This is a genomic window from Streptomyces sp. NPDC001927, assembly GCF_053594455.1.
In genome coordinates this window covers 1-44,297 of the sequence record NZ_JBSFEN010000020.1, presented here as the reverse complement: position 1 = coordinate 44,297, position 44,297 = coordinate 1, and the positions used below count along the sequence as shown (strand labels likewise).

Sequence of the window (44,297 nt, the reverse complement as noted above, 5' to 3'; positions counted from 1 at the left end):
CTTTCGCTTTTGGGTGTTTGGTGTTTTTTTTTTTTTTTTGGGGGTGGTGGGGGGGGGGGGGGGGGCGGGGGGGCGGGGGGGGGGGGGGGCGCCTGCGGCGGGCCCTTTCCCCACCCCGCCCCTTCCCGAACCGGGGCTCCGCCCCGGACCCCGCGCCTCAAACGCCGGCGAGGCTGGAAATGGGAGCCTGGGGCGGAGCCCCAGTTGCCGTCAGCCCCGGTCGCTTGGGCGGGCCAGGCGGAAGGCGCGTTGGGCTGCGCCGGAGCCGCTTGGGACCGGGATCTCCGTGACCGGCTGTTCCGGGGCGCCCATCTGGGGGACCAGGCCCGGCGTCGAGCCCGTCGTTCCCGCCAGGACCGCCGCCGCCGCGCCGCCTCGGCGGCGGATGGAGCCGGGGACCAGGGGGCGGCCCGAGGTGTGCAGGGCGACCGCCGTCATCGGGGCCGCCGCCAGCAGGAGCAGGGCGCACAGGAGAAGGCCCATGCCCGGGTAGCCGAACTGTTCGGACAGGACGCTGCCGGTGACCGGGCCGCAGGCCACGCCCAGCGAGGACGCCGAGCCCACGAGCACCGCCCACCGCCCGCGCGGGTCCAGGGACGCGGCGAGGCCGAGCAGGTACGACAGGACGACCGGGTAGAAGACGTTCCAGAGGACCTCGCCCGTCGCGAACGCCGGCAGGCTCTCCGCGCCCGAGCTCACAAGGACGCAGACCGCGATGATCGCCGTGCCCGCCCCGATCGGCGCCGCCCGGCCCAGGCGTGAGCCGAGCGCACCGGCCGCCGTGACGCCGGCGAGCCCGGCCCCCAGGGCCACCGCGAAGACCGCGCCGACGGTGACCTCGCTCAGCCCGGCCTGGGTGAGCCCGATCCGGCCGCTCACGCCCCACAGGGCGTTCTGGGCCATGGACCAGCACAGGATCGCCGCGGCGAGGACCAGGCCCGAGCGGCGGTGGGGGAGCGGGGTCGCCTCAGCCGTGGTCGGCGTCGGCGTCGGCGAGGGGCGAGAGACGCCGCCCGCCCCCAGCCCCGCCGTCAGCGGCCAGACCAGCGCCGCCGCCAGCGCGATCGACGCGAACGGCAGACCGTGGCCGCTCCCCAGGTGGGGGAGCGTGAGGTAGAGCGCGCCGGCCGTCGCCGAGACCGTGAGCAGGCCCAGCGTGGAGGCCCGGTGCGGGTCCCGTTGGGCGGCGATGCCGGCCGCGGCCACCGCCAGGGCCGTACCGGAGCCGAAGCCGCCCACGACCGCCCCGCCGACCACCAGCGGCACGCTCGTGGTCAGCGCGGCCGAGCCGTAGCCGAGGACCATCGCGCCGAGGCCGATCCGGGCCGCGCGGCGCGGGCCGAGCCGTTCCACGCGGGAGGCCAGGGTGAAGCCGGCCGAGGCGGAGGCGAGGAGCAGGACCGAGCCGACCAGGCCCGCCTGGGCCGGGCTGAGGCCGAGCCCGGCGGAGAGTCTGCCGACGACGGTCGGGAGGAGGTACGGGGCGAGATAACCGGCGGTGAACAGGGCCACGAGGGGCCCCAGGGCACGCGGGCGCGACGACATGGGCGTTCCAGGAACGGCGGGGCAAGGGAGGAGCGCCCGGTGTGCGAACGGGAATCCTTGACCGCGGGATCCGTCGACTGCGGGGTCGCGGGGCTATTCGTATCAAGTGACCGAGGGCCGCGAGAAGCCCGAAGAGGAAGGAAAGGCCCCAATCTATTTGTGATCTGGGTCACTATGGGGTTTGGGGGGTGGAGTGCCGGGTAGACGACGCCGGTTTTCCGTCCCGCGTCACCCCGGTCACCCCGCCCCCATCAGGCACACTGGCCTGATCGGCACCACGGACGGGAGCAGGCCGTGACCACAGCACGAGGAGACCAGCAACACGACGCGGGCGTCGACCCGTTGGGGCGCCTGCGCGAGCCCACCGACCCCGCCTGCGACGTCTTCCTCACCGGCACGGTCTTCCTCGACATCATCTTCACCGGCCTCGACAGCGCCCCCGTGCGCGGCACCGAGTCCTGGGCCAGGGGCATGGGGTCCAGCCCCGGCGGCGTCGCCAACATGGCCACCGCCCTCGCCCGCCTCGGCCTGCGCACCTCGCTCGCCGCCGCCTTCGGGGACGACCACTACGGCGAGTACTGCTGGGACGCCCTGGAGCAGGGCGAGGGCATCGACCTCTCGCTCTCCCGGACCGTCCCCGGCTGGCACTCCCCGGTCACCGTCTCCATGGCGTACGAGGGCGAGCGCACGATGGTCTCCCACGGCCACGAGGCCCCGCCCCTGGACGGCGCCCTGCCCGCCTACCCGCCGCACGCCCGGGCCGCCGTCGCCTCGCTCGTGCCCGGCCGGTCCGAGGAGTGGGTCGCCCGGGCCGCGCGGGGCGGCGCGAAGGTCTTCGCCGACGTCGGCTGGGACGACACCGGCCGCTGGGACCTGCGCGGACTGACCGACCTGGAGCACTGCGAGGCCTTCCTGCCCAACGCCCAGGAGGCCATGCGCTACACCCGTACCGACTGCCCCAGGGCCGCCGCCAGGGCGCTCGCCGACAAGGTCCGCTACGCCGTGGTCACCCTGGGTGCCGAGGGCGCCTACGCGGTCGACGGGGCCACCGGCGAGACCGCCGAGGTGCCCGCGATCGCGGTCTCCGCCCTCGACCCGACCGGCGCCGGGGACGTCTTCGTGGCCGGGTTCGTCACCGGCACGCTCGCGGACTGGCCGCTCGCCGACCGGCTCGCCTTCGCCGGGCTCATCGCCGCGCTCTCCGTCCAGGAGTTCGGCGGCTCGCTCTCCGCCCCCGGCTGGGGCGAGGTCGCCGCCTGGTGGGAGCACGTCCAGGAACACGTCTGCCAGGACCCGGAGGCGCTGCGCGCCCGCTACGCCTTCCTCGAACGCATGCTCCCGGCCGCCACCCGCCCCTGGCCCCTGCGCCGGGCGGTCCCGACCATCGGGTTCCGCGCCGCCCCGTCGTGAGCCGCCCGTCGTGACCCCCCTCGCGACCCTCCCCGTGAGCGGCGCTCACGCCTCGTAAAAGCCCTCGGCCTTGTCGGTGCCAAGTCGTAGGCTTGGTATCCCAGAGGTTGTCGAGCAGCGAGAACCCTGCAACGGGAGGTATGTGCAGGCCACAGTGCCGGCCCATGACTCAGACACCCACAGCCCCCAACGGCGCGCCGGGCGAGACCCGCGCCTACTTCACCGTCCCCGCCAAGCATCCGATGGTGACCGTTCTCGGTTCCGGTGACGCACTCCTGCGTGTGATCGAGGAAGCGTTCCCGAAGGCCGACATCCATGTCCGGGGCAACCAGGTCAGCGCTGTGGGAGAGGCGGCGGAAGTCGCCCTCATCCAGCGCCTGTTCGACGAGATGATGCTGGTGCTCCGCACCGGACAGCCGATGACGGAGGACGCAGTGGAACGCTCGATCGCCATGCTCAGGGCGAGCGAGAACGGCAAGGCGGAGGCAGGCCAGGAGACCCCGGCCGAGGTGCTCACGCAGAACATCCTCTCCAGCCGCGGTCGCACCATCCGCCCCAAGACCCTCAACCAGAAGCGGTACGTCGACGCGATCGACAAGCACACGATCGTCTTCGGCATCGGCCCCGCGGGCACCGGCAAGACGTATCTGGCCATGGCCAAGGCGGTCCAGGCCCTGCAGTCCAAGCAGGTCACCCGGATCATCCTGACCCGGCCGGCCGTCGAGGCGGGTGAGCGGCTCGGCTTCCTGCCCGGCACGCTCTACGAGAAGATCGACCCGTACCTGCGGCCGCTCTACGACGCGCTGCACGACATGCTCGACCCCGACTCGATCCCGAAGCTGATGGCCTCGGGCACGATCGAGGTCGCGCCGCTGGCGTACATGCGAGGCCGGACGCTCAACGACGCGTTCATCATCCTCGACGAGGCGCAGAACACGAACCCCGAGCAGATGAAGATGTTCCTCACCCGGCTCGGCTTCGAATCCAAGATCGTCATCACCGGTGACATCACCCAGGTCGACCTGCCCGGCGGCACCAAGAGCGGTCTCCGTCAGGTCAGGGACATCCTGGACGGCGTCCCGGACGTCCACTTCTCCATGCTCACCTCCCAGGATGTCGTCCGGCACAAGCTCGTCGGCCGTATCGTCGACGCGTACGAGCAGTACGACAGCCGCAACGGGAAGCAGTAGAAGAGCACCATGTCGATCGACGTCAACAACGAGTCCGGAACCGAGGTCGACGAGCAGGCGATCCTCGACATCGCCCGCTACGCGCTCGCGCGGATGCGCATCCACCCGCTCTCCGAGCTCTCGATCATCGTCATCGACGCGGAGGCGATGGAGCAGCTCCACATCCAGTGGATGGACCTCCCGGGCCCGACGGACGTCATGTCCTTCCCGATGGACGAGCTCCGTCCGCCGGCGAAGGACGACGACAACGCGGAACCCCCGCAGGGGCTCCTCGGCGACATCGTGCTCTGCCCCGAGGTCGCCACCCAGCAGGGCAAGGACGCGCCGACGCAGCACTCCATGGACGAGGAGCTCCAGCTCCTGACCGTCCACGGAGTGCTGCACCTGCTCGGCTACGACCACGAGGAGCCGGACGAGAAGGCCGAGATGTTCGGCCTCCAGGCGGCCATCGTCGACGGCTGGCGCGCGGAGAAGGGCCTCACCGGCCCCTCGCCGGCGCCCACCGTCTCCTGACCCGGGGATCGGGCCCCCGATGAACGCATCGCTCATCCTCGGAGCGGTCGCGCTGGTGATCGTCGCCTGGCTCGCCGCCTGCGCCGAGGCCGGTATCGCCCGCGTCTCCAGCTTCCGCGCCGCCGAGGCCGTACGGTCCGGGCGGCGCGGCGCCGAGAAGCTGGCGCAGGTCGCCGCCGACCCGACCCGCTACCTCAACGTGGCGCTGCTCGTCCGGGTCGCCTGCGAGATGGCGGCCGGGGTCCTCGTCACGTACGCGTGCCTGGAGGAGTTCCCCGAGACCTGGGAGGCCCTGCTCGTCGCCATGGCGGTGATGGTCCTGGTCTCGTACGTCGCGGTCGGCGTCTCGCCGCGCACCATCGGCCGCCAGCACCCGCTGAACACGGCGACCGCCTCCGCGTACGTGCTGCTGCCGCTGGCCCGGATCATGGGCCCGATCCCGCAGCTGCTCATCCTGATCGGCAACGCGCTCACCCCCGGCAAGGGCTTCCGCAAGGGCCCCTTCGCCTCCGAGGCCGAGCTGCGCGCCATGGTCGACCTGGCCGAGTCGGAGTCGCTGATCGAGGACGACGAGCGCCGGATGGTGCACTCCGTCTTCGAGCTCGGCGACACGCTCGTACGGGAGGTCATGGTGCCGCGCACCGATCTCGTCTGCATCGAGCGGTACAAGACCGTCCGTCAGGCCCTCACCCTCGCGCTGCGCTCCGGCTTCTCCCGGATCCCGGTGACCGGCGAGAACGAGGACGACATCGTCGGCATGGTGTATCTGAAGGACCTGGTCCGCAAGACGCACATCAACCGTGACTCCGAGTCCGACCTGGTGTCGACGGCGATGCGGCCCGCCACCTTCGTGCCGGACACCAAGAACGCGGGCGACCTGCTGCGCGAGATGCAGCAGGAGCGCAACCACGTCGCCGTCGTCATCGACGAGTACGGCGGCACGGCCGGGATCGTCACCATCGAGGACATCCTCGAGGAGATCGTCGGCGAGATCACCGACGAGTACGACCGTGAGCTGCCGCCCGTCCAGGAGCTGGGCGGGGACAGCTACCGCGTCACCGCCCGCCTCGACATCGGCGACCTCGGCGAGCTGTACGGCTTCGGCCCGGACGAGTTCGACGACGAGGACGTGGAGACCGTCGGCGGCCTGCTCGCCAAGGCCCTCGGCCGGGTGCCGATCGCCGGTGCCAAGGCGGTCGTGGAGCTGCCCGACGGGCGCTCGCTGCGGCTGACCGCCGAGTCCCCGGCGGGTCGCCGGAACAAGATCGTGACGGTGCTCGTGGAGCCCGTACCGGTCGACCCGAAGGGGGACGAGGGATGACGCCCGACCAGCTGCGCGCCTTCTGCCTGGAGTTCAACGACGCGACGGAGGAGTTCCCCTTCGGGCCCGACACCTCCGTCTTCAAGGTCGCCGGGAAGATGTTCGCGCTGTCCTGGCTCGACGGCCGGCCGCTGCGGATCAACCTCAAGTGCGAGCCGGAGGAGGCGGTCAGGCTCCGCGAGGAGTACCCGGCGGTCGCCCCCGGCTATCACATGAACAAGCGCCACTGGAACACGGTGACCGTCGGCGAACTCCCGGACCGCATGGTCCGGGAGCTGGTCGAGGACTCGTACGACCTGGTGGTCGCGGGCCTGCCGAAGGCGGTACGGCTCCGGCTCGACCGGCCGTAGCCAGCGGCTCAGGCCTTCCGCCGCAGGCCCACGGCGACCAGCAGGGCCGCCGCGACGACGATCGCCGCGTCGATCGCGAGAACCGTGCGCACCCCGTCGTACAGGCTCGGGCCGGTCGTGGCGAAGATGCCCAGCAGCGGGATGCCGACGGTGAGGGCGACCTGCTGGGTCGTGGTCACCAGACCGGTCGCCAGGCCCTGCTCCTCGTCCGGGACGCCTGAGGTGACGGTCACGCCGTACGAGATGATCGCGGCCAGGTGGAACATGCTGGCCAGCGAGACGCCGACCGTCGCGAGGACCGCGCCCGACTCCGTGCCGAGGCCGAGGAGCGTCGCCACGAACACGCCCTGGCCGAGCAGGGAGACCGCGAGCGTGCGGCGGGCGCCGAACCGGCCGATGATCTTCGAGGCCAGCGATCCGGCGAGCACCGACAGGACGCCCTGCACGCCGAAGACCAGGCCGGTGCCGAAGGCCGAGAGGCCCAGGGTCTCCTGGAGGTACAGGGTCAGCACGAAGACGACCGTGGACATCATCGAGAAGGTCACCAGCCCGCCCAGGTTGCCGAAGGCGACCGTCCGGCGGCGCAGCATCGGCAGTGAGACCAGCGGGGACTCGTGCCGGGACTCGACGGCCACGAAGGCCGCGAGCAGCAGCACCCCGCCCACCAGCGTGACCAGGACGTCCGTGCCGCCGAAGCCGCGCTCGGCCGCCGTCGACAGGGCGTAGATCACGGCGAGCAGCCCGCCGGTCACGGTCACCGCGCCCGGCACGTCGAGGCGCGGCCGCTCGGCGGTCCGCGACTCGCGCAGCACACCGGGGGCGAGCGGCAGCACGATCAGGCTGAACAGGGCGAGCAGCCCCATCGTCGAGCGCCAGCCCAGGGTGTCGGTCATGACCCCGCCGAGCACCATGCCGATGGTGAAGCCGAGGGACATCAGCGTCCCGGAGATGCCGAGCGCCCGGGCCCGCTGCGGGCCCTCGGGGAAGGTCGTCGTCAGCAGGGACATGCCGGTCGGCACGATCGCCGCCGCGCCCAGGCCCTGCAGGGCCCGCCCGGCGAGGAAGGAGGCCGGGTCCCAGGCGAAGGTCGCGAGCAGCGAGGCCGCGCCGAAGAGGGCCAGACCCCCGAGGAACAGCTTCTTGCGCCCGAACAGGTCGCCGATCCGCCCGAAGAGCAGCAGGAACCCGCCGGACGGCAGCGCGAAGGCGGTCACCGCCCACTGGAGCGCGGACGGGCTCATGCCGAGGTCGGCGCCGAGGACGGGCAGCGCCACGTTCAGGACGGAGAAGTCGAGCGCCACCATGAACTGGGCGGCGCAGAGCACGAAGAGCACGAGCCGGGCGCGGCCGTTCAGCGCGGGCGGGGCGGCTGGAGCAGGGGTGGTGGTGTTGGTGGTGGGAGTTGTGGTCGGGGAGTCGACGGTCGTTGCCATGGACACACCCTCGGCGCCCGGGAACAACCGTGGGGAGCGGGTACTTATCCTGTTGGTCGCACCACCAGGCATCCAGGGGGAGGAAGCGAGCCGTGGCGACAGCGGTCGAGAACGATGCCGCGAAGGCACACCGACTGGGCGAACTGCGCGAGTTCCTGATGAGCCGTCGGGCCCGGGTCACCCCGGCCGAGGCCGGACTCCCGGACGGCGGCGCCCGCCGCCGCACGCCGGGACTGCGCCGTGAGGAGGTCGCCGTCCTCGCGGGCGTCGGCGTCTCCTGGTACCAGTGGCTGGAGCAGGGCCGCGACATCACGGTCTCCCCGCAGGTCCTCGACGCGGTCGCCCGCGTGCTGCGGCTCAGCCCGGCCGAGCGGCGCCATCTGTACGTCCTCGCCGCCCTCAACCCGCCCGCGCCCGAGGTCGATCCGGCGGCGCGGGACATGTGCGCGGGGCTGCGGCGGCTGATCGACGCGTGGATGCCGTTCCCGGCGCACATCATGGACGTGTACTGGAACGCGATCATGTACAACGAGTCGGCTTCGGTGGTCCTTGGCATGCGGCCGGAGACCTCGCAGAACTGCCTGATCTCCTTCTTCACCGACCCGCTCTACCGCTCCCGCGCCGCCGACTGGGAGCGCCTCGCGCCGCAGCTCGTCGCCCAGTTCCGGGCCGCCTGCTCGGAGTGCCCGGACGACGACGGCTTCCGCGCGGTGGTGGAGGAGGCGAAGGCGGTGAGCGAGGAGTTCGCGGCGCTGTGGGAGCGCCGAGACATCTCCCCGGGCGGCCAGCTCCGCAAGCGGATCGAGCACCCGATCGTCGGCGAACTCCACATGGAGGCGACGCAGTTGCGGGTGCCGGCCCGCCCCGACCTGACGATCGTCATGCACACCCCGCTGCCGCTCGCGGACACCGAGGCGAAGCTGACCTGGCTGGTCTCCCCGGAGGGCAGGCGCGGGGCGATGTACCCGATCGCGGGCTGAGCGAAGCGGTCGGGGCGCGGGGGCGCGGGGGCGCCCCTGCGCACAGGAGGGTCACAGCCTCCGGTTATCCTCCTGGCGTTCCGGCCGTACGTACCCCCACCGGTGTCGGTCGTACCGTTCCCGCTCGCACCCACAAGGGGTCTGCTCATCATGCGTACGCGCATCCGCCACGGCCTGGCCGCGGCCCTCACCGTCTCCGCACTCTCCTTCGTCGCCGCGTGCGGTGGCGGCGAGGCCCAGGACGACACCAAGAAGGACAAGGCCGCCGACAAGCCGGCCGCCTCGCAGACGACGTCGGCGGCCCCGTCGACCGCCCCGGCGGCCACCGCGCCGCTGACGGCCGCGCAGATGAAGGCCGGTGTCCTGGAGCTGAAGGACCTGCCGTCGGGCTGGAAGGCCGTCAAGGCCGAGAAGGGCCCGACCCTCACCAAGGTCGACAAGGCCGAGTGCCAGCCGATCGGGGCCCTGTTCGCGGACAAGCTGGCCGGTGCGACGCTCGGTGCCTCGGGCGACTTCGAGCGTGGCGCGGGCACGACGCTCAACGAGGAGGTTCTGACCTTCGCGGGCACCGGTGCCACCGACTTCGTCACGAAGCTGGGCGGCGCCCTGGAGGGCTGCACCGGATTCGGTGCCACGGCGGAGGGCATGAAGGTCCAGGCCACCGTCAAGAAGCTCACCGCGCCGCAGGGGGCCGAGGAGGCCCACGCCCTGCGGGTGAAGCTGAGCATCCCCGACTTCGGTTACGCGACGGAGGTGGACCTGCTGGTCGCCCGCCAGGGCACCGGTGTGATCCGGCTGGCGCACGACCCGGCCGGTACCGCCGGCGCGAAGGACTTCGACACCTTCGCCAAGCTCGCCACCGACAAGTTCGTCAAGGGCGCCCAGAGCTGACCCCATGGGCCGACCTATCCTCGGTCCATGACACTTCAGCCCGACCACGGCGACCTCGGCGCCGAGGACCTCAAGATCATCACGCTGGCGCGCAGCGCCCGCGCCCGTAACGGTGTGCCCGAGGGTGCGGCGGTACGGGACGAGACCGGCCGGACCTACGTGGCCGGGACCGTGGCCCTGGAGTCGCTCAAGCTGAGCGCGCTCCGGACGGCCGTGGCGATGGCCGTGGCCAGCGGGGCCCAGTCCCTGGAGGCCGCGGCCGTCGTCTCGAACGCCGAGGCGGCATCGGACGAGGACCGCGCGGCCGTACGCGACCTCGGCGGGCCGGAGACCCCGGTGCTGCTCGCCGGGCCCGACGGGCAGCTGCGCGCGGCGGTCACGGCGGGCTGAGGCGGTTCGACAACGGAAACGGAAGGAGGCCCGGCAGTGCGCCGGGCCTCCTTTGTGTGTTTGTGAAGAATCAACGAAACGTCTCTTGTCTTCCTCGGCCCGTTGCGCATCAATGGCAGCGGTCGGTCCGACGGACCGTCAGATTCACGCCTTCACGCAGCGTCCGCACCCCTGCGTGCTTCATCGGGAAGGGGTACGACCACATGAGAGGCATCAGCAGAGGCGGGTTAGGCATCGGCGCGGTCCTCGCGGGCGCGCTCGCCGCGACCGCGCTCGCCTTCGCCCCGGCGGCCGGCGCCGTGACGCCGGGCACCGCCACGGCCACGTACGACTGCGGGATCTGGGGCGGCGGGCTCGCCACCCTCCAGGCCACGCAGAGCGGCACCGCCGCGACGATCACCCTCACCTCGGCCGTCAAGACGCCGGTCGCGGTCGGGGCCGACACCATCAACGCCCAGCTCACGATGGCCAAGGGCGGTGGCGGCACCCGCGTGTTCAGCGGTCAGAAGAACCCGGCACTGGCCGCGCAGCAGTCCGTCACCATCGGCCCCCTCAGCGGGACGGTGGCCACCGGTGACAGTCTCAACTCGTACTTCGCCGGCACCGCGCTGACGATGACGATCTTCGGCGTCGCCGTGAACTGCGACGCGGTCACGTCGCAGTCGCCCGGCCCGTTCGTGTTCTAGCGCGACCCGCTCCTCCGTTCCACCGCTCCTCCGTTCCTTCACCGGCGTCGCCACAGGCGGCGCCGGTACCTGTGCTGCGCCCGTCAAGGCCCTCCCGTGACACCCCCTGTGAACAGGCGAAACGTCGATCTTGACAGTATCTGATGGGTCATCAGTCGGTGCATTTCGATTCCATTGACTTCTCCTGGCCCGCAGCCGTCAATGGCGCCCTCTCATCCCTCAGGAGGGGGCACACATGGCACTTTCGCCCACCCGGACCCGGACCCGAAGACGGCGCTGGACCGCCGCTCTCGGGGCCACGGCCCTCGTGTTCGCAGCGGGCGGCGCGCTGGCGTCTCCGGCCGGCGCGTTGGGGACCGCGTCGCAGGAGGTGGAATTCCCCACCCGCTGCGTACCGCCGCCGATCGCCGGCATCCCGCCCATCGAGGGCATCACCAAGGCCCAGATCACGGTCGACAAGGCCACGCCCAAGGTCGGCGACACCGTCACGGTGACGTACACGATCACCAAGCCGGCCGCCTCGAACCCCGTCGACCTGGCCCTGCCCGCCGACATCATGACCCCGACCGGCAAGGTCGCCCTCGGCGGCGCCCAGACCGGCGCGGTCACCGTGACCGGGCCGAAGAAGAACCCGCCGGTCCCCGGCAAGGGCACGTTCCCGTCGTTCTCGATGACCGGCACGTTCACGGTCACCGCGCCCGGCTCGATCACGCTCTCGCCCGGTGACTACAACATCCACACCAGCTACATCATGGAGCTGGACACCCCCTGTACGGTCCTCAACCCGCCCGCCCCCGTCTCCGAGACGGTCGTCGCGAGCGCGCAGCCGGGCGCCAACGAGCGGAACGTCTCGCTCGGCGCGGCCTCCGGCGCACCCGGCGTCCGGGTCACCGTGACCGGCGCCAAGTTCACCCCGCTCGCCGAGGTCACCGTCGTCGGCCGGGCCGGCGGGGCGGAGACCGCCGACAAGATGACCGTCACGACCGACAGCGAGGGCGGCTTCGTCGCCCGCCTGAAGGTCAACGACAAGGCGACCACGGGGATCGTGGCGTACGAGGGGGCGGCCTGGGACCCGGAGAAGGGTGCGGGACCGGCCGCGTACACCGTCATCGACGACACCCCGCAGCCGCCGAACAGCCAGAAGCTCACAGCGGCCGTCACGGCGGGCGAACTGTCGATGACCCAGGCCGGTGACGCGGTCCAGCTGTCGTCCGTCGACTTCGGTCAGGGCGGCGCGGCGACCGGCGACCTGAAGACGGTGACGGTCAAGGACTTCCGCGGCGGCCCCGCGGGCTGGTCCCTGACCGGCAAGGTCACCGACTTCACCGGCCCCGGCGGCTCCATCGGCGCCGGCGCGCTCAGCTGGACCCCGGCCTGCACCACCAAGGCCGGCAGCCCGAGCACCTGCGTACCCGGCTCGGCGGGCGCGGTCGGCAGCGGCGGGGCGACCCTCGCCTCGACCCCGAACGGCACGCTCACCGGCGGCGAGTTCACCGTCGACGCCAAGGTCTCCCTCGACGTCCCGGCGTTCACCGCGCCCGGTGCGTACGCGGGCGTCCTGACGCTCACGCTCAGCTGATCCGCCGTACGCACACCGCGGGCCGGGCGCGCACCCGGTCGGCCCGCACCAACCTTGGGGGGTTCCGCACCGTGCGCAGCAAGCTCTACGTCTTCCTCCTCGCGGCGGCGCTCACGCTGCTCGGCGTGGCGGTGGCCCCGGCCGCCCAGGCCGCCGAGAACGGCGAGTGGGCGGTCTACCCGGCCGCCTCCGAACTCGGCAGCCGGCCGTACTTCTATCTCTCCGCCGACCCCGGTACGACCGTGAGGGACCAGGTCACCGTCGCCAACAAGACCGGGGCCCCGCTGACCTTCCGGCTCTACGGAGCCGACGCGTACAACACCGAGCGCGACGGCGGCTTCGCCGTCCGCACCAGCCAGGAGAAGCAGACCGGCGCCGGTGCCTGGATCAAGCCCGAGCGCACCCGGGTGACCGTCCCGCCCCGTTCCAAGGTCACCGTGCCGTACACCCTGACCGTCCCCGAGGACGCCGAGCCCGGCGACCACCCCGGCGCCGTCGTCGCCCTCGACGAGCGGATCGAGGCCGGGTGGGGGTCCCCCCAGGACGAAGTCCTAGGGGGAGGCTCGGTCGCCGTCGGCGTCCAGCGCGCGGTCGGGGCCCGGGTCTACCTCCGGGTCAACGGCCCGACCGTCCCGGCCCTCGCCGTCGAGGACGTCACCCTCGACCAGGACCGGCCGCTGGTCCCCGGCGCGGGCACGTCCAGCGCCGTCATCTCGTACACGCTCCACAACCGGGGGAACGTGACCCTCAACCCCAAGGTGGCCCTGCGCGCCGAGGGCGTCTTCGGCCGCACGCTCCTCGCCCGCGACCTGGCGAAGATCCCGTCCGAGCTGCTGCCCCGGCAGAAGATCCGGCTGACCGAGCGGTGGACGGGTTCGCCGCAGTTCGACTGGGGCGAGGTGACGCTCACGGCCACCGCGAAGGACGTACGGGAGTCCGGTCGGGCCTCCTTCCTCGCGCTGCCGTGGCTGGCCGCCGGGGTGGTGCTCGTCGGGGGTGGCGTGGCGCTGATCGCGCTGCGGGTCCGGCGGTTCCAGGCGGTCCGAGCGGGCTCCGTCGCGGGCTGAGTACGTCCCGAGGTACGTGAGGGGGCCGGGGATCGGGGAGAATGGCCCCCATGAGCGCTCGTAACCAAGAATCCGAAGCCGTCCACCGGGCCGGCTTCGCCTGCTTCGTAGGCCGCCCCAACGCGGGCAAGTCCACCCTCACGAACGCTCTGGTCGGCCAGAAGGTGGCGATCACCTCCAACCGGCCCCAGACCACCCGGCACACCGTGCGCGGCATCGTGCACCGCCCGGACGCGCAGCTGATCCTGGTGGACACGCCCGGCCTCCACAAGCCGCGCACGCTCCTCGGCGAGCGGCTGAACGACGTCGTGCGCACCACGTGGGCCGAGGTCGACGTGATCGGCTTCTGCCTGCCCGCCGACCAGAAGCTCGGCCCCGGCGACCGTTTCATCGCCAAGGAACTGGCCGGGATCAAGAAGACCCCGAAGGTCGCGATCGTCACCAAGACCGACCTGGTCGACTCCAAGACGCTCGCCGAGCAGCTCATCGCCGTCGACCAGCTCGCCAAGGAGCTGGGCTTCGAGTGGCGCGAGATCGTGCCGGTCTCGGCCGTCGGCGACAAGCAGGTCCAGCTGGTCGCCGACCTGCTGATCCCGCTCCTCCCGGAGTCCCCACCGCTCTACCCGGAGGGCGACCTCACGGACGAGCCCGAGATGGTCATGGTCGCGGAGCTGATCCGCGAGGCCGCCCTCGAAGGCGTACGGGACGAGCTGCCGCACTCGATCGCGGTGGTGGTCGAGGAGATGATCCCGCGCGAGGACCGCCCGGCCGACAAGCCGCTCCTCGACATCCACGCGAACGTCTACATCGAGCGCCCCAGCCAGAAGGGCATCATCATCGGCCCGAAGGGCAGCCGCCTCAAGGAGGTCGGCATGAAGTCCCGCAAGCACATCGAGGCGCTGCTCGGGACCCCGGTCTTCCTCGACCTCCACGTGAAGGTCGCGAAGGACTGGCAGCGGGATCCCAAGCAGCTCAGGAAGCTCGGCTTCTAGGGGGCCGGGGCCCCCGGGGCCGTCAGTTCCACAGGGCGGAGAAGCCCAGGCGGAACCGTTCCGTGGTCGCGTCGACGACCGCGCTGTTGCCCGCCGCCTCGGCCTCGGCCGGGGTCAGGGCACGCGCGAAGAGCCGGATCTCGTCCAGCGACCCCGCGAAGTGCTCCAGTCCGTCCGGCCGGGTCCCGACCCGGAGGACCGGCGGGTCGGCCGGGGTGATCGCGCCGCTCGCGTCCGCGCCGGCGGCGGAGACGGCGGCCGTTCCGCCGTCCACCGAGAGCCGCAGCTGCTTGCCCTCGCGGGTGAGGACGGCGAGGTGCCAGGAACCGTCGTTGTACGCGCCGGGCACCGCCACGTCGACGTGGTCGCGACCCGCGCCGGTGTCCACCAGACCGTGGATCCGCCCGTTGCCGGGCTCCGCCCGCAGCCAGAACTGCGGCGCGTCCGGGCCCTGGCCGTAGGTCCACAGGATCGGGTGCGCACCGCTCGTCGCGGAGTAGCGGAACCACGCGGTCAGGGTGAAGTCGGCCGCGCCGATCTGGAGGTCCGTCGAGCAGGACGTGGTCTGCAGGTGGTCGTCCACCCCGTCCAGCGCGAGCGCCTTGCCCGCGCCGCGGGTGGTCTGCGTCGGCCCGCCCTGGACGGCCGGGGAGTCGCGGTGGTCGCCCGCGGAGTCGGTGGTGCGCTGCTCGCGCACCACGGTCTCCTGGGCCTTCAGCTGGGCGTCCGTGAAGGAGGAGAACCGGATGTAGCGCCCGTGCGGGTGGCTCAGGGCCGACTCGTAGACCATCCCGACCGTGCCGGGCGCCAGGAGGGTCAGGTCGGAGTAGCCGGCGAAACCGGGCGCGACGACCGTGCCGGTGCCCGACCAGGTCCTGCCCTCGTCGGTGGTGGAGCGGATCGTGAGGTCCCGCCGGTCCGTCACGGTGCTGCCCGTGCTGGAGGAGCCGGAGTACAGGATGCGGTTGCCCGCGTCACCGGTGTCCGTGGCGTTCAGGCGCAGCAGCGAGCCGAAGACCGGGGGCGAGTCGAGATCCCCGACCGGCTCGAAGCCGCGGGTGAAGGAGTCGCCGCCGTCGGTCGACTCGGCGTCGAGCCGCCGCTCGTTGTAGCCGCAGGAGAGCCGGTCGCGCGCGTTGAAGAGCAGCGACCCGTCGGTCCGCTCGACGACGGCGACCTCACCCGCCTGCTGGGGGACGGCCGTGCTGCCCGCGGGGGCGACCGCGGGCGTGTCGGTGTAACCGCCCAGCGTCCAGTTCTGGCCGCCGTCGTCGCTGACGTACAGCTGCGCGCCGGCGCGCAGATTGTCCTTGTTCTTGTGGTCGCCGGTGACGACGAGCCGCCCCTTGTGCGCGCCACGGGTCAGCTGGATGCCGTGGCCGGGACCGACGGACACCCAGCCCCACTCGGCCTTCTTGTACGTGGGCAGCTGCCGGGGCTCGCTCCAGGAGGTGCCGCCGTCCTCGCTGTTGACGACGCTCACGGTGCGGTTGCCGCGGTCGTGCACCTTCGACGAGGCGTACACGAGGGAGACGCGTCCGCTGGCGGCGTCGACGACGGGCGAGGGGTTCCCGTGGGCGAGGTCGTCGGTGGCGCCGACGACGACCTTGGCCGCCGGATCCCAGCTCTGACCGTTGTTCGTCGACCGCTTCACGAGGATGTCGATGTGCGTGTCGTCGGTGCAGTCGTTGACCCGGCCCTCGGCGAACGCGAGGAGGTCACCGGAGGCCGTCCTGACCACGGAGGGTATGCGGAAGCACGCGTAGCCGGCGTCGACGCCGATCTCGAACGGCGTGGAGACCTTGGGGTTGATGGCCGGTTCGGCCGCGGAGGCCGGTGAGGGAGCGAGCGCGCCGGCGGCGAGGAGGGTGAGTGCGAACGCGCTCAGCACCCCGCGGCGGGCGCCCCGTGACAGAAGATGATCATTAGGCATGGTTCGTATGTTCGCACGAATGCCCGGACGGCGAGGGGGAGTTGATCGAGTGCGGAGCCACGAAAACTGGAGGTCAGCGCTCCGGGGAGCTCTACGCTCCCTCCTTCAGCACCCTCTCGATCAGCGTCCGCTGCGCCTCCGTCAGTCGCGGATCGCCACAGCGGACCGTCGCGCCGTCGACGGTGATCTCGTACGAGAACCCGTCCGGCACGCCCCGCACCTCGCCGTCCCCCTCCCGGACCACGGTCGCGGCCAGCTCGTCCCACTCCCCGGCGTCCGGCCGGCCGGAGGTGTTCACCTCGGCCGACCGTTCGATGCCCGCGAAACCGCCCGTGCGCCGCACTCGAATACGCATGGGGCAGGTCTATCAGTCGGTCGGCACGCCGACGGCCGCCCAGGCCTTCAGGACGGCCTGGATCTCCGCGCCGTCGCCGTAGCGGGCCTTCGCCGCCGCGACCGTGGCCGTGGCGAACTCGGTGAAGCGGGTCTCCGGGGTGAGCGTGCCGCCGGTCATCACGTCGTACCAGATCTGGCCGGTCCGCTCCCAGGCCTTGCCGCCCAGCTCCGTCGCCGCCAGGTAGAAGGCGTGGTTCGGGATGCCCGAGTTGATGTGGACCCCGCCGTTGTCCCGGCTGGTGCGGACGTAGTCGTCCATGTGGCCCGGCTGCGGGTCCTTGCCGAGGACGTCGTCGTCGTACGCCGTGCCGGGGGCCTTCATGGAGCGCAGCGCCGTCCCCTGGACGTTCGGGTGGAAGAGGCCCTCGCCGATCAGCCAGTCGGCCTGGTCGGCGCTCTGGCCGAGGCCGTACTGCTTCACCAGCGAGCCGAAGACGTCCGAGACGGACTCGTTCAGGGCGCCGGACTGGCTGAAGTACTCCAGGTTCGCCGTGTACTGCGTGAAGCCGTGCGCCAGCTCGTGGCCGATCACGTCCACCGGGAGCGTGAAGTCGAGGAAGATCTCGTCGTCGCCGTCCCCGAACACCATCTGCTCGCCGTTCCAGAACGCGTTGCCGTAGTTCCGGTCGTAGTGGACGGTCGCGAGGAGCGGCAGCCCCGCGCCGTCGATGGAGTCCCGCTGGAAGGCCTTCAGGAAGAGGTCGAAGGTGGCGCCGAGCCCCGCGTACGCGCGGTTGACGGTGGCGTCCCCGGTCGCCTCCTGGCCCTCCTCGCGGACCGTCACGCCCGGCAGCTCCGTGGCGCCCTGGGCGTCGTAGACGGTCCGCCGGGGGCGGGCGGACTCGGCGCCCGGCGCCACGGCGGTCGGCGTGGCCGGGCGGGACAGCAGGCGGCCGGTCCGGTTCGCCGCGTCGGCGACCAGGGTGCGCCGGGCGGTCGCGGCGACGGCCGGGTTGTCGGACGCGGCCAGGTGCTCCAGGAGGTGCGGGGGCACGATCGTGCAGAAGACGGTAGTCATCCCAGCAATGTGGCACTGGGTTACGTGACTGTCACTAGAGGCGACCATGATCCGCGAAATGGAGTGATTCGTCACCTATTCCTATTTTCGTTCCCGGCCGTCCCGCATACTGGACCGAGATGTCCGCGCTCGGCGGACCTCAGCTAGGCTGCGGCACATCATGCGTTTCGGGCTGCTTCTCCTTAGCTGCCGCGGCGAGGGCCTGTAGTCGTAGGCCGACCCCCTCCCCGCGGGACCTGGTGTTGCGTTCGACAGTCGGCCGTCCTTCTTGCTGGACCCGAGGAGCCCAACGCACATGTCCCAGTCTCCGTTCGTCAGCCGCCCCACGCCGATCACCAACGCGACGCAGCTGCAGAAGCCGTCCGGGATGCCGATCCACAAGTACGGCCAGTACGAGCAGGTACGGATCCCCGACCGGACCTGGCCCGAGCAGCGGATCACCAAGGCCCCGCGCTGGCTGTCCACCGACCTGCGCGACGGCAACCAGGCCCTGATCGACCCGATGAGCCCCGCCCGCAAGCGCGAGATGTTCGACCTGCTGGTGCGCATGGGCTACAAGGAGATCGAGGTCGGCTTCCCGTCCTCCGGTGACACCGACTTCAACTTCGTGCGCTCCATCATCGAAGAGGGCGCGATCCCGGACGACGTCACCATCTCCGTACTGACCCAGGCCCGCGAGGACCTGATCGAGCGGACCGTGGAGTCCCTGGTCGGCGCCAAGCGCGCCACCGTCCACCTGTACAACGCCACCGCGCCCACCTTCCGCCGGGTCGTCTTCCGCGGCTCGAAGGAGCAGATCAAGCAGATCGCGGTGGACGGCACCCGCCTGGTCATGGAGTACGCGGAGAAGCTGCTGGGCCCGGAGACGATCTTCGGCTACCAGTACAGCCCCGAGATCTTCACCGACACCGAGCTGGACTTCGCCCTGGAGGTCTGCGAGGCGGTCTGCGACGTCTGGCAGCCGGGCCCGGGCCGCGAGATCATCCTCAACCTGCCCGCCACCGTGGAGCGTTCGACGCCCTCCACGCACGCGGACCGGTTCGAGTGGATGTCCCGGAACCTGACCCGCCGCGAGCACATCTGCGTGTCGGTCCACCCGCACAACGACCGCGGTACGGCGGTGGCCGCGGCCGAGCTGGCCATCATGGCCGGCGCCGACCGCATCGAGGGCTGCCTGTTCGGGCAGGGCGAGCGGACCGGCAACGTCGACCTGGTGACGCTGGGCATGAACCTGTTCTCGCAGGGCGTCGACCCGCAGATCGACTTCTCGCAGATCGACGAGATCCGTCGCACCAGCGAGTACTGCAACCAGATGGAGGTCCACCCGCGCCACCCCTACGCGGGCGACCTGGTCTACACCGCCTTCTCCGGCTCCCACCAGGACGCCATCAAGAAGGGCTTCGACGCCATGGAGGCCGACGCGGCCGCCGCCGGTAAGACCGTGGACGAGATCGAGTGGGCGGTGCCGTACCTGCCCATCGACCCGAAGGACGTCGGCCGCTCCTACGAGGCCGTCATCCGGGTCAACTCGCAGTCCGGCAAGGGCGGTATCGCGTACGTCCTGAAGAACGACCACAAGCTGGACCTGCCGCGCCGGATGCAGATCGAGTTCTCGAAGATCATCCAGCAGAAGACGGACAGCGAGGGCGGCGAGGTCACGCCGGCCGCGATCTGGTCGGTCTTCCAGGACGAGTACCTGCCCAACCCGGGCAACGCCTGGGGACGCATCCAGCTGCGCTCCGGCCAGACCACCTCCGACACCGACGGCACCGACACCCTGACCGTCGAGGCGGTCGTGGACGGCGTCGACACCGTCCTGAGCGGCTCCGGCAACGGTCCGATCTCCGCCTTCTTCGCCGCCCTGCAGGCGATCGGCGTGGACGCCCGACTGCTGGACTACCAGGAGCACACCATGAGCGAGGGCGCCTCCGCGCAGGCCGCCTCGTACATCGAGTGCGCCATCGACGGCCAGGTCCTGTGGGGCATCGGCATCGACGCCAACACCACGCGCGCCTCGCTGAAGGCCGTCATCTCGGCGGTCAACCGCTCCGCGCGCTGACCCGGGCATCCCGTCGAAACGTGATCTCCGTCACCCCTTCAGGTTGGCTTAAGGGAGAAGCGTCGACGGTGCCCCAATTACCCGTATGTGCGGGTAGTTGACGCCACATCAGGGAGTGCCGGAAGGTCGGCTCGTCCACTCGGACGACCCCCTTCCGCACTCCCTGACCTGGAGTTCCTCCATGCGTACGCCCGCCGCCGTGGCCGCTGTCCTCGCGGTCACCGGCACCGCCCTGCTCGGGGCCCCGGCCGCCTCCGCCACCCCGACGGCCACCCTTTCGTGCGCCCCTCTCGGTGCGGCCGGTGGTTACGCCGAGTTCGTCGAGAAGGACTCCACCCGCTTCTCCGACTCCGAGGGCGCGGTCGCGGTCGGCGGGGACGCGTACTTCGGCGACGGCGCCACCAACCAGGGCTTCTCCGTCGGCTCCCGGCTCACCGACGCCGACCTCGCGAAGCTCCCGGGCGGCCGCAGCCTCGTCGTGGCCGGCACGCTCCACGCCAACCAGGTCGTCGTCTCCAAGGGCAGTGCCGTCTACGGAAAGCTGGACGACCGCTCCACCGCCAACTTCGCCGTCGACGGACGGCACGCCGGCGGTGCATCGCCGACCTCCCCGATCGACTTCGGCAAGGAGTTCGCCACCCTGCGGAGCCTCTCCGCGGGCTGGGCGGCCGCGCGGCCGAACGGCACCGTCACCGTGCCCCAGGGCTCCCACGGGCTGCTCCTGACCGGCACCGACAAGGAGCTCAACGTCTTCGCCGTCGCCGCCGAGGACCTCCAGAAGGCCGCCGAGATCTCGGTCAAGGTCCCGGCCGGCGCCACCACCCTCGTCAACGTGATCGGCACCTCGTACGACATGGGCGCCACCCCCACGTACGGCGTGAACCTCTGGGACGAGACCGCGGGCCGCTTCGTCCAGGACGACTACGCGGCCGGCAGCTTGGCCTTCAAGCAGGTCCGCTCCGAGCTGCTGTGGAACTTCCCGCAGGCCGCGAGCGTGAAGAAGAACTACACCTCCTGGCCCGGCACGATCCTCGCGCCGAACGCCACGGTGGAGCTGGGCGGCAAGGGCGTCGGCCCCGGCCATGTCAACGGCTCGGTCGTCGCCGAGGAGCTGCTCTCCGTGCCCGGCGCCGAGACGCACCAGATGACCTTCACCGGCTGCCTGCCCAAGAACGCCGAGCCGGGCGCCCCCGTCACGCCCGAGGAGCCGAAGCCGACGCCGACCGTCGTCCCGGAGCAGCCCAAGCCGGAGGAGCCTGGCGTGAAGGAGGGGGAGCCGTCCGCGTCCCCCTCGACGCCCGCCGAGAGCAGCGCCCCCGGGACCCCCGCGCCCTCCCCGACCACCCCTGAGGGTGATCTCGCCAGTACCGGATCCGCGTTCGGACCGGGTGTCGTGGGGGTGGCCGTCGCGACCGTGGCCCTGGGCTTCGGATTCGTCGCGTACTCGGTGCGCAGGCGCCGTGGGCGGGCCTCCTGACGATGGCGCGTCTCGGCCAAGTCGATGGCGATCTGCTGACGGGGTGCTGACGCCGCATCAAGGATGTGGCTAACATCACTCCCCACGTCGGCAAAGTCGCCGGTTCGTCAAGGGAGGTGCGGCGTGCTGTCTGCCCGAGAGTCACGTGGACGAAAAGTAACCCTCTGCGGCATTCGTACCTCCTGGAACACCGTCGGCGACGGCGAGTTCTTCTGCGAGGAATGCGGCGGGGACCGCAACTACCGCCGCCGGACCGGACGCCGGCGGTTCGCCGTCCTCGGCGTGCCGCTGCTGCCCCGGGGCCACGCGGGTCCGGTCATCGAGTGCGCGGGCTGTCACACGCACTTCGGCACCGACGCCCTCGACCACCCCACCACCAGCCGCTTCGCCGCGATGCTGCGGGACGCCGTGCACACGGTCGCCCTCGCCGTCCTCGCGGCGGGCGGCACCTCGTCCCGTACGGCCGTGGACACCGCCGTCGCGGCGGTCCGCGCCGCCGGGTACGACGAGTGCACCGGCGTCCAGCTCACGGACCTGGTCGAGGCGCTCGCCGCCGACACCGGCCGGTTCCTGCCGGACGCGGACTGCGGGGGCGCGGCCCTCGCCATCGAGCTGCACGAGGCCCTGGAGCCGCTCGCCCCGCACCTGGCCGCCTCCGGACGGGAGTCGATCCTGCTCCAGGGGGCGCGGATCGCACTCGCGGACGGGGCGTACAGCCCCTCGGAGCGGGACGTCCTGAACACGGTCGGCAACGCGCTCGCGCTCTGCGCGGACGACACGGCACGGCTGCTCGCGACGGCGCGGACGCTGCTCTGAGCTCCGCTCACGGCGCGATGTTGTGGTTGAGGCGGAAGAGGTTGCCGGGGTCGTAGCGGCGCTTCACCGTCCGCAACCGGTCGTAGTTCTGCCGGTAGTTGGCCCGCACGCGGTCCTGGTCGTCGGTGTCCATGAAGTTGATGTAGCCGGCCTCCTCGGTGTGCGGCCGCAGGTCCGTGTCGTAGGCGCGGGTCCAGGCGATGTTCGCCTCGTTGTCGGCGGGGTCGGTGTGGGTCGTGCCGAACGCGGCGGAGAAGTGGGCGTCGCGGTAGGCGAAGGCGCTCTCCTCGGGGCCGACGCGGTGGCACGCGCCGTCGATCGGGAAGACCGCGGTGTCGCTCTCCATCGAGGGCAGGGTCGCGCCGTAGCGGATGTGGACGTCGAGGGCGCCGTCGGTGAGATCGCGGCTGAAGTTCCCCTTCCAGTAGTGGTAGAGCCCGGGCGGCAGGTCCTCGTCGAAGAGCGTGTTGACCATCGGGTACGGCATCCGCTCCACGAACCTGCCGACGACGGGGCCCAGGTCGTCCAGGAGCGCGAGCACCTTCTCGTCCTCCGCGGGCGGGCCGCTGAAGCAGGTCACCAGGCCGCAGAGCGGGCGGCCGTGCCAGCGTTCCGGCAGGAACGGCATGTCCGGGCCGAGCACCATGACGAAGATCGTGTTCAGCTCCTCGGGTGAGTCGGCGACCAGATCGCGCCAGCGGCGGGCCACCTCCGCGTCGAGCGGGTAGAACGCGACGCCGCCCAGGACGTCCGCCACGGGGTGCAGCCGGTAGACGAACGAGGTGACGACGCCGAAGTTGCCTCCGCCGCCGCGCAACGCCCAGAAGAGGTCGGGGTGCCGTTCGGCGTCGCAGGTGACGAGGGTGCCGTCGGCGGTCACGACGTCGGCCTCGATCAGGTTGTCGCAGCTCAGGCCGTAGCGGCGGGCGAGGTTGCCCATGCCGCCGCCGAGGGTGAGCCCGGCGATGCCGGTGGTGGAGACGACCCCGCCGGTGGTGGCAAGGCCGAAGGCGTGCGTGGCGTGGTTGAAGTCGGCCCAGGTGCAGCCGCCCTCGGTGCGGGCGGTACGGGCCACGGGGTCGACGCGCACCGAGCGCATCGGGGACAGGTCGACGACGAGCCCGTCGTCGACGGTCCCGTACCCGGCGACCGCGTGCGCGCCGCCCCGGACCGCGAGCGGCAGCCCGTGGTCCCGGGCGAAGAGCACGCCGGCGATCACGTCGCCCGCGTCCGCGGCCCGGACGACGACGGCGGGCCGCCGGTCGTGCATGGCGTTGTAGACCGCGCGGGCCTCGTCGTAGTCGGGGTCGCCGGGGACGACGACCGCGCCTCGGACGGCACCGCGCAGGGTGTCCAGCGAGTTCGTGGTGAGGGTGAGGGGGTCGGTGGTGTCCATGCACCCGTTCTAGGCCGGGGGAGCGGTGCCGGGCATCGCCCGAACCACCCACATCACGGGGCGGGCGGGGCATGGGCGAAACGGCCTATAGGGGCGCCGGGAGCAGGTCGTGGGCGTAGGCGTACGTCGAGGCGGCGGTGCGGGTCGTCACGTCGAGCTTGGCGAAGATGTTGTTCAGGTGGCGGGCGACCGTGTGCTCGCTGATGACCAGGGCCTGGGCGATCTCCCGGTTCGTGCCGCCCTCCGCGACAAGCCGCAGCACCTCCGCCTCGCGGGCGGTCAGACCGCCGGGGAGCGCGTGGCGGCGCCGCTCCGTCAGCAGGGCCGCCGCGCGGCGGGCGTCGGGGAGGGCGCCGAGCCGCTCGAAGGCGGACCGGGCCGCCACGAGCTCCAGGCGGGCGGCCTCCTCGTCCCCGGCCGCGCGGTCGGCGGCGGCCAGGAGCATCCGTACCTGCGCGGCCTCGTAGGGCACCCGCAGCTCCAGCCAGCCCGCGAGCGCGCGGCGCAGCGGAATCAGGGCCGCTTCGTGCCGGGCGAGCGCGAGGGCGCCGCGCGCGGTGTCGGCCATGGCGGTCAGGAGCGGTACGCCCCCGGTCCCGGCGAGCCCCTCCAGCTCCACGACCGCCGCCTCGGCCCCGTCCACGTCCCCGACGGCCAGCGTGACCTCCGTCTGGGCGGCGAGCAGCCGGGCCCGGCCCAGGAGCCCGTGGCGCGGGTCGCAGGCGAGGGCCAGCCGCAGACCGGTCACGGCCGCGTCCGCCTTGCCCTGCGCGAGCCGCAGCAGCGCGAGGCCGGGCTGCGGGACCCGCCCGAGTTCATGGGCGTGGGAGTACGCGCGGGCGGCGGCGTCCAGGCGGCCCTGGCGGCGCCGGATCTCGCCGGCCGCGTAGTACGCCTCGGCGGCGACGTCCAGGCTGTCGACCATCACCTCGGCGCAGACCCGCCCGGCCTCGTCCTCGGCGAGCGTCCACGCCCCGAGGAGGTCGAGCACCTCGACGTGGTGGATCCGGCACAGGCCCCGGAAGGGGTTGTCGGTGAAGGAGGCGGGCGCGTGCTCCACGTCCGCCGTACTCGGTTCCTCCGGCGGCCGGACGTGCTGGGACCACGGCGCCTCGCACCAGGTCATCGCCGCGTCCGTCCACTCCACCGCGCGGGCGAGGTCCGCCGCCTCCATGCACTGGCTGAGCGCCAGGCAGAAGAGGATGCCCGTGTACATGCCGCTCAGCTCGCCCGCCAGAACCGCGACCATCGCGTCGTCGAGCAGGGCCATGCCCTCCGCCCGCCGCCCCTCCGCCAGGTGCACCGCCGCCTCGGTCTGGCTGCTCAGGGCCGCCAGGCCCGGGTCGCCCGACGCGACGGCGATACGGGTCATGCGGCGCGCGGCGGCAAGGGCGGCGGCCGGGTCGCCGTGCTCCATGGCCTCGTCGACGTCCGTCCAGGCGAGGAAGCACTGCTCGGGGCAGTCCGGTACGTGCTCCAGGTGGTGCCGCGACCGGTGCAGCCAGCCCGCGGCGGCCGCCGGGCGGCCCAGGGAGCGGTACTCGAAGTGCAGCCACCACGCCACGGCCCCGGCGCCCCGGTGGTCGCCGGCCGCTCCGTACGCCGCGTGCGCCCGCAGCCGCGCGGTCACCGACTCGTCCACGTGCCCCGTCCACCACGCGGCGTCCGCGAGCAGGTCCAGGTCGCCGGGGGAGAGGGCGCCGGAGGGGTGCCGGTCGGCCTCGGTGAGCAGGACGTACGCCTCGGCCCAGGCGTCCCGGGCCGCCGCGTCGCGCGCCCGCGCGACGACGGTCGCCTCATCCACGGGGACGGCCATGGCCGCTCACTTCCCTTCCGGCTCCGCCGGTGCTTCCAGCATATGAGCGCGCGCGGCCCCCGGCCCGTCGGCCGCCGGCGTACCCGCTCCCGTACTCCCGCGGGAGTAGTCACGGCCGTGCGCCGCCCTCGGCAGTAGCCCCCAACTCGGCCGTCAGCGCGACGAATCCGCCTCCGAGCGGCGGGAATCTGGGATCGACCGAAGAGGACCGATGGAGGGAGCCCCGATGGAGGGCCGTAAGAGGACCGTCGGCTGGGGGGTGCTGGCCCTGTGGGTGATCGTGATCGCCCTCGCCGCACCCCTCGCCGGAAAGCTCGGCGACGTACAGCGCGACCGCGCCGTCGACTACCTGCCCGCGAGCGCCGACTCGACCCAGGTCGCGAAGATCACCGAGCAGCTGCCCGGCGGAGACTCCACCGACCTCGTGCTCGTCTACCACCGCGACGGCGGACTGACCGCCGCCGACAAGGCCACCGCGGCCCGGGAGGTGGAGAAGGTCGCTGCCGCGCACCCGCTCACCTCGGCGCCGCGAGCCGTACCGTCCGAGGACGGGACCACCCTCCTGTACGCCGTGTCCAGCACCGAGCCCGGTACGGACGAGGCGGCCAGGGACGCCTTCGTCCACGACATCCGCGAGACGGTGAGCGGCGAGGTCGGCGGCCCCGGCGCCCTCGCCACGGACGCGAGCGAGGTCTACAACTCCCTCGACGGCCCGCTTCTCTACACGACCGTCGCCGTCGTCGCGATCCTCCTGATCGTCATCTACCGCAGCCCCTTCCTCTGGCTCGTCCCGCTGGTCGTCGCCGGAGTCGCCGACTACCTCTCCATGGCCGTCACCTACGCCCTCCACCAGGGCTTCGACATCAGCGTCTCCGGCCAGAGCACGGGCGTCATGACGATCCTGGTGTTCGGCGCGGGCACCGACTACGCGCTGCTCCTCGTCTCCCGCTACCGCGAGGAACTGCGCCGCGTCCCGCGCCCGTACGACGCCATGGTCGCCGCCCTGCGCGGCTGCGGCCCCGCCGTCCTCGCCTCCTCCGGGACCGTCGCCCTCGGCATGCTCTGCCTGCTCGCCGCCGACATGAACAGCAGCCGGGGCATGGGGCCCACGGCCGCCGTCGGAGTGCTGTGCGCACTCCTCGCGATGATGACGCTGCTCCCCGCCCTGCTCGTCGTCCTCGGCCGGCGGGTGTTCTGGCCCCTGATCCCGGCGTACGGAAGCGAGCCGAAGGCCGCGCGCCGTTCCCTCTTCGCGGTCATGGGCTCCTCGGCCGGCCGCCGCCCCCTCGCCGTCCTCCTCGCGGGCGCCGCCGCCCTGGCCGCCCTCGCGCTCGGCGCGCTGAACCTGCCCGGGGCCCTCAAGCAGGAGGACTCCTTCACGTCCACCCCGGAAGCGGTCGCCGCGATGAAGACGCTGGCCGCCGCGTACCCGGAGATGGGGACCCAGCCCATCACCGTCGTCGCCCCGACGGCCGGCTCCGCCCGGGCGCTGGAGACCGTGCGCGCGACCGAGGGAGTCGCGAAGGCCGAGCGCGGCCGCAGCGGCGCCGGCTGGACGGAACTCTCCGTCACCGCCGCGCATCCGCCGCAGTCCGCGGCCGAGACCGCGACCATCAAGGAGCTGCGCTCCGCGCTCGGCGACGGTGTGTACGTCGGCGGGCCCAGTGCCGAACAACTCGACATGACCGACACCAACGCCGGCGACCGGAACATCGTCGTCCCGCTCGTCCTCGTCGTGGTGACGATCGTGCTGATCGTGCTGCTGCGCAGCCTCGTCGCACCGCTGATCCTGGTCGCCGCGGTCGTCGCCGTCTGGGGTGCGGCCCTCGGCATCGGCGGTCTCGTCTTCGAGTCGCTCTTCGGCTTCGAGGGCACCGACCCGGGACTGGCCCTGCTCTCCTTCGTCTTCCTCGTCGCCCTCGGCGTCGACTACGGCATCTTCCTGATGCACCGGATGCGCGAGGAGTGCCTGAGCGGTGCGGAGCCGGGTGCCGCGGCCCTGACGGCGCTGCGCACGACCGGCGGGGTGATCGCGTCGGCCGGGCTCGTCCTCGCCGCCACCTTCGCGGTCCTCGTCAACATGCCGATGGTGCAGCTGGCGGAGCTCGGCTTCGTGATCGCGGTCGGCGTCCTGCTCGACACCTTCCTGGTCCGCACGTACCTCGTCACGAGCGCGAGCGTGCTGCTCGGCCGGAAGGTGTGGTGGCCGGGCCCGCTGGCCAAGAAGCCCGCGTCAACGTCGGGTTCAGGGTCCGAGCGGCAGCCCGTACGGGTGTGATCGGGGGTGGGTGGGGGGCTTCCCGGACTGTCAGGAGCCCCCGCCCGCAGGGAGGATGAACGGCATGGACTTCGCAGCGGCTTTCACCCGTGACCCGCAGGCGGCGCCGTACCCGGTGCGGTGCGACGCGACGGCCGCCGCGGTCTTCGCGGTTCTCGCGGTCGCGCTCGCTCTGACTGTCGACGACGGCCGCCGGCCGGACCTGATCGGCTGGGCGCTGCTGCTCGCCGCGCACGTCCCGCTGGCCTGGCGGCGCAGGGCGCCGATGCCGGTGCTGCTCGCCGTGGTCGCCTGTGTCGCCCCCTACCACGCGCTGGACTACATGCATCTGGCGCCGATACCGGCCTCGATGACCGCGCTGTACACGGTCGCGGCCACCGGCCGTCCGATGCGGACGCTGATCGTCGGGCTCGCGGTCACCTCCATCACCCTCACCATGCAGCTCTTCGTCAACCCGCACGAGATCGTGGAGCTGTTGAGGGTCTCCGGCTGGGTGATCGCGATGCTCGTCTTCGGCGCGAGCATCCGGCTCTACCGGCAGCTGGTGGCGGGCGTGGTGGAGCGGGCGGAGCGGGAGGCGGAGCGGAAGGTCACCGAGGAGCGGCTGCGTATCGCCAGGGACCTGCACGATCTCCTCGCGCACTCGATCACCCTCATCGGCGTGCAGACGTCGGTCGCCGCGCACGTCCTGGTCGCCGATCCGGACCGGCTCGACCGGGAGGCGCTCGTCCGGGCGCTCGACGGGATATCCGAGACCTGCCGGGAGGCCCGTGCCGAGGTGCGCACGACCCTGGACGTGCTGCGCGCCGCTCCGGAAGGTCCGCTGCCGGATCTCGCCTCGCTGCCCGATCTCGTCCGGTCCTCGGGCGCGGACCTGACGGTGCGGACGGGGGAGGCGAAGGTCCCGGCGGCGGTGGGCGCGGCGGCGTACCGGATCGTGCAGGAGTCGCTGACGAACGCCGTACGGCACGCGGGTCCGGACGCGGACGTGCGGGTCGATGTCGGGCTTGCGGAGGAGGTGTTGACGGTACGGGTGACCAACGGCGGCGCGGCGCTCGTAGAGGGAGGAACGGCCGGCTCCGGGTACGGGATCCTCGGAATGCGGGAGCGGGCCAGGAGCGTGGGAGGCACACTGAGCGCCGGCCCGCGCGACGGCGGGGGGTTCGAGGTCACGGCGGCGCTGCCGCTCGTGGCGAGGGGGTGACGGTGTGATCCGGGTCCTGCTGGCGGACGACCAGACGCTCGTCCGGGCGTCGTTCGCGATGCTCGTCGACTCGGCGTCGGACATGGAGGTCGTGGGCCAGGCGGCCAACGGCAAGGAGGCGGTGGAGCTGGCGCGTTCGGCGCGGGCGGACCTGGTGGTCATGGACGTCCGGATGCCCGAGCTGGACGGGATCGGCGCGACCCGGCTGATCGCCGCCGACGAGGACCTGGCCGGGGTGAAGGTGCTGGTCCTCACGACGTACGACACGGACGAGCACATCGTGGAGGCGTTGAGGGCGGGCGCGTCGGGCTTCGTGGTCAAGGACATCCGCCCGGCCGAACTCCTCACCGCGATACGCACGGTGGCGGCGGGGGAGTCCCTGCTCTCCCCGGGCCCGACGGCCCGGCTGATAGCGAGGGTCCTCGCGACCCCGGACGCGCCGGTGACGGGAGGGCCGGAGGGGCTGTCGGACCGTGAGCGTCAGGTGCTCGCGCTGGTGGCCAGGGGGCTGAACAACACGGAGATCGCGGAGGCGCTGGGCCTCTCGCCGCTCACGGCGAAGACCCATGTCAGCCGGATCATGGGCAAGCTCGGGGCGCGGGACCGGGCCCAACTGGTCATCGCCGCGTACGAGTCGGGCCTGGTCGCGCCGAGTCGTTGAGACGGGCCGGGCCCCCGCCGGCACATGACCGGCGGGGGCCCGGGAAGCGCGGGGCCGGCGTCAGCCCAGTTCGACGCCGCTCGCGCGGAGCATGTCCTCGCGCTCGACGATCTTCACGCGCTCGCGGCCCTGCGGCTCGCCCAGCGCCTTCTCGGCGGCGTCGAGGGCGTACCAGCCCTCCCACGTCGTGTACGTGAGGCCCTTGCCCTCCAGGAAGGCGACGACCGCGTCCGTCTCCGGGTTGGCGGGCGTGAGGAGCCGGTCGTTCGCGAAGTCGTCCAGCAGGTTCGCGACCGTCTCGTTGGCGTCACCCTTGGTGTGGCCGATGAGGCCGACGGGCCCGCGCCGGATCCAGCCGGTCACGTACGTCGACGCGAGGTGCGCGCCGCCCTCCTCGATGACCCGGCCGCCCTCGTCGGGGACGGTGCCGCTGACGGTGTCCCAGGGGAGCTTGGGCAGCTCGTCGGAGAGGTAGCCGACCGCGCGGTAGACGGACTGCACGTCCCAGTCCGTGGTCTGGCGGGTGCCCTTCACGTTGCCGGTGCCGTCCAGCTCGGTGCGCTCGGTGCGCAGGCCGACGACCCGGCCGTCCTCGCCGAGGATCTCGACCGGCGACTCGAAGAAGTGCAGGAAGAGCTTGTGCGGGCGGTCGCCGACGTCGCGGATCGCCCAGTTCTCCAGGGTCTTGGCGACCATGTCGGTCTGCTTGTTCTTACGGCGCTCGGCGATCGAACCGTCGTCGTAGTCGATGTCCTCGGGGTTGACGATGACCTCGATGTTCGGCGAGTGGTCCAGCTCGCGCAGCTCCATGGGGCTGAACTTCGCCTGCGCCGGGCCACGGCGGCCGAAGACGTGGATCTCGACGGCCTTGTTGGCCTTGAGGCCGTCGTAGACGTTCGCCGGGATCTCGGTCGGCAGCAGCTCGTCCGCTGTCTTGGCGAGGATGCGCGCGATGTCGAGCGCCACGTTGCCGACGCCGAGGACGGCGACCTTCTCGGCCGAGAGCTCCCAGGTGCGCGGGACGTCCGGGTGGCCGTCGTACCAGGACGCGAAGTCGGCGGCGCCGAAGGAACCGTCCAGCTCGACGCCGGGGATCTTCAGCTCGCGGTCGGCCATGGCGCCGGTCGAGAAGACCACGGCGTCGTAGAACGAGCGCAGGTCGTCGAGGTGCACGTCGGTGCCGTAGTCGATGTTGCCGAAGAGCCGGACCTGCGGCTTGTCGAGCACCTGGTGCAGGGCCGTGATGATGCCCTTGATGCGCGGGTGGTCGGGCGCGACGCCGTACCGGATCAGACCGAAGGGAGCCGGCATCCGCTCGAAGATGTCGATCGACACGCCCGGCTCGTTGGCGGCCTCGGACTTCAGCAGCGCGTCGGCGGCGTAGATGCCGGCGGGGCCGGCGCCGACGATCGCTACCCGGAGGGGGCGGGGCATGTCTGGGTTCCCTTCGCAAAACGACGTGACGATGGGTGTCGCCACTTAGGTCACCCTAAATAACGCCTGAAGCGCGCCGGTACCCGCCCCCTGTCTATGACCTCATAAGACGGACTTATGGCTTCCATAAGTGAGAGCGAGAGGCGTCCTGAGAGCCGGTCCCGTGAGCCGGTCCCGAGAGCTGTCCCCGCGGGGCTATCCCATGACCGATCGGGCCGCGTCGAGGAACGCCAGCCGGTTGTCCTCCAGGTAGTCCCGCACGCTCTCGCCGTCGGGCAGGCCCTCCCACACCGTCCGGTTGAGGTCGAGGAAGTACGCCCGGGCCGCGTCGTGCACCGGCAGGGGGAACTGGATGCGGACGAGCCGCTCCGCGACCCACAGCCTGTTCATGACGTCCTGCGTCTTGAGGTACCAGGCGTGGTTGTCGTCCCACTCCGGGGGCCGGCTGAACGCGGAGCGTTCGGCCTCGGCCGCGACCTCGATGAACCGCTCCAGGAGCGCCATCCGTTCCGCGCGCCGCGTCTCCGACAGCGCGCTCTGCTGCCGCTGCTGCTCAGCACGTTCCGCCGAGGACTGAGTCCGGTGCTGGACGAGGAAGGACAGCAAGCCACCGAGGACGACGCCGCCCACGGATATGAGGGAGACCCAGACCTGGATCGACATGTCCTCAGCCACCGAAAGCGGGGAGGGACAGGGCGACCACGCCCCAGGCGATCAGCCCCGCGATGCCGGCGATCACCAGGAACGCGACCAGGGTGCCGATCCGATCGCCGAGGCCGGTGAGGACGACGGCCGTCCGGGGCTTCCGCGGGTGGTACGCGACCCGGACGGGCCTGCCCTTGTCGGTGCCGCCGATGTGGCGGGTCACACCGTCGGTGGCGGTGTACGCGTTGGTGTCCGTGCCGTTCCGGTAGACCTGCCGCGACTCCACGGTGATGCCGTGGCGGCGCAGGTACCAGCCCTCCCACACGGTCGTCAGGCCCATCCAGGCGAGGAAGGAGGCTCCCACGCCCACCTCCCCGAGCAGCAGCGTCGCGATGCCCCGCCCCCAGTTCCTGTCGGCCACCCCGACGACGACGGCGAGGACCGCGATCGCGGCGAGGGCCGCGTAGGTGGTCCAGCTGGCGGGCGCGGGAATCCCGCGAGGCCGTACGTCGTCGTCCTCTCCGTCCTCCTCGTCGTCGCCGGAGACCAGGCTCCGGGTGACGACGAGCGTGGCGCCGTCGACCGCCGACTCGTCGGCGGTGCGCTCGGGCAGCCCGGCGTTCACCGCGTCGGCGAAGGCCGTGGCGGCTGCCGCGCTCACGTCCGTGACCCGGTACACGGTCGGCTCGGCGCCCGCGGGGGCCGTCAACTCGACCTCGACGGCCCGCCGGTCGGCGTGGACGACCGCGATCGCCGCGAGCGGGATGCGCAGCTCGTCGTCAGGGCGACGCAGCAACAACCCCTCGCCCTCGGAGCGGAGTTCGGTGCCCCTGTCCCCTTGGAGGACGGGTATCGGCGAAGAGATCGACATGCGCGTGATCGTAAGGCGCGAAGTCCGCGCGGGTGAAGGGGATATGGGGGTTTCGAACGCGACCCGTGGTGTCGTACGGTCCGGCTGTGAACTTGGTGATCGCAGTGCTCGTTTGTTTCATCATCGCGTCCGTGCCGGTCTTCGTCTTCAGCCTGATGCTGATCTCCGGTGAGCGGAGCGAGCTGAAGAGGATGACGGAGCTCAGCGAATCCGGCGTCGAGGTGCAGGCGCGTCTGGTGAGCCTCGCGCCGTTCGGTACGCGGGGTTACGCGAGCGTCACGTACGAGTTCCCCACCCCGAACGGAGGAACCGCCCGGCACAACAAGGGCGCGAACTTCGGCCCCGCGCACGTGGTCGGCGACGAGTACCCCCTGGTCCACCACCCCACGAACACCCGGATCGTGCACATGGGCACGCTGTCGACGGTCCGCCAGGAGCGCGGGCGCCGCAAGGGCTACATGCGCAGTGCGCAGCGGACCGCGCTCCTGTCCCTCGCGGCGGGCGTGCTCGCGACGATCGGCCTGATCGTCAGCCCTTCCTGACCCCCGCGACGAACGCCGCCCAGGCGGCGGCGGGGACGATGAGGGCGGGGCCGGCGGGGTTCTTGCTGTCCCGGACGGGGACGACGCCGGGGACGTGGTCGAGGACTTCGAGACAGCTGCCGCCGTTGCCGTCGCTGTGGGTGCTCTTGCGCCAGGCGGCGCCGACGAAGTCGTACGCCACTTCGACGCAGTCGCCGCCGTTGCCGTCGCTGAAGGAACTCTTCCGCCACTTGGCGCCGCTCAGGTCGTACTCGCGCATCGTCTGTGGTCCTCCGCCGCCGATTCGATCAGTGCGAGGGACGCCTCCGGCGACAGCGCGGCGGCCCTGAGCAGATCGTAGGTCTCCTGTGCACGCTTCACCAGGGCAGGATCGTCCAGCAGATTCCCCGAAAACACGGCCTCTGTATAGGCGGTTGGGGGAGCGTCGCGGAACTCCATGAGCTTCAGCGTGCCGGTCATGAGCGCGTACGCTCCGGCAGAGGCCGGTAGCACCTGTACCAGTGCCCGGCGCGCACGAGCGAGCGAAGCGACGTGGTCCAATTGCTCGGCCATGACGGCCGGACCCCCTACCGCGAGCCGAAGCGCGTGCTCATGCAGGATCACCCAATACACCGGCGTTGCAGGATTCTTGAGCAGTTGAGCCCGGTCCAGCCGCCCGCTGACCTTCTCCTCGATGAACGCATCCGAGGCGAGCGGGTTCATGGCCAGGGTGACGGCCCGGGCGTAGTCGGCGGTCTGGAGCAGGCCCGGCATCAGCGTCGGCGCGAACTCGCAGATCTTCGTCGCCAACGCCTCCAGCTCCGCCGCCGCCTCGAAATAGGACGCGTACGGCGAGGCGTCGATGAGCTTCAGACACGCTCGTTCGAAAAAACCACCGGTTTGTAGGACCACATCGATTCGCCGCGCCACATCCAGCTGCGGCTTCCGAATTCCCTGCTCGAACTGACCGATGTATCCGCCGGAAACGAACACCAGATCGCCCAGTTCCGTCTGCGTGAACGCCTTCGTCTCCCGTTGCGCCTTCAGCTCCTGGCCGAAGAACGCCCACGTGTCCTGCCGCCTTGCTTTGGCCATGGTTTAACTCCTCGACCCTGCCCCGCAGTTGTAGGACCTGCGCATCTATCGATTCTAGGGACCCGGCACCACGCTGGGTGCGGTAAGTGAGAAATGGATTCGGAAAGGGATGCGTTGGTGAAGGAACAACACACGCGGTCGATCACGGGGGCCGTCGAAGAAGCGAGCGAGACGGTGGCGGAATTGCGCGAGGCACTCGGACGGGCGGGAATCGTGCTCCCCTCCCTCGGGCTCGACGTCGTCACCCTCGCCGCCGACTCCCCGTCCCGGCCGCTCATCGAATTGGGACGCTGCACGGTGGAAACGGCACGGCTGCTCGCCGGCGCCGTACTCCCGCCAGGGGAAGAAGGGGGCCGGTCATGAAACTGCCCATCGGGTCGTACGTCGTAGAGATCCGCACCGGGCGTGTGGGCACGGTCATGGGGCACGAGGGCCCGTATGTACAGCTGCGGCCGCTCGGCGGCGGGCGGGAGTGGGACGCCGAGCCCGAGGGCGTGAGGGAGGCGACCACGACCGAGCGGCTCCGGGCCGCGACCGCGCACGCCAACGCGCGGAGTCGGGGCGAGGTGCCGTGACGGCGGTGGCTCGGCCGCCCGGACAGCATCCGCGGCCGGCGCGGGGAGCCGCTCCGGCGGGCCGGGAGCCCTCGCATCGGGATTCGAGGTCGGGGGCCCTCTTCCGTACGGGAGAATGGGCCCATGAGTCTGTTCCGCGACGACGGCATCGTGCTGCGCACCCAGAAGCTGGGTGAGGCGGACCGGATCATCACGCTGCTCACGCGCGGTCACGGGCGCGTACGCGCCGTGGCGCGCGGGGTGCGGCGGACCAAGTCGAAGTTCGGGGCCCGGCTCGAGCCCTTCTCCCATGTCGACGTGCAGTTCTTCGCGCGCGGGAGCGACCTGGTCGGGCGCGGTCTTCCGCTCTGTACGCAGAGCGAGACGATCGCGCCGTACGGCGGCGGGATCGTCACCGACTACGCCCGCTACACCGCAGGGACGGCGATGCTGGAGACGGCGGAGCGGTTCACGGACCACGAGGGCGAGCCGGCCGTCCAGCAGTACCTGCTGCTCGTGGGCGGGCTGCGGACGCTCGCGCGGGGCGAGCACGCGCCCCATCTCATCCTCGACGCCTTCCTTCTCCGCTCGCTCGCCGTCAACGGCTACGCGCCGAGCTTCGACGACTGCGCGAAGTGCGGCCTGCACGGACCGAACCGGTTCTTCTCGGTCGCGGCGGGCGGCGTCATATGCGGCGACTGCCGGGTGCCCGGCAGCGTCGTACCCTCTCCGGAGGCCATCGGCCTGCTCAGCGCGCTCCTCACCGGCGACTGGGCGACTGCGGACGCGTGCGAGCCGCGTCACGTCAGGGAGGGCAGCGGGCTGGTGTCCGCCTATCTGCACTGGCACCTGGAGCGCGGCCTGCGCTCGCTGCGGTACGTAGAGAAGAGCTAGGGAGACCCATCGCATGGCCATCGCACGACGCGGAATCCTCGGACGGAAGATCCGGGAGTACAAGACCCCGGAGCCGCACCCGTCCGGCGCGACCCCGCCGAAGCTCCCCGGGGAGCTGGTGCCGAACCACGTCGCCTGTGTGATGGACGGCAACGGCCGCTGGGCCCAGGAGCGGGGTCTCCCGCGCACCGAGGGGCACAAGGTCGGCGAGGGCGTCGTCCTGGACGTCCTGAAGGGGTGCCTGGAGCTGGGCGTCAAGAACCTCTCGCTCTACGCCTTCTCCACGGAGAACTGGAAGCGGTCGCCCGAGGAGGTCCGCTTCCTGATGAACTTCAACCGGGACGTGATCCGGCGCCGCCGTGACGAGATGAACGAGCTGGGCATCCGTATCCGCTGGGTCGGCCGCATGCCGAAGATGTGGAAGTCGGTCGTCCAGGAGCTGCAGGTCGCGCAGGAGCAGACCGTCGACAACGACGCGATGACGCTGTACTTCTGCGTCAACTACGGCGGTCGCGCCGAGGTCGCGGACGCGGCGCAGGCCATCGCGCGGGACGTCGCCGCGGGGAAGCTGGACCCGTCGAAGGTCAACGAGAAGACGTTCCAGAAGTACCTGTACTACCCGGACATGCCGGACGTCGACCTCTTCCTCCGCCCGAGCGGCGAGCAGCGCACCTCGAACTACCTGATCTGGCAGAGCAGCTACGCCGAGATGGTCTTCCAGGACGTCCTGTGGCCCGACTTCGACCGCCGCGACCTGTGGCGCGCCTGCGTCGAGTACGCCTCCCGCGACCGCCGCTTCGGCGCGATCCCGGAGGCGGACCGCGCGGCGATGGGCACGGTGCCCCAGCAGGGGCCGGCCGTCTGACGCCGACGCGGTTCGTCCGCGGACGCGAAAGGGCCCGTACGGATCGATCCGTACGGGCCCTCACGCTTGTTTCCGGTGCGCTACTTCGCCGCGCACTCCGCGCACGTGCCGAAGATCTCGACCGTGTGCGCCACGTTCACGTAGCCGTGCTGGGACGCGATCGTCTCGGCCCACTGCTCCACGGCCGGGCCCTCCACCTCGACCGCCTTGCCGCAGACGCGGCAGACGAGGTGGTGGTGGTGGTCGCCCGTGGAACAGCGGCGGTAGACGGTCTCGCCGTCGCTGGTGCGCAGTGCGTCGACCTCGCCCGCGTCCGCGAGGGACTGGAGCGTGCGGTAGACCGTCGTGAGGCCTACCGAGTCGCCGCGGTGCTTGAGCATGTCGTGCAGCTCCTGGGCGCTGCGGAACTCGTCCACTTCGTTCAGTGCCGCCGCGACAGCGGCCCGCTGCTTGGTCGAGCGGCCGCGTACGGGGGGTCCTGCCGTCGCCACAGGGGCCTCCTTGTGAGTTACGTTGCCCCCGCCATTCTGCCAGGCCGTTCAGACCGTGACGTCGTCCGTGGGACGACGCGTGAGTGGCACCTGGGCGTCGCAGCCGTCCGGGCCCGCCTCCGCCGCCGCTCGTCGGGCCCTGCGTCGGGCCAGTGGCGCGGAGAGCGCGGTCAGCACGATGAAGACGCCGATCGCGAGCAGCACGATGAGGGAGCCGGGCGGCAGATCCTGGTAGTAGGTGGTGATCGTGCCGGTCAGCGTGACCGCCGTACCGATCACGACCGAGAGGATGAAGGTCGCGCGGAAGGACCGGGACAGCTGCTGCGCCGCCGCGACTGGGACCACCATCAGCGCGCTGACGAGGAGCAGGCCGACGACCCGCATGGCGACCGTGACGGTCACCGCGGCGGTCACCGCGATGAGCAGGTTCAGGGCGCGCACCGGGAGGCCGGTGACGCGGGCGAAGGCCTCGTCCTGGCTGACCGCGAAGAGCTGACGGCGCAGGCCGATGGTGACCAGGATGACGAAGGCCGCGAGGATGCCGATCGCGGTGACGTCCTCGTCCGACACCGTGGACAGCGATCCGAAGAGGTACGAGAGCAGGTTGGCGTTGGAGCCGCCGCCGACCTGGATCAGCATGACGCCGCCCGCCATGCCTCCGTAGAAGAGCAGCGCGAGCGCGAGGTCGCCGCGGGTGCGTCCGTACGTCCGGATCAGCTCCATCAGCACGGCGCCGGCGACGGCGACCAGGGTGGCCATCCACACCGGGCTGCTGTTGAGCAGGAAGCCGAGGCCGACACCGGTCATGGCGACATGGCCGATGCCGTCGCCCATCAGGGCCTGCCGGCGCTGGACCAGGAAGATGCCGACGGCGGGCGCGGTGATGCCGACGAGCACGGCCGCGATGAGCGCCCGCTGCATGAAGGCCGGTTCGAGGAATTCCATGATCAGGTCAGCTTCCTCAGGTCAGCAGACCCGTGCGGAGCGGCTCGTCGGCCGCGTGCGGATGGACGTGGTCGTGGCCCGGCAGGGCGTGCTGGCCGACCGCCTTCGGCGGCGGGCCGTCGTGGACGACGCAGCCGTCGCGCAGGACCACGGCCCGGTCGATGAGCGGCTCCAGGGGGCCGAGCTCGTGCAGCACGAGCAGGACCGTGGTGCCGCCCGCGACCTGCTCGCGCAGGGTGCCGGCGAGGATCTCCTGGCTGGCGAGGTCGACGCCGGCCATCGGCTCGTCCATGATCAGCAGCTCGGGCTGGGAGGCGAGCGCGCGGGCGATCAGGACGCGCTGGTGCTGGCCGCCGGAGAGGGCGCTCACCGAGTCCTTGGCGCGGTCGGTGAGGCCGACGAGCTCGATCGCGCGGTCGACGGCGGCCCGGTCGGCCTTCGTCAGCCAGCCGATCTTGCGGCGGGAGATCCGGCCGGAGGAGACGACCTCGCGGATCGTGGCCGGGACGCCGCTCGCGGCGGTGGTGCGCTGCGGGACGTACCCGACGCGGGACCAGTCGCGGAAACGCTTCCGCTCGGTCCCGAAGAGCGAGATCGATCCGTCGGTCAGGGGGACCTGGCCGATGATCGCGCGGACGGCGGTCGACTTGCCGGAGCCGTTGGCGCCGAGCAGCGCGACGACCTCACCGGGGTTCACGGTGAGGTCGACGCCGCGCAGGACCGGGCGCGCGCCGAGGGACGCCGTGGCTCCGCGGACGGATATGACGGGCGTGGCCGACGTGTCGGGCGTGACGGGCGCGCTCACGGGTGCCTCCTGCTGCTCTGCGTGGGTCACTTCGCGCCGAGGGCCTTCTTCAGCGCGGCGAGGTTGGACTGCATGACCTCGATGTAGTCATCGCCCTGGGACTTGTCCGTGATTCCCTCCAGCGGGTCCAGGACGGCGGTCTTGAGGCCGGTGTCCTTCGCGAGGGTCTTCGCGGTCTTGTCGCTGGCGAGGGTCTCGAAGAAGACCGTGGAGACCTTCTCCTTCGCCGCGATCTGCTGGAGCTCGTTCATGCGGGCGGGGCTCGGCTCGGACTCGGGGTCGATGCCGGTGATGCCCTCCTGGTCCAGGCCGTACCGCTCGGCGAGGTAGCCGAAGGCGGAGTGGGTGGTGATGAAGGTCTTGGTGGAGGTGTTCTTCAGGCCGTCCTTGAACGCCGTGTCGAGGTCACCGAGCTTCTTGACCAGGGTGTCGGTGTTCTTCTTGTAGTCGGCGGCGTTGTCCGGGTCGGCCTTCTCCAGGGAGGCGCCGACGCCCTTGGCGACCTCGGCGTACTTCACCGGGTCGAGCCAGATGTGCGGGTCGAGACCGGCCTCGGACTCGTGGCTGTGGCCTTCGGTGCCTTCGTGGCCGTGCTCGTCGGCTCCGTGCTCGTCGGCCTTGTGCTCGTGGCCCGCCTCGCCGTGGCCGGGGTCCTCGGCACCGTGGTCGTGACCGACGGCGGTGCCGTGGTCCTCCATCGTGGTGAGGGTCGCGGCGTCGACGGTGTTCTTCACGCCGGCCTGCTTGATCGCCTCGTCGACGGCGGGCTGGATGCCCTTGAGGTAGAGGATGTAGTCGGCCTCGCCGAGCTCGCCGATCTGCTTCGGCTTGAGCTCCAGGTCGTGCGGCTCGACGCCCGGCGCGGTGAGCGTGGAGACGGCGACGTGGTCGCCGCCTATCTGCTCGGCCAGGTACTGCATGGGGTAGAACGACGCCACCACGCTCAGCTTGCCGTCGGCGGACTTGCCGGACGCGTCGGACGCCCCGCCACAGGCGGAGAGCGTGACGAGACCGAGGGTGACGGCTCCGGCGACGGCGGCGGTGGGTATCAGGCGGCGTACGTTCATGACACTCATTTTCAACAAAGTTGGAAACGATTGTCAATTGTCCCGGTTGTGGTTCCGGCCACGTCCGGCGCTCCCGTCACGAGGCCTCGCGTATGCGCGCGGAAGAGAGCGGAAGAGCCGGACCGATTTGATGCGGAGGGCAGGGGCGCCGGTAACCTGAAGCATTCGCACTTCGTCGTCGTAATGAAGAGAGCACCGTGGCCGCCGACAAGATCGACACCATCGTCAGCCTGAGCAAGCGCCGTGGCTTCGTCTACCCGTGCAGTGAGATCTACGGTGGCCAGCGCGCCGCCTGGGACTACGGGCCGCTGGGTGTCGAACTCAAGGAGAACATCAAGCGTCAGTGGTGGCGTTACATGGTCACCGCGCGCGAGGACGTCGTCGGCATCGACTCGTCGGTGATCCTGGCCACCGAGGTCTGGGAGGCCTCCGGTCACGTCGCCACCTTCACCGACCCGCTGACCGAATGCACCTCCTGCCACAAGCGCTACCGCGCCGACCACCTGGAGGAGGCGTACGAGGCGAAGCACGGCCGCCTCCCCGAGAACGGCCTCACCGACCTGAACTGCCCCAACTGCGGCAACAAGGGCACGTTCACCGAGCCCAAGCAGTTCTCCGGTCTGCTCTCCACGCACCTCGGCCCCACCCAGGACTCCGGCTCGGTCGCCTACCTGCGCCCCGAGACCGCGCAGGGCATCTTCACCAACTTCGGCCAGGTTCACCAGACCGCGCGCAAGAAGCCCCCGTTCGGCATCGCGCAGATGGGCAAGTCGTTCCGGAACGAGATCACTCCGGGCAACTTCATCTTCCGCACCCGCGAGTTCGAGCAGATGGAGATGGAGTTCTTCGTCAAGCCCGGCGAGGACGAGCAGTGGCACGAGTACTGGATGGAGCAGCGCTGGAACTGGTACACCGGCCTGGGTCTCCGTGAGGAGAACATGCGCTGGTTCGAGCACCCGAAGGAGAAGCTCTCCCACTACTCCAAGCGCACCGCCGACATCGAGTACCGCTTCCAGTTCGGCGGCAACGAGTGGGGCGAGCTCGAGGGTGTCGCCAACCGCACCGACTACGACCTGAAGGCGCACTCCAAGGCGTCCGGCAACGACCTGCTCTACTTCGACCAGGACGCCGGCGAGCGCTGGACCCCGTACGTCATCGAGCCGGCCGCCGGTGTCGGCCGCACGATGCTGGCGTTCATGCTCGACGCGTACAACGAGGACGAGGCCCCGAACGCCAAGGGCGTCATGGAGAAGCGCGTGGTGATGCGCCTCGACCCGCGCATCGCGCCGGTCAAGGTCGCCGTCCTGCCGCTCTCCCGCAACGCGCAGCTGTCGCCGAAGGCCAAGGGCCTCGCCAGCGACCTGCGGCAGAACTGGAACATCGAGTTCGACGACGCGGGCGCCATCGGCCGTCGCTACCGCCGCCAGGACGAGATCGGCACGCCGTTCTGCGTCACGGTCGACTTCGACACCCTGGACGACAACGCGGTGACCGTGCGCGAGCGCGACACCATGAAGCAGGAGCGCGTCTCCCTCGACCAGATCCAGGGCTACCTGGGCAGCCGCCTGCTCGGCTGCTGACGGTCGTTCGGCTGTTGTCCGAGGCCCCCGGTTCCGGTGACGGAACCGGGGGCCTCGTCGTGGTTCCGGGGCTGCTTCCGGGCAGCTACTTTCCCTTCTTCGCGCCGAAGACCAGCGCGCCGATCGCCGCCGCCGCGGCGGTGAGGACGCCCGCGGCCGGGGCGAGGGCGCCCTGGTCGATGAAGTGCTTGGCCAGCAGGAGGATCGCGGTGAAGGCGGTCGCGCCGAAGACGGCCCCCGCGACGCGGAAGCGGAAGTGCACGATGTCCATCCGCATCTGGTGCTGGTCGAGTTGGAGGCGGCGCAGGGCCTCCGCCCGCTGGAGCTCGATCTGCGCGGCGGACTCCCGCTCGACGATCCCGAGGACCCGCTCGGGCGCCCCGTCCAGGATCCGCTTCCAGACCTCGATGTCCTCGCCCGCGGGCAGGGGGCGGTGCGGGGAGACGGCGCCCTGGCCGTTCGCACCGTCCGGGCCCGGCAGCGCCGGCTGAGGCGGTACGGGGGCGGTCATCGGGGGTCCTCGTCGGCCCGGGCGGTCGCGGCCGTGATCCGCGCGACGACATCGCGCACGGACTCCTCCACCTCCACCAGGTCGCCTTCGAGGGGCAGCGGCTCCGCGAAGGGCCGTACCGGGACCGGCTCCACGTCGAGGACGCGCGACGGGACCAGCACGGCGAGCACGCCCTCGGCGAAGGCCCGCGCCGGGGTGGTCGGCGGCCCGGCGCGGGGCGGGGCGCCGCGGCCGGCGACGGTGCCCGCACCCACGACCAGCGGAGTGCGTCTGCGGACCGCCGCGACCCCGGTCCGTACGAGGTGCGCCCAGACGAGGAACAGCACCGCGGTCCACCAGTCGGCCAGCAGCGCCACCACGGCGGCGGTGGGCAGCAGCGCCAGGGTCGTCCAGCGGTGCGGCCACGCCTCCGGGCGGGCGGCGCCGGTGTCCTGGGCGCCGGTGTCCCAGCCCTGGGCCGTCTGGTTCCAGTGGGCGGGCGCCTTGTTCCTGCCGATCGCGTCCCGGCGCGACGCCAGCCATGCGCACAGCCACTCCCACAGCCGTGACCGCTCCCGCTCCCGCCCGCGCGTCTGCAGGATCCGTGGCCGCGGCTTCCTCGGGCGTATCCCGCCCCAGGCTTCACCGCTCCAGCCCTGGGTGTCCGCGTCCCAGAACGGCTCACTGGTGCTCACTGCGCCCCACCCCCCGCCTGCCGTAAGGGCGAAAGGTCCGCCGGAAGGCCGGTCTCCCCGTTGAAGATGCCCTTCGTCAGCGTCTTCGCCTCGAACTCGTCCGCCTGCCAGCCGGCTTCCCGCAGCGCGTCCACCACCCCCTGGGCGATGCCCTCGCGGACCGACTCCAGGTAGCGCTGGACGTCCATGTCCTGGAAGGCGCCCGTCCTCCGCTCCGAGGCCAGTTCCCGCACCGACCTCGCGGGGCCTTCCGGCAGGCTGACGTCGTACCCGCCGAAGAGCAGCCTCCAGGAGTGCTTCACCGACCGCCAGAGCAGGAGCGGCGCGGTGCCGGCCGTGATCGGGATGCGGACGATCGCCTGCGCCGCCTTGGAGAGGAGCCCGCTGTGCCGATGGCGGTGGGCGATCCGGTCCGCCTCCCGGAACCAGGGCAGCACGGGCCACAGGACGAACGAGGCCGCCTCCAGCGTCAGCAGCCCGCCCTGGGTGTGCACGCGGACGTACGCCGTGAGGACCACCTCGTCGTCCCAGCTGCTCACCTGGATCCGCAGGAAGTGGCGGCGCTTCTCCCCGCCCTCCTCCACCGCCGACGCGCGGTGCGACTCGAACTCGGCCAGGCTCTGCGGCGCCAGCCACCTGCGGGGGAGTCCGTCCACCGGAAGGAACACGCAGTCCTCGAGGGTCAGTTGGCGCAGCCGGTCGCGCACCGCGTCCTGCGCGGAGCCGAGCGCGGACGGGACCCGGATCTGCTCCATGCGGGACCTGATGTGCTCCAGGACCTCCTGGTTGAGGAGCTGCGAGGGCGGCCGGGACTCGATCCCCGGCTCGCGGTTGGGCCGCAGGCTCACGGCGTGCGTCCAGGACGCGTACGGCACGCCCGCACCCCGGAACGGTGCCGCCGTGTCGTACAACAGCAGCTGCGAGGTCTGTTCCATACGGATGAGCTGCCTGAGCCGCTGGAACCGGATGCCGATGGCCCGCACGGCCGGGTCGAGCGCGGGCTCGCCGAACTCCTGGGGCGACAGCTCCCGCCCCAGCGTCGACGCGGTCTGCGCCCGCTGCAACGCCCCCGCCACGGCCATCAGCAGAACGCAGCAGACCGCCGCCCACCACTGCCCCGGCCGGTGGCCGAGGCCCATCCACAGATCGGAGACCCAGGTGAAGGCGTCGTCGGGGGAGTCGGTCCCGAAACCGTCCTTCCGTGATCCCAGGTCCGGGTAGATCCACAGCAGCCAGAGCGAGAGGCCGCCGAGCCAGGCCCGTCCCGACCAGCGCAGCGCGACGCCGGCCCCGGTCCTGCCGGGGGACGGCTCCGGATGCTTCGCCGACGGGGTACGGAGCCGGGAGCCGGCGGCGAGCAGGACGAAGGGCGGGATGAAGGCGAGCATCAGGCCGCCGCTGAGCGTGATGCCGGTCAGCCAGAGCGCCAGCACCACGACGGCCCAGGCCGCCGCCATCCGCCGGGCGCGCAGGGCGTGGGCGAGGACCCGTGCCGCGTCGAAGCCGAACGACGGCGCGACCCTCCGCTCCTCGTGGACGTAGAGCTCGTCGATGACCGCGTCACGGAAGGTGTCGTCGAGGTACGTGCCGGCGCACAGCAGCCTGGAGGCTTCGGTCGTACTCGGGGCCGGCGGTACATGTGGAAGCAACACCCGCGCTACCCCTCCCCCTGATTTCTCTCCCCGAACCAGCGTATGGCACCGAGGAGTTGATGCCCAGCAAGGCCCGCCGCGACGCGCCTTCCCAGGGGATGTCCGGCGGATCGGGCTCGGACAGGCCCTAGGGGGTGTCTCGCCGATCATGCCGGGCTCGCGGGGTCTGGCACGCCCGCTCGCCGCGTTGTCGTCGGTCGCCGACGCTCCGCGTCGACTCCCTCCTCCGCCTTGCGATCGCACGCACCAGACCCCGCTCCCTGATCCGGCCTGATCGACGAGACACCCCCTA

General features: G+C 71.5%; 43 protein-coding genes. 24 read left to right on the top strand and 19 right to left on the bottom strand.

The window, feature by feature from the left end; genetic code table 11:
- Window positions 1-210 precede the first annotated feature (210 nt).
- Window positions 211-1,545 carry an MFS transporter gene (locus ACWCO8_RS36840; RefSeq protein ID WP_451035875.1) on the bottom strand — a complete coding sequence of 445 codons (1,335 nt, stop codon included), beginning with the start codon at window positions 1,543-1,545 and terminating at the stop codon, window positions 211-213.
- Between the two features lie 294 nt (window positions 1,546-1,839).
- On the opposite strand from ACWCO8_RS36840, the gene ACWCO8_RS36835 reads away from it, so the two are divergent.
- The 5 genes from ACWCO8_RS36835 to ACWCO8_RS36815 all read left to right on the top strand — a co-directional run bounded on the left by ACWCO8_RS36835 (window position 1,840) and on the right by ACWCO8_RS36815 (window position 6,329).
- Window positions 1,840-2,955, top strand: a complete 1,116-nt coding sequence (locus ACWCO8_RS36835; RefSeq protein ID WP_451035874.1) for a carbohydrate kinase family protein — start codon at window positions 1,840-1,842, stop codon at window positions 2,953-2,955.
- Window positions 2,956-3,119: 164 nt separating this feature from the next.
- Window positions 3,120-4,145, top strand: coding sequence for a PhoH family protein (locus tag ACWCO8_RS36830; protein ID WP_362006439.1), 1,026 nt, complete (start codon window positions 3,120-3,122; stop codon window positions 4,143-4,145).
- Between the two features lie 9 nt (window positions 4,146-4,154).
- Window positions 4,155-4,658 carry an rRNA maturation RNase YbeY gene (ybeY, locus tag ACWCO8_RS36825; protein WP_362006436.1) on the top strand — a complete coding sequence of 168 codons (504 nt, stop codon included), beginning with the start codon at window positions 4,155-4,157 and terminating at the stop codon, window positions 4,656-4,658.
- A gap of 19 nt (window positions 4,659-4,677) precedes the next feature.
- On the top strand, window positions 4,678-5,979 hold the full coding sequence (locus ACWCO8_RS36820) for a hemolysin family protein (RefSeq protein ID WP_451035873.1): 1,302 nt from the start codon (window positions 4,678-4,680) through the stop codon (window positions 5,977-5,979).
- Window positions 5,976-6,329 (top strand): MmcQ/YjbR family DNA-binding protein, encoded by a 354-nt coding sequence (locus tag ACWCO8_RS36815; protein ID WP_352187912.1) that lies wholly within the window; start codon window positions 5,976-5,978, stop codon window positions 6,327-6,329. Before ACWCO8_RS36820 ends, ACWCO8_RS36815 begins: the two co-directional genes overlap by 4 nt.
- A gap of 8 nt (window positions 6,330-6,337) precedes the next feature.
- On the opposite strand, the gene ACWCO8_RS36810 is transcribed toward ACWCO8_RS36815, so the two are convergent.
- A complete protein-coding gene (locus ACWCO8_RS36810; RefSeq protein ID WP_451035872.1) occupies window positions 6,338-7,762 on the bottom strand; it encodes an MFS transporter in 1,425 nt (474 codons plus the stop codon).
- A 158-nt stretch (window positions 7,763-7,920) separates the two neighbouring features.
- Here ACWCO8_RS36810 and ACWCO8_RS36805 point away from each other — a divergent pair, with 158 nt between their 5' ends.
- From ACWCO8_RS36805 to era, 7 genes are all read left to right on the top strand, one after another.
- Window positions 7,921-8,742: a helix-turn-helix transcriptional regulator gene (locus tag ACWCO8_RS36805; RefSeq protein WP_451035877.1), complete on the top strand. Its 822-nt coding sequence runs from the start codon at window positions 7,921-7,923 to the stop codon at window positions 8,740-8,742.
- Between the two features lie 150 nt (window positions 8,743-8,892).
- Complete coding sequence (locus ACWCO8_RS36800; protein WP_451035871.1) at window positions 8,893-9,633, top strand: hypothetical protein; 741 nt, start codon at window positions 8,893-8,895, stop codon at window positions 9,631-9,633.
- Window positions 9,634-9,660: 27 nt separating this feature from the next.
- A complete protein-coding gene (locus tag ACWCO8_RS36795) occupies window positions 9,661-10,023 on the top strand; it encodes a cytidine deaminase (RefSeq protein WP_451035870.1) in 363 nt (120 codons plus the stop codon).
- A 203-nt stretch (window positions 10,024-10,226) separates the two neighbouring features.
- Window positions 10,227-10,709, top strand: coding sequence for a hypothetical protein (locus ACWCO8_RS36790; protein WP_451035869.1), 483 nt, complete (start codon window positions 10,227-10,229; stop codon window positions 10,707-10,709).
- 235 nt (window positions 10,710-10,944) lie between these two features.
- The gene (locus tag ACWCO8_RS36785) at window positions 10,945-12,288 is read left to right on the top strand and encodes a beta-xylosidase (protein WP_451035868.1); all 1,344 of its coding nucleotides are present in this window, start codon (window positions 10,945-10,947) and stop codon (window positions 12,286-12,288) included.
- A gap of 71 nt (window positions 12,289-12,359) precedes the next feature.
- Window positions 12,360-13,355 carry a WxL protein peptidoglycan domain-containing protein gene (locus tag ACWCO8_RS36780; RefSeq protein ID WP_451035867.1) on the top strand — a complete coding sequence of 332 codons (996 nt, stop codon included), beginning with the start codon at window positions 12,360-12,362 and terminating at the stop codon, window positions 13,353-13,355.
- Between the two features lie 41 nt (window positions 13,356-13,396).
- Entirely contained in the window at window positions 13,397-14,347 is a 951-nt protein-coding gene (gene era, locus ACWCO8_RS36775) for a GTPase Era (protein ID WP_451035866.1), read from the top strand.
- Between the two features lie 22 nt (window positions 14,348-14,369).
- Here era and ACWCO8_RS36770 read toward each other — a convergent pair whose 3' ends face one another.
- The 3 genes from ACWCO8_RS36770 to ACWCO8_RS36760 all read right to left on the bottom strand — a co-directional run bounded on the left by ACWCO8_RS36770 (window position 14,370) and on the right by ACWCO8_RS36760 (window position 17,694).
- On the bottom strand, window positions 14,370-16,280 hold the full coding sequence (locus ACWCO8_RS36770) for an exo-alpha-sialidase (protein ID WP_451035865.1): 1,911 nt from the start codon (window positions 16,278-16,280) through the stop codon (window positions 14,370-14,372).
- Window positions 16,281-16,371: 91 nt separating this feature from the next.
- Window positions 16,372-16,635 (bottom strand): protealysin inhibitor emfourin, encoded by a 264-nt coding sequence (locus ACWCO8_RS36765; RefSeq protein WP_451035864.1) that lies wholly within the window; start codon window positions 16,633-16,635, stop codon window positions 16,372-16,374.
- A gap of 12 nt (window positions 16,636-16,647) precedes the next feature.
- Window positions 16,648-17,694 carry a M4 family metallopeptidase gene (locus ACWCO8_RS36760; protein WP_451035863.1) on the bottom strand — a complete coding sequence of 349 codons (1,047 nt, stop codon included), beginning with the start codon at window positions 17,692-17,694 and terminating at the stop codon, window positions 16,648-16,650.
- Window positions 17,695-17,989: 295 nt separating this feature from the next.
- Here ACWCO8_RS36760 and leuA point away from each other — a divergent pair, with 295 nt between their 5' ends.
- The 3 genes from leuA to ACWCO8_RS36745 all read left to right on the top strand — a co-directional run bounded on the left by leuA (window position 17,990) and on the right by ACWCO8_RS36745 (window position 22,046).
- Window positions 17,990-19,753 carry a 2-isopropylmalate synthase gene (gene leuA, locus ACWCO8_RS36755; RefSeq protein WP_451035862.1) on the top strand — a complete coding sequence of 588 codons (1,764 nt, stop codon included), beginning with the start codon at window positions 17,990-17,992 and terminating at the stop codon, window positions 19,751-19,753.
- A gap of 181 nt (window positions 19,754-19,934) precedes the next feature.
- A complete protein-coding gene (locus ACWCO8_RS36750) occupies window positions 19,935-21,230 on the top strand; it encodes a choice-of-anchor A family protein (protein WP_451035861.1) in 1,296 nt (431 codons plus the stop codon).
- A 123-nt stretch (window positions 21,231-21,353) separates the two neighbouring features.
- Window positions 21,354-22,046: a TerB family tellurite resistance protein gene (locus tag ACWCO8_RS36745; protein WP_362006395.1), complete on the top strand. Its 693-nt coding sequence runs from the start codon at window positions 21,354-21,356 to the stop codon at window positions 22,044-22,046.
- Between the two features lie 7 nt (window positions 22,047-22,053).
- Here ACWCO8_RS36745 and ACWCO8_RS36740 read toward each other — a convergent pair whose 3' ends face one another.
- Both ACWCO8_RS36740 and ACWCO8_RS36735 read right to left on the bottom strand, forming a co-directional pair.
- Window positions 22,054-23,442: an FAD-binding oxidoreductase gene (locus tag ACWCO8_RS36740; protein ID WP_451035860.1), complete on the bottom strand. Its 1,389-nt coding sequence runs from the start codon at window positions 23,440-23,442 to the stop codon at window positions 22,054-22,056.
- An 85-nt stretch (window positions 23,443-23,527) separates the two neighbouring features.
- Window positions 23,528-25,258 (bottom strand): LuxR C-terminal-related transcriptional regulator, encoded by a 1,731-nt coding sequence (locus ACWCO8_RS36735; RefSeq protein WP_451035859.1) that lies wholly within the window; start codon window positions 25,256-25,258, stop codon window positions 23,528-23,530.
- A 226-nt stretch (window positions 25,259-25,484) separates the two neighbouring features.
- Here ACWCO8_RS36735 and ACWCO8_RS36730 point away from each other — a divergent pair, with 226 nt between their 5' ends.
- The 3 genes from ACWCO8_RS36730 to ACWCO8_RS36720 all read left to right on the top strand — a co-directional run bounded on the left by ACWCO8_RS36730 (window position 25,485) and on the right by ACWCO8_RS36720 (window position 29,401).
- Window positions 25,485-27,536, top strand: a complete 2,052-nt coding sequence (locus tag ACWCO8_RS36730) for an MMPL family transporter (RefSeq protein ID WP_451035858.1) — start codon at window positions 25,485-25,487, stop codon at window positions 27,534-27,536.
- 64 nt (window positions 27,537-27,600) lie between these two features.
- A complete protein-coding gene (locus ACWCO8_RS36725) occupies window positions 27,601-28,740 on the top strand; it encodes a sensor histidine kinase (protein ID WP_451035857.1) in 1,140 nt (379 codons plus the stop codon).
- 4 nt (window positions 28,741-28,744) lie between these two features.
- Window positions 28,745-29,401 carry a response regulator gene (locus ACWCO8_RS36720; protein WP_451035856.1) on the top strand — a complete coding sequence of 219 codons (657 nt, stop codon included), beginning with the start codon at window positions 28,745-28,747 and terminating at the stop codon, window positions 29,399-29,401.
- Window positions 29,402-29,461: 60 nt separating this feature from the next.
- Here ACWCO8_RS36720 and ACWCO8_RS36715 read toward each other — a convergent pair whose 3' ends face one another.
- From ACWCO8_RS36715 to ACWCO8_RS36705, 3 genes are all read right to left on the bottom strand, one after another.
- Window positions 29,462-30,835: an FAD-dependent oxidoreductase gene (locus ACWCO8_RS36715; protein WP_451035855.1), complete on the bottom strand. Its 1,374-nt coding sequence runs from the start codon at window positions 30,833-30,835 to the stop codon at window positions 29,462-29,464.
- A gap of 195 nt (window positions 30,836-31,030) precedes the next feature.
- The gene (locus tag ACWCO8_RS36710; RefSeq protein WP_451035854.1) at window positions 31,031-31,498 is read right to left on the bottom strand and encodes a hypothetical protein; all 468 of its coding nucleotides are present in this window, start codon (window positions 31,496-31,498) and stop codon (window positions 31,031-31,033) included.
- 4 nt (window positions 31,499-31,502) lie between these two features.
- Window positions 31,503-32,351 (bottom strand): hypothetical protein, encoded by an 849-nt coding sequence (locus tag ACWCO8_RS36705; protein WP_451035853.1) that lies wholly within the window; start codon window positions 32,349-32,351, stop codon window positions 31,503-31,505.
- A gap of 86 nt (window positions 32,352-32,437) precedes the next feature.
- Between ACWCO8_RS36705 and ACWCO8_RS36700 the strand changes: the two genes are divergently transcribed.
- Window positions 32,438-32,893: a hypothetical protein gene (locus ACWCO8_RS36700; protein ID WP_451035852.1), complete on the top strand. Its 456-nt coding sequence runs from the start codon at window positions 32,438-32,440 to the stop codon at window positions 32,891-32,893.
- Here ACWCO8_RS36700 and ACWCO8_RS36695 read toward each other — a convergent pair.
- The gene (locus tag ACWCO8_RS36695) at window positions 32,880-33,152 is read right to left on the bottom strand and encodes a DUF397 domain-containing protein (RefSeq protein ID WP_451035851.1); all 273 of its coding nucleotides are present in this window, start codon (window positions 33,150-33,152) and stop codon (window positions 32,880-32,882) included. The two genes, ACWCO8_RS36700 and ACWCO8_RS36695, sit on opposite strands and share 14 nt — an antisense overlap.
- Window positions 33,134-33,967, bottom strand: a complete 834-nt coding sequence (locus ACWCO8_RS36690; protein WP_451035850.1) for a helix-turn-helix domain-containing protein — start codon at window positions 33,965-33,967, stop codon at window positions 33,134-33,136. The genes ACWCO8_RS36695 and ACWCO8_RS36690 overlap by 19 nt, the downstream gene beginning before the upstream one ends.
- A 117-nt stretch (window positions 33,968-34,084) precedes the next feature.
- Here ACWCO8_RS36690 and ACWCO8_RS36685 point away from each other — a divergent pair, with 117 nt between their 5' ends.
- The 4 genes from ACWCO8_RS36685 (at window position 34,085) to ACWCO8_RS36670 (ending at window position 36,280) form a co-directional block, all read left to right on the top strand.
- Window positions 34,085-34,330 (top strand): hypothetical protein, encoded by a 246-nt coding sequence (locus ACWCO8_RS36685; RefSeq protein ID WP_451035849.1) that lies wholly within the window; start codon window positions 34,085-34,087, stop codon window positions 34,328-34,330.
- The gene (locus ACWCO8_RS36680; RefSeq protein WP_362006364.1) at window positions 34,327-34,542 is read left to right on the top strand and encodes a hypothetical protein; all 216 of its coding nucleotides are present in this window, start codon (window positions 34,327-34,329) and stop codon (window positions 34,540-34,542) included. The genes ACWCO8_RS36685 and ACWCO8_RS36680 overlap by 4 nt, the downstream gene beginning before the upstream one ends.
- Window positions 34,543-34,665: 123 nt before the next feature.
- Window positions 34,666-35,415, top strand: coding sequence for a DNA repair protein RecO (recO, locus tag ACWCO8_RS36675; protein ID WP_362006356.1), 750 nt, complete (start codon window positions 34,666-34,668; stop codon window positions 35,413-35,415).
- A 19-nt stretch (window positions 35,416-35,434) separates the two neighbouring features.
- A complete protein-coding gene (locus tag ACWCO8_RS36670; RefSeq protein WP_362006937.1) occupies window positions 35,435-36,280 on the top strand; it encodes an isoprenyl transferase in 846 nt (281 codons plus the stop codon).
- Window positions 36,281-36,360: 80 nt separating this feature from the next.
- Here the strand turns inward: ACWCO8_RS36670 and ACWCO8_RS36665 are convergent, their stop codons facing one another.
- The 4 genes from ACWCO8_RS36665 to ACWCO8_RS36650 are packed head-to-tail and all read right to left on the bottom strand — an operon-like array spanning window position 36,361 to window position 39,588.
- Window positions 36,361-36,771 (bottom strand): Fur family transcriptional regulator, encoded by a 411-nt coding sequence (locus ACWCO8_RS36665; RefSeq protein ID WP_361965620.1) that lies wholly within the window; start codon window positions 36,769-36,771, stop codon window positions 36,361-36,363.
- Between the two features lie 48 nt (window positions 36,772-36,819).
- On the bottom strand, window positions 36,820-37,722 hold the full coding sequence (locus tag ACWCO8_RS36660; RefSeq protein ID WP_451035876.1) for a metal ABC transporter permease: 903 nt from the start codon (window positions 37,720-37,722) through the stop codon (window positions 36,820-36,822).
- A gap of 10 nt (window positions 37,723-37,732) precedes the next feature.
- On the bottom strand, window positions 37,733-38,521 hold the full coding sequence (locus ACWCO8_RS36655) for a metal ABC transporter ATP-binding protein (RefSeq protein WP_451035848.1): 789 nt from the start codon (window positions 38,519-38,521) through the stop codon (window positions 37,733-37,735).
- A gap of 26 nt (window positions 38,522-38,547) precedes the next feature.
- Window positions 38,548-39,588 (bottom strand): metal ABC transporter substrate-binding protein, encoded by a 1,041-nt coding sequence (locus ACWCO8_RS36650; RefSeq protein WP_451035847.1) that lies wholly within the window; start codon window positions 39,586-39,588, stop codon window positions 38,548-38,550.
- A gap of 197 nt (window positions 39,589-39,785) precedes the next feature.
- On the opposite strand from ACWCO8_RS36650, the gene ACWCO8_RS36645 reads away from it, so the two are divergent.
- On the top strand, window positions 39,786-41,168 hold the full coding sequence (locus tag ACWCO8_RS36645) for a glycine--tRNA ligase (RefSeq protein WP_362006348.1): 1,383 nt from the start codon (window positions 39,786-39,788) through the stop codon (window positions 41,166-41,168).
- 85 nt (window positions 41,169-41,253) lie between these two features.
- On the opposite strand, the gene ACWCO8_RS36640 is transcribed toward ACWCO8_RS36645, so the two are convergent.
- From ACWCO8_RS36640 to ACWCO8_RS36630, 3 genes are read right to left on the bottom strand one after another with little or no spacing between them, the layout of a single operon-like run.
- A complete protein-coding gene (locus ACWCO8_RS36640) occupies window positions 41,254-41,679 on the bottom strand; it encodes a hypothetical protein (RefSeq protein WP_451035846.1) in 426 nt (141 codons plus the stop codon).
- Window positions 41,676-42,353: a hypothetical protein gene (locus tag ACWCO8_RS36635; RefSeq protein WP_451035845.1), complete on the bottom strand. Its 678-nt coding sequence runs from the start codon at window positions 42,351-42,353 to the stop codon at window positions 41,676-41,678. Before ACWCO8_RS36635 ends, ACWCO8_RS36640 begins: the two co-directional genes overlap by 4 nt.
- Window positions 42,350-44,005 (bottom strand): hypothetical protein, encoded by a 1,656-nt coding sequence (locus ACWCO8_RS36630; RefSeq protein ID WP_451035844.1) that lies wholly within the window; start codon window positions 44,003-44,005, stop codon window positions 42,350-42,352. The genes ACWCO8_RS36635 and ACWCO8_RS36630 overlap by 4 nt, the downstream gene beginning before the upstream one ends.
- Window positions 44,006-44,297 lie beyond the last annotated feature (292 nt).

Excerpts from the sequence above, each read along its gene's own strand:
- ACWCO8_RS36760 (WP_451035863.1), bottom strand. The coding sequence starts at position 17,694 with ATGACTACCGTCTTCTGCACGATCGTGCCCCCGCACCTCCTGGAGCAC.
- ACWCO8_RS36795 (WP_451035870.1), top strand. The coding sequence starts at position 9,661 with ATGACACTTCAGCCCGACCACGGCGACCTCGGCGCCGAGGACCTCAAG.
- ACWCO8_RS36730 (WP_451035858.1), top strand. The coding sequence starts at position 25,485 with ATGGAGGGCCGTAAGAGGACCGTCGGCTGGGGGGTGCTGGCCCTGTGG.
- ACWCO8_RS36815 (WP_352187912.1), top strand. The coding sequence starts at position 5,976 with ATGACGCCCGACCAGCTGCGCGCCTTCTGCCTGGAGTTCAACGACGCG.
- ACWCO8_RS36680 (WP_362006364.1), top strand. The coding sequence starts at position 34,327 with ATGAAACTGCCCATCGGGTCGTACGTCGTAGAGATCCGCACCGGGCGT.
- ACWCO8_RS36785 (WP_451035868.1), top strand. The coding sequence starts at position 10,945 with ATGGCACTTTCGCCCACCCGGACCCGGACCCGAAGACGGCGCTGGACC.
- ACWCO8_RS36725 (WP_451035857.1), top strand. The coding sequence starts at position 27,601 with ATGGACTTCGCAGCGGCTTTCACCCGTGACCCGCAGGCGGCGCCGTAC.
- era (WP_451035866.1), top strand. The coding sequence starts at position 13,397 with ATGGCCCCCATGAGCGCTCGTAACCAAGAATCCGAAGCCGTCCACCGG.
- ACWCO8_RS36810 (WP_451035872.1), bottom strand. The coding sequence starts at position 7,762 with ATGGCAACGACCGTCGACTCCCCGACCACAACTCCCACCACCAACACC.
- ACWCO8_RS36735 (WP_451035859.1), bottom strand. The coding sequence starts at position 25,258 with ATGGCCGTCCCCGTGGATGAGGCGACCGTCGTCGCGCGGGCGCGCGAC.
- ACWCO8_RS36765 (WP_451035864.1), bottom strand. The coding sequence starts at position 16,635 with ATGCGTATTCGAGTGCGGCGCACGGGCGGTTTCGCGGGCATCGAACGG.
- ACWCO8_RS36830 (WP_362006439.1), top strand. The coding sequence starts at position 3,120 with ATGACTCAGACACCCACAGCCCCCAACGGCGCGCCGGGCGAGACCCGC.
- ACWCO8_RS36840 (WP_451035875.1), bottom strand. The coding sequence starts at position 1,545 with ATGTCGTCGCGCCCGCGTGCCCTGGGGCCCCTCGTGGCCCTGTTCACC.
- ACWCO8_RS36695 (WP_451035851.1), bottom strand. The coding sequence starts at position 33,152 with ATGCGCGAGTACGACCTGAGCGGCGCCAAGTGGCGGAAGAGTTCCTTC.
- recO (WP_362006356.1), top strand. The coding sequence starts at position 34,666 with ATGAGTCTGTTCCGCGACGACGGCATCGTGCTGCGCACCCAGAAGCTG.
- ybeY (WP_362006436.1), top strand. The coding sequence starts at position 4,155 with ATGTCGATCGACGTCAACAACGAGTCCGGAACCGAGGTCGACGAGCAG.
- ACWCO8_RS36710 (WP_451035854.1), bottom strand. The coding sequence starts at position 31,498 with ATGTCGATCCAGGTCTGGGTCTCCCTCATATCCGTGGGCGGCGTCGTC.
- ACWCO8_RS36715 (WP_451035855.1), bottom strand. The coding sequence starts at position 30,835 with ATGCCCCGCCCCCTCCGGGTAGCGATCGTCGGCGCCGGCCCCGCCGGC.
- ACWCO8_RS36750 (WP_451035861.1), top strand. The coding sequence starts at position 19,935 with ATGCGTACGCCCGCCGCCGTGGCCGCTGTCCTCGCGGTCACCGGCACC.
- ACWCO8_RS36805 (WP_451035877.1), top strand. The coding sequence starts at position 7,921 with ATGAGCCGTCGGGCCCGGGTCACCCCGGCCGAGGCCGGACTCCCGGAC.
- ACWCO8_RS36650 (WP_451035847.1), bottom strand. The coding sequence starts at position 39,588 with ATGAACGTACGCCGCCTGATACCCACCGCCGCCGTCGCCGGAGCCGTC.
- ACWCO8_RS36740 (WP_451035860.1), bottom strand. The coding sequence starts at position 23,442 with ATGGACACCACCGACCCCCTCACCCTCACCACGAACTCGCTGGACACC.
- ACWCO8_RS36790 (WP_451035869.1), top strand. The coding sequence starts at position 10,227 with ATGAGAGGCATCAGCAGAGGCGGGTTAGGCATCGGCGCGGTCCTCGCG.
- ACWCO8_RS36820 (WP_451035873.1), top strand. The coding sequence starts at position 4,678 with ATGAACGCATCGCTCATCCTCGGAGCGGTCGCGCTGGTGATCGTCGCC.
- ACWCO8_RS36690 (WP_451035850.1), bottom strand. The coding sequence starts at position 33,967 with ATGGCCAAAGCAAGGCGGCAGGACACGTGGGCGTTCTTCGGCCAGGAG.
- leuA (WP_451035862.1), top strand. The coding sequence starts at position 17,990 with ATGTCCCAGTCTCCGTTCGTCAGCCGCCCCACGCCGATCACCAACGCG.
- ACWCO8_RS36770 (WP_451035865.1), bottom strand. The coding sequence starts at position 16,280 with ATGCCTAATGATCATCTTCTGTCACGGGGCGCCCGCCGCGGGGTGCTG.
- ACWCO8_RS36640 (WP_451035846.1), bottom strand. The coding sequence starts at position 41,679 with ATGACCGCCCCCGTACCGCCTCAGCCGGCGCTGCCGGGCCCGGACGGT.
- ACWCO8_RS36800 (WP_451035871.1), top strand. The coding sequence starts at position 8,893 with ATGCGTACGCGCATCCGCCACGGCCTGGCCGCGGCCCTCACCGTCTCC.
- ACWCO8_RS36705 (WP_451035853.1), bottom strand. The coding sequence starts at position 32,351 with ATGTCGATCTCTTCGCCGATACCCGTCCTCCAAGGGGACAGGGGCACC.